General features: G+C 40.7%; 54 protein-coding genes and 1 pseudogene (2 of these 55 cut by a window edge). 36 read left to right on the top strand and 19 right to left on the bottom strand.

The genetic code is table 11. From position 1 onward, the window contains the following. The 13 genes from AOG27_RS16135 to AOG27_RS16075 form a co-directional block, all read left to right on the top strand. Nucleotides 1–91, top strand: the 3' portion of a protein-coding gene (locus AOG27_RS16135) for a hypothetical protein (RefSeq protein ID WP_235523712.1). The gene continues 410 nt to the left of window position 1, outside the view; only the last 91 of its 501 coding nucleotides appear in the window; its start codon lies beyond the left edge, outside the window; its stop codon occupies nt 89–91. Between the two features lie 63 nt (nt 92–154). Continuing rightward, nucleotides 155–643, top strand: a complete 489-nt coding sequence (locus AOG27_RS16130) for a hypothetical protein (protein WP_054554033.1) — start codon at nt 155–157, stop codon at nt 641–643. Nucleotides 644–754: 111 nt separating this feature from the next. Continuing rightward, nucleotides 755–1,078, top strand: a complete 324-nt coding sequence (locus AOG27_RS21635) for a hypothetical protein (RefSeq protein WP_054554032.1) — start codon at nt 755–757, stop codon at nt 1,076–1,078. A gap of 236 nt (nt 1,079–1,314) precedes the next feature. Beyond that, the gene (locus AOG27_RS16120) at nt 1,315–1,758 is read left to right on the top strand and encodes a hypothetical protein (protein WP_054554031.1); all 444 of its coding nucleotides are present in this window, start codon (nt 1,315–1,317) and stop codon (nt 1,756–1,758) included. Nucleotides 1,759–2,247: 489 nt separating this feature from the next. Continuing rightward, entirely contained in the window at nt 2,248–3,024 is a 777-nt protein-coding gene (locus tag AOG27_RS16115; protein WP_054554030.1) for a hypothetical protein, read from the top strand. A 41-nt stretch (nt 3,025–3,065) separates the two neighbouring features. Beyond that, a complete protein-coding gene (locus AOG27_RS16110; protein ID WP_054554029.1) occupies nt 3,066–3,359 on the top strand; it encodes a DNA/RNA non-specific endonuclease in 294 nt (97 codons plus the stop codon). A gap of 5 nt (nt 3,360–3,364) precedes the next feature. After that, nucleotides 3,365–3,712 carry an immunity protein YezG family protein gene (locus tag AOG27_RS16105; protein WP_054554028.1) on the top strand — a complete coding sequence of 116 codons (348 nt, stop codon included), beginning with the start codon at nt 3,365–3,367 and terminating at the stop codon, nt 3,710–3,712. Beyond that, nucleotides 3,702–4,388: a GAD-like domain-containing protein gene (locus AOG27_RS16100; protein ID WP_054554027.1), complete on the top strand. Its 687-nt coding sequence runs from the start codon at nt 3,702–3,704 to the stop codon at nt 4,386–4,388. The genes AOG27_RS16105 and AOG27_RS16100 overlap by 11 nt, the downstream gene beginning before the upstream one ends. A 197-nt stretch (nt 4,389–4,585) precedes the next feature. Beyond that, nucleotides 4,586–5,428: an immunity 49 family protein gene (locus tag AOG27_RS16095; RefSeq protein WP_054554026.1), complete on the top strand. Its 843-nt coding sequence runs from the start codon at nt 4,586–4,588 to the stop codon at nt 5,426–5,428. A gap of 79 nt (nt 5,429–5,507) precedes the next feature. Further along, nucleotides 5,508–5,942 carry a hypothetical protein gene (locus tag AOG27_RS16090; RefSeq protein ID WP_054554025.1) on the top strand — a complete coding sequence of 145 codons (435 nt, stop codon included), beginning with the start codon at nt 5,508–5,510 and terminating at the stop codon, nt 5,940–5,942. A gap of 137 nt (nt 5,943–6,079) precedes the next feature. Next, complete coding sequence (locus AOG27_RS16085; protein ID WP_054554024.1) at nt 6,080–6,424, top strand: immunity protein YezG family protein; 345 nt, start codon at nt 6,080–6,082, stop codon at nt 6,422–6,424. Then, entirely contained in the window at nt 6,414–7,100 is a 687-nt protein-coding gene (locus AOG27_RS16080; protein WP_235523710.1) for a GAD-like domain-containing protein, read from the top strand. The genes AOG27_RS16085 and AOG27_RS16080 overlap by 11 nt, the downstream gene beginning before the upstream one ends. A gap of 195 nt (nt 7,101–7,295) precedes the next feature. After that, nucleotides 7,296–8,144, top strand: a complete 849-nt coding sequence (locus AOG27_RS16075) for an immunity 49 family protein (protein ID WP_082389299.1) — start codon at nt 7,296–7,298, stop codon at nt 8,142–8,144. A gap of 92 nt (nt 8,145–8,236) precedes the next feature. On the opposite strand, the pseudogene AOG27_RS21285 reads toward AOG27_RS16075, so the two are convergent. Further along, nucleotides 8,237–8,380: pseudogene (locus tag AOG27_RS21285) on the bottom strand (MerR family DNA-binding transcriptional regulator); the annotation flags it as partial. Between the two features lie 76 nt (nt 8,381–8,456). On the opposite strand from AOG27_RS21285, the gene AOG27_RS16070 reads away from it, so the two are divergent. Genes AOG27_RS16070 through AOG27_RS16060 form a run of 3 tightly spaced genes read left to right on the top strand, consistent with a single transcriptional unit; the run spans nt 8,457 to nt 10,098 of the window. Then, a complete protein-coding gene (locus tag AOG27_RS16070) occupies nt 8,457–8,921 on the top strand; it encodes a flavodoxin family protein (protein ID WP_054554022.1) in 465 nt (154 codons plus the stop codon). 47 nt (nt 8,922–8,968) lie between these two features. Next, nucleotides 8,969–9,493, top strand: a complete 525-nt coding sequence (locus tag AOG27_RS16065; RefSeq protein WP_054554021.1) for a DsrE family protein — start codon at nt 8,969–8,971, stop codon at nt 9,491–9,493. After that, on the top strand, nt 9,493–10,098 hold the full coding sequence (locus AOG27_RS16060) for an SGNH/GDSL hydrolase family protein (RefSeq protein WP_054554020.1): 606 nt from the start codon (nt 9,493–9,495) through the stop codon (nt 10,096–10,098). Before AOG27_RS16065 ends, AOG27_RS16060 begins: the two co-directional genes overlap by 1 nt. 71 nt (nt 10,099–10,169) lie before the next feature. On the opposite strand, the gene AOG27_RS16055 is transcribed toward AOG27_RS16060, so the two are convergent. Next, nucleotides 10,170–12,428 (bottom strand): TonB-dependent receptor, encoded by a 2,259-nt coding sequence (locus AOG27_RS16055; protein ID WP_054554019.1) that lies wholly within the window; start codon nt 12,426–12,428, stop codon nt 10,170–10,172. 256 nt (nt 12,429–12,684) lie between these two features. Between AOG27_RS16055 and AOG27_RS16050 the strand changes: the two genes are divergently transcribed. The 4 genes from AOG27_RS16050 to AOG27_RS16035 all read left to right on the top strand — a co-directional run bounded on the left by AOG27_RS16050 (nt 12,685) and on the right by AOG27_RS16035 (nt 17,423). Continuing rightward, the gene (locus AOG27_RS16050; protein WP_054554018.1) at nt 12,685–13,689 is read left to right on the top strand and encodes a LacI family DNA-binding transcriptional regulator; all 1,005 of its coding nucleotides are present in this window, start codon (nt 12,685–12,687) and stop codon (nt 13,687–13,689) included. 104 nt (nt 13,690–13,793) lie between these two features. Further along, nucleotides 13,794–15,050: an MFS transporter gene (locus tag AOG27_RS16045; protein WP_054554017.1), complete on the top strand. Its 1,257-nt coding sequence runs from the start codon at nt 13,794–13,796 to the stop codon at nt 15,048–15,050. A gap of 2 nt (nt 15,051–15,052) precedes the next feature. Continuing rightward, nucleotides 15,053–16,561, top strand: coding sequence for a trehalase family glycosidase (locus AOG27_RS16040; protein ID WP_054554016.1), 1,509 nt, complete (start codon nt 15,053–15,055; stop codon nt 16,559–16,561). Nucleotides 16,562–16,724: 163 nt separating this feature from the next. Then, entirely contained in the window at nt 16,725–17,423 is a 699-nt protein-coding gene (locus AOG27_RS16035; RefSeq protein ID WP_054554015.1) for a helix-turn-helix transcriptional regulator, read from the top strand. 149 nt (nt 17,424–17,572) lie between these two features. On the opposite strand, the gene AOG27_RS16030 is transcribed toward AOG27_RS16035, so the two are convergent. Genes AOG27_RS16030 through AOG27_RS16015 form a run of 4 tightly spaced genes read right to left on the bottom strand, consistent with a single transcriptional unit; the run spans nt 17,573 to nt 20,704 of the window. Further along, complete coding sequence (locus AOG27_RS16030) at nt 17,573–18,346, bottom strand: CsgG/HfaB family protein (RefSeq protein ID WP_054554014.1); 774 nt, start codon at nt 18,344–18,346, stop codon at nt 17,573–17,575. Further along, nucleotides 18,346–18,771: a curli assembly protein CsgF gene (locus AOG27_RS16025; protein WP_054554013.1), complete on the bottom strand. Its 426-nt coding sequence runs from the start codon at nt 18,769–18,771 to the stop codon at nt 18,346–18,348. The genes AOG27_RS16030 and AOG27_RS16025 overlap by 1 nt, the downstream gene beginning before the upstream one ends. Continuing rightward, complete coding sequence (locus tag AOG27_RS16020) at nt 18,761–19,153, bottom strand: curli production assembly/transport protein CsgE (protein WP_054554012.1); 393 nt, start codon at nt 19,151–19,153, stop codon at nt 18,761–18,763. The genes AOG27_RS16025 and AOG27_RS16020 overlap by 11 nt, the downstream gene beginning before the upstream one ends. Before the next feature lie 36 nt (nt 19,154–19,189). Continuing rightward, on the bottom strand, nt 19,190–20,704 hold the full coding sequence (locus AOG27_RS16015; RefSeq protein WP_054554011.1) for a curlin: 1,515 nt from the start codon (nt 20,702–20,704) through the stop codon (nt 19,190–19,192). A 556-nt stretch (nt 20,705–21,260) separates the two neighbouring features. Between AOG27_RS16015 and AOG27_RS16010 the strand changes: the two genes are divergently transcribed. Together AOG27_RS16010 and AOG27_RS16005 are read left to right on the top strand one after the other, a co-directional pair. Continuing rightward, nucleotides 21,261–23,759, top strand: coding sequence for a S8 family serine peptidase (locus AOG27_RS16010; protein WP_054554010.1), 2,499 nt, complete (start codon nt 21,261–21,263; stop codon nt 23,757–23,759). Nucleotides 23,760–23,893: 134 nt separating this feature from the next. After that, nucleotides 23,894–25,111 (top strand): sugar efflux transporter, encoded by a 1,218-nt coding sequence (locus AOG27_RS16005; protein WP_235523709.1) that lies wholly within the window; start codon nt 23,894–23,896, stop codon nt 25,109–25,111. Between the two features lie 48 nt (nt 25,112–25,159). On the opposite strand, the gene AOG27_RS16000 is transcribed toward AOG27_RS16005, so the two are convergent. Both AOG27_RS16000 and AOG27_RS15995 read right to left on the bottom strand, forming a co-directional pair. Next, nucleotides 25,160–27,559, bottom strand: coding sequence for a TonB-dependent siderophore receptor (locus tag AOG27_RS16000; RefSeq protein ID WP_054554009.1), 2,400 nt, complete (start codon nt 27,557–27,559; stop codon nt 25,160–25,162). A gap of 152 nt (nt 27,560–27,711) precedes the next feature. After that, nucleotides 27,712–28,932 carry an MFS transporter gene (locus AOG27_RS15995; RefSeq protein ID WP_054554008.1) on the bottom strand — a complete coding sequence of 407 codons (1,221 nt, stop codon included), beginning with the start codon at nt 28,930–28,932 and terminating at the stop codon, nt 27,712–27,714. A 138-nt stretch (nt 28,933–29,070) separates the two neighbouring features. On the opposite strand from AOG27_RS15995, the gene gtfA reads away from it, so the two are divergent. Continuing rightward, nucleotides 29,071–30,543 (top strand): sucrose phosphorylase, encoded by a 1,473-nt coding sequence (gtfA, locus tag AOG27_RS15990; protein ID WP_054554007.1) that lies wholly within the window; start codon nt 29,071–29,073, stop codon nt 30,541–30,543. On the opposite strand, the gene AOG27_RS15985 is transcribed toward gtfA, so the two are convergent. Continuing rightward, on the bottom strand, nt 30,540–31,571 hold the full coding sequence (locus tag AOG27_RS15985; protein WP_054554006.1) for a LacI family DNA-binding transcriptional regulator: 1,032 nt from the start codon (nt 31,569–31,571) through the stop codon (nt 30,540–30,542). The two genes, gtfA and AOG27_RS15985, sit on opposite strands and share 4 nt — an antisense overlap. A gap of 129 nt (nt 31,572–31,700) precedes the next feature. Between AOG27_RS15985 and AOG27_RS15980 the strand changes: the two genes are divergently transcribed. Further along, the gene (locus tag AOG27_RS15980; RefSeq protein ID WP_054554005.1) at nt 31,701–32,372 is read left to right on the top strand and encodes a YoaK family protein; all 672 of its coding nucleotides are present in this window, start codon (nt 31,701–31,703) and stop codon (nt 32,370–32,372) included. Here the strand turns inward: AOG27_RS15980 and AOG27_RS15975 are convergent. After that, the gene (locus tag AOG27_RS15975; protein WP_054554004.1) at nt 32,362–33,270 is read right to left on the bottom strand and encodes an AraC family transcriptional regulator; all 909 of its coding nucleotides are present in this window, start codon (nt 33,268–33,270) and stop codon (nt 32,362–32,364) included. The two genes, AOG27_RS15980 and AOG27_RS15975, sit on opposite strands and share 11 nt — an antisense overlap. A gap of 177 nt (nt 33,271–33,447) precedes the next feature. On the opposite strand from AOG27_RS15975, the gene AOG27_RS15970 reads away from it, so the two are divergent. The 4 genes from AOG27_RS15970 to map all read left to right on the top strand — a co-directional run bounded on the left by AOG27_RS15970 (nt 33,448) and on the right by map (nt 38,162). Continuing rightward, nucleotides 33,448–34,968 carry an aldehyde dehydrogenase family protein gene (locus AOG27_RS15970; RefSeq protein ID WP_054554003.1) on the top strand — a complete coding sequence of 507 codons (1,521 nt, stop codon included), beginning with the start codon at nt 33,448–33,450 and terminating at the stop codon, nt 34,966–34,968. A 655-nt stretch (nt 34,969–35,623) separates the two neighbouring features. Then, complete coding sequence (locus tag AOG27_RS15965) at nt 35,624–37,108, top strand: S41 family peptidase (RefSeq protein ID WP_054554002.1); 1,485 nt, start codon at nt 35,624–35,626, stop codon at nt 37,106–37,108. Nucleotides 37,109–37,180: 72 nt separating this feature from the next. Further along, on the top strand, nt 37,181–37,387 hold the full coding sequence (locus AOG27_RS15960) for a ParD-like family protein (RefSeq protein ID WP_054554001.1): 207 nt from the start codon (nt 37,181–37,183) through the stop codon (nt 37,385–37,387). After that, entirely contained in the window at nt 37,380–38,162 is a 783-nt protein-coding gene (map, locus tag AOG27_RS15955) for a type I methionyl aminopeptidase (protein ID WP_054554000.1), read from the top strand. Before AOG27_RS15960 ends, map begins: the two co-directional genes overlap by 8 nt. An 8-nt stretch (nt 38,163–38,170) precedes the next feature. On the opposite strand, the gene AOG27_RS15950 is transcribed toward map, so the two are convergent. The 3 genes from AOG27_RS15950 to AOG27_RS15940 form a co-directional block, all read right to left on the bottom strand. Continuing rightward, complete coding sequence (locus AOG27_RS15950; protein ID WP_054553999.1) at nt 38,171–38,632, bottom strand: hypothetical protein; 462 nt, start codon at nt 38,630–38,632, stop codon at nt 38,171–38,173. Nucleotides 38,633–38,742: 110 nt separating this feature from the next. After that, nucleotides 38,743–39,912: a BamA/TamA family outer membrane protein gene (locus AOG27_RS15945; protein ID WP_235523708.1), complete on the bottom strand. Its 1,170-nt coding sequence runs from the start codon at nt 39,910–39,912 to the stop codon at nt 38,743–38,745. Nucleotides 39,913–39,954: 42 nt separating this feature from the next. Then, nucleotides 39,955–40,746 (bottom strand): hypothetical protein, encoded by a 792-nt coding sequence (locus tag AOG27_RS15940; RefSeq protein WP_054553997.1) that lies wholly within the window; start codon nt 40,744–40,746, stop codon nt 39,955–39,957. Nucleotides 40,747–41,081: 335 nt separating this feature from the next. Here AOG27_RS15940 and AOG27_RS15935 point away from each other — a divergent pair, with 335 nt between their 5' ends. Then, nucleotides 41,082–42,578: an arylsulfatase gene (locus AOG27_RS15935; protein ID WP_054553996.1), complete on the top strand. Its 1,497-nt coding sequence runs from the start codon at nt 41,082–41,084 to the stop codon at nt 42,576–42,578. 40 nt (nt 42,579–42,618) lie between these two features. Here the strand turns inward: AOG27_RS15935 and AOG27_RS15930 are convergent, their stop codons facing one another. The 4 genes from AOG27_RS15930 to AOG27_RS15915 all read right to left on the bottom strand — a co-directional run bounded on the left by AOG27_RS15930 (nt 42,619) and on the right by AOG27_RS15915 (nt 48,587). Beyond that, a complete protein-coding gene (locus tag AOG27_RS15930; RefSeq protein WP_054553995.1) occupies nt 42,619–44,859 on the bottom strand; it encodes a cytochrome c3 family protein in 2,241 nt (746 codons plus the stop codon). Nucleotides 44,860–44,986: 127 nt separating this feature from the next. Then, nucleotides 44,987–46,213: a threonine/serine ThrE exporter family protein gene (locus AOG27_RS15925; RefSeq protein WP_082389304.1), complete on the bottom strand. Its 1,227-nt coding sequence runs from the start codon at nt 46,211–46,213 to the stop codon at nt 44,987–44,989. Between the two features lie 149 nt (nt 46,214–46,362). Continuing rightward, nucleotides 46,363–47,583, bottom strand: coding sequence for a glycosyltransferase (locus tag AOG27_RS15920; RefSeq protein WP_054553994.1), 1,221 nt, complete (start codon nt 47,581–47,583; stop codon nt 46,363–46,365). Continuing rightward, nucleotides 47,580–48,587 (bottom strand): LacI family DNA-binding transcriptional regulator, encoded by a 1,008-nt coding sequence (locus AOG27_RS15915; protein WP_054553993.1) that lies wholly within the window; start codon nt 48,585–48,587, stop codon nt 47,580–47,582. The genes AOG27_RS15920 and AOG27_RS15915 overlap by 4 nt, the downstream gene beginning before the upstream one ends. A 162-nt stretch (nt 48,588–48,749) precedes the next feature. On the opposite strand from AOG27_RS15915, the gene AOG27_RS15910 reads away from it, so the two are divergent. The 4 genes from AOG27_RS15910 (at nt 48,750) to AOG27_RS21925 (ending at nt 53,124) form a co-directional block, all read left to right on the top strand. Beyond that, on the top strand, nt 48,750–51,203 hold the full coding sequence (locus AOG27_RS15910; protein ID WP_054553992.1) for a S9 family peptidase: 2,454 nt from the start codon (nt 48,750–48,752) through the stop codon (nt 51,201–51,203). 115 nt (nt 51,204–51,318) lie between these two features. Further along, a complete protein-coding gene (locus tag AOG27_RS15905) occupies nt 51,319–51,918 on the top strand; it encodes a hypothetical protein (protein ID WP_054553991.1) in 600 nt (199 codons plus the stop codon). Nucleotides 51,919–52,026: 108 nt separating this feature from the next. Continuing rightward, a complete protein-coding gene (locus tag AOG27_RS21930) occupies nt 52,027–52,719 on the top strand; it encodes a serine hydrolase domain-containing protein (RefSeq protein ID WP_327077892.1) in 693 nt (230 codons plus the stop codon). A gap of 42 nt (nt 52,720–52,761) precedes the next feature. Then, nucleotides 52,762–53,124, top strand: coding sequence for a hypothetical protein (locus tag AOG27_RS21925; protein WP_327077891.1), 363 nt, complete (start codon nt 52,762–52,764; stop codon nt 53,122–53,124). Nucleotides 53,125–53,148: 24 nt separating this feature from the next. Here the strand turns inward: AOG27_RS21925 and AOG27_RS15895 are convergent, their stop codons facing one another. Then, on the bottom strand, nt 53,149–54,054 hold the full coding sequence (locus tag AOG27_RS15895; RefSeq protein ID WP_082389298.1) for a LysR family transcriptional regulator: 906 nt from the start codon (nt 54,052–54,054) through the stop codon (nt 53,149–53,151). 110 nt (nt 54,055–54,164) lie between these two features. On the opposite strand from AOG27_RS15895, the gene AOG27_RS15890 reads away from it, so the two are divergent. Together AOG27_RS15890 and AOG27_RS15885 are read left to right on the top strand one after the other, a co-directional pair. Next, nucleotides 54,165–54,923 (top strand): SDR family NAD(P)-dependent oxidoreductase, encoded by a 759-nt coding sequence (locus AOG27_RS15890; protein WP_054553989.1) that lies wholly within the window; start codon nt 54,165–54,167, stop codon nt 54,921–54,923. Nucleotides 54,924–55,014: 91 nt separating this feature from the next. Continuing rightward, nucleotides 55,015–55,632 carry a LysE family translocator gene (locus AOG27_RS15885; protein ID WP_054554085.1) on the top strand — a complete coding sequence of 206 codons (618 nt, stop codon included), beginning with the start codon at nt 55,015–55,017 and terminating at the stop codon, nt 55,630–55,632. Between the two features lie 58 nt (nt 55,633–55,690). On the opposite strand, the gene AOG27_RS15880 is transcribed toward AOG27_RS15885, so the two are convergent. Continuing rightward, nucleotides 55,691–56,599, bottom strand: coding sequence for a LysR family transcriptional regulator (locus tag AOG27_RS15880; protein ID WP_054553988.1), 909 nt, complete (start codon nt 56,597–56,599; stop codon nt 55,691–55,693). Nucleotides 56,600–56,717: 118 nt separating this feature from the next. Between AOG27_RS15880 and AOG27_RS15875 the strand changes: the two genes are divergently transcribed. Next, on the top strand, nt 56,718–57,671 hold the 5' end (the start) of the coding sequence (locus AOG27_RS15875; protein ID WP_054553987.1) for a ligand-gated channel protein. Its footprint extends 1,023 nt past the window's final position; the window shows 954 of its 1,977 coding nt (coding positions 1–954); the start codon lies at nt 56,718–56,720; the stop codon falls past the right edge of the window.

Here is a 57,671-nt window from a genome sequence, read left to right as displayed (position 1 = left end):
AGCTTATGAAATAGTCCGCGACCGCTACTTTGTTACGTTTAGAGATGCCTCAATGCAAAATAAATCTATCGTGGTATTGATTGAAGAGTAAACCTACGATTGTTTATCGTGCAAAAAATTTTTTATATGTTTGTTAGATGAAAGCGGTGACACAATGCCTACAAAAGAAGAGATAGATAAATTCATTACAGCACAAAAAGTTTGCAGTCATTTAGCAAAAAGTATTGTAAATAAAAGCAGGATAAAGCCGATTCCATATGCAATTGATTTCCTAGATGATAGCTATGATTTAACTTGGTACTGCGATGAATGTGTTAAAAAGTATCACTTACCAGAAAACGGAGTTTTTTTATACCATTACCCAGAGGATGATGAAGAGATAACTAATTTCGTAAAAAGGCTGGGCGATTTAAAAAGCCTCGAATTTCAAGTAAGTAAATTAAAAGGTTTTAAAGTGTCTGAGAACTATGATAACTCACCTTTTGCACAGTTCAGTAGGGATGAAGCTGAAAAACCATCACTTTTTAGTAAAGAGCAATTTAATTCATTCTCGGGGTTAAATGATGAGAAAGTAAGGCATATGGTTGAAAAAGCTTTAGTAGTCCCATTTGGCACTGAAATTAACTTAGAGGGTTCAAATTAGCAATTAATCTGTAAGACGCTGTATTTAGTGCAGAACTTAATAACACTCATAAGCTCAGTTATTTCTGAGAAGATTTTTAAATAAGACACTACTATAGAAAAGGACTTTCATATGTCAGCAATAAGAATAACCCAATCTGTTGGACTAGGTGGCGTTAATACCCCAGCCTATGTTAAAACAGTTCAAACCGCTTTAAATAAATTATTAAAACTTATCTCACCAACAAAAGTGTTGGTTGTGGATGGACGTTTAGGTTCCCGCCCAGAAAGCTCTAATACAGTTGCTGCAATAAAACAGCTTCAAAGCAAAGTTGTAGGTATGGTGCGTCCAGATGGAAAAATAGACCCAAATGGCCGAACTCACAAAAAGATCAACGAGAAACTAGCGGGTTTGGCCTTGCTAAGTAAAGTTAAAAGCCTCCAATTATGCCAGTGACAACTGCGTTTTGGATGAAAACAGCTTTTGCTGAAGTTGGAGAGACAGAATTTGATGGCAAAAAAGCAAATCCACGTATCTTAGAGTATTTCAAGGCATCAAAGTAACAGTGTTAATGTAGCAAAGTATAAAAAGGATGTATGGGATAACTTTGTAGTTCCGACTAGCTTTGATTCATTGTCAGCGAGTTTGCCTATTTATACACAAAATGCATCAGTTGCAGGAAGTGAGGCCTAATGAAAAAAATATTTATTATTGTATTTGCTTTTTTGGCTTTAACTAAGCCTGTATTAGCTAAAGTTACTGAAAGCTTAGAGCTAAATGGGTTCAAAGTAGCATCAGAAAGTGTTCAGTTTCTTGCGAAAGTTAAAATCACTAAAGTAGAGGCTTTTCAAGAAGATGATAATTCGGAAAAGCATGTTTATTATGCGGATGTACTCTCTACTTACAAAGGCAAACCTATCAAGAGCTTAAACTATGATATGTATGTTGAGGCTGGGGAAGATGTTATTTTTAATTCAGAGCCTGTCTATATAGCACTTTGTGTTGATGAAAGTGGAAATTTTTACTGGCCAGGTACAGGGTCTGAATTTAAATCGTCAGTAGCTATTGAGTCTTGGTTGACCGAACATAAAAAAGAGGTAGCTACAATAAGCGACAGCATTGGTTGGTGTAAATGATGTCTAAGAGCTCACTGAAGAGCTTTGATTAATGGATAGAGAAATACTATGAGTGAAATAAACACGGATGTTAACTATAAAACAATGGCAGGAAATGCCCGTTTGGTGATAATTGCAGAGCCTAGTCATAATCCATTCAAGAAAGGGGACTTTCATACGTTCTCCTTTTCCTTCTTGTATGATTCATCTTTCTGAATAAAACTGATTGAGAAATAGTATGTTCAGAGTTATTTTTTCTGTGTGTTTGCGCTTCTCCTATTTGTTTCTGGCTCAATATTGGGTAATTTAATAGATATTAATGATTCTGACTTAACGTGAGAAGTAGCTGCAAAAGTTTGATTAATGCATCTGAAAAATTAGCGCTTTGGTGCGAGAAAACGGTTGGGATAGAATACTGGATTCTTTAAAAACATTAAGTATGTATATTGGAAATGGTTCTCTTTTAATTGCTGATGCGAAAAAGTGGGATAAAAAATACAAGGATGGTTTATGTCATTAATGAATGCGTGCATTTTAATGCTGCTGTTACAGCCATTGTTTGTATATTTAGCATTATTTAAGAAATCAACAGGAAGTGGGATTAAATCAGTCGATAATGATGATGCTAGTTATTTATTTATCGCTCCAGGTTTGTCGGTCTTTTATATTGAACAATTTCCTGAAGCCTTGCTTTTCTTTACAAGTATATGCTTACTGGGCCTTTTTCTGGCCAAAATAGTTGAAAGTAAAGCCAATAAACCTTTAACGAAAAATGATGCAATCGGTTTTACAATTTCTAGTTTTCTTTTTTTTGGTATTTTAAAAATACTTATATTCACCATTTCAACTTATTTTTTCGCTGATGTAACGGCAGAAAATACAGCGTCAGCAAATCAGATAGAAGCAGGCTCTGAACAATCAATACTTGAGTATTTCAGCATTGAATTTTTGTATAAACAACTTTGGCCTAGTTTTTACTGTTTATGTGGTATGTTAAGTTGCTATTTATTAAGTCGGCTCTCAGCTACGCATTTCGATATTGCTAGCTTACTCCTTTACCCGTTGGCATTTTTAGCAAGTTTCTTACCTCTCTTTGGCGATAGTTATATTCTTTGTATGTTTTTGAACTTTTTCATTTATTTATTTGGTTGTAGTTTATGTGTAAGAAGTCAGTCTGACCCATCAAGCTCAGGAGTCGCTATAGTTTATGGTTATATCTTTATGATGGGCATTGGAATGAGTGTCTTTATTAAGTTTATTTACGAAATAATCAAGCTGCTAAGTTAGGTTAAAGCGCCTCGGTAAATTTGTTGTGCGCTATAACATAGATGAAATCTGGACTGGACGACGATGAAGGTGGACATTTAATCGCTTCAATTTTTAATGGTCCGGGTGAGCAAATCAATTATGCTGCTATGGATGGCAATATCAATAAAGGTGCTTGGAAGAGCATGGAAAATAAATGGGCAAAGGCTTTACAAGAAGAGCCACCTAAGAGTGTTGAAGTGGAGATTCGAGCTATTTATGAGAATGATAGTAAACGCCCGTCATCCTTTGATATATTTTATGAGATTGACGGTGTTGAAGAGTTTGTGAATTTAAAGAATAAACCTGGAGGCTAAATTAAATGAACGTTGATGATATATATAACAGTGTCGCACAAAATATGTTAGTAAATATAGGCAGGCAAGAATGGTCAAAAGCTGTAATTGAAGTAGAGTATTATGGAGATGATGCACTTAAGATGAAAGGCGGCTTTCATCAAAAAAATACAGATTTTACTTCATTTAAGTTTAGAAATTTTGATAGAAAAATTGTAAATGATTTTCAGCAGCTCCATGAAATTACAACTGAAAATGATTCGAACAAGTGGAATCGTGCTGTATTTTATTTGAAGCCAACAGGTGAATTCAATATTGATTTTTCATGGGATCAAGAATTGGCAGATGAAATAGAATGGTTAAATGACGAATAAATTTTTCGATAACTTTTACAATTTTAAAGGCTTTGGCCCCGCGATAAAAGCGACAATGCCAACACAAGAGACACTTGACTTTTTTAAAGATAAGCTCCCTGAGCGCTTATTGGAATACTGGCAAGAGTATGGTTTTTGTGGCTGGGGTAATGGCATTTTTTGGATTGTTAACCCACAGGATTACCATGAAATTTTACAAACTTGGCTTGAGGGTACCGAATTCGCTGAACGCGAAAACAATGGAGTTGATAAATATTATGTAATTGGTCGCGGTGCTTTTGGAAATTTACTTATTTGGGGGAAAACATCAGGTCAGAGTATAGATGTTAATTCAAACTTTGGAATGATTTTTCCAACAGATTACTCTGAAAAATTAAAGGAGCGAGGGGAGGAACGTTCAATTGACTTATTTTTTGCAGTTCGAAGAAAAGAGTCATTTGATCAAAAAGACATTAACGAAAAGCCTTTGTTTGAGCGTGCACTAAAAAACCTAGGCCCATTAGAAGCCGATGAAATGTATGCGTTCGTTCCTGCGTTGGCTCTTGGTGGTGTGAATAAGCTTGAAAATTTGCAGAAAGTAAAAGCGATTGAGCATTTGAATTTTCTCGCTGAATTGGGCGAGAAACGCATAATGGCTGATATTGTCGCTATGTCTAATGAACTACATAAGAAGTAACGCTGTAGCGGTTAATCACTTTGATTTAGTCATAATCAATTGAGTATCACCTTGGTGAATTAAATAAGCTATTTCATCGAGTGCTAATGACATTAAATATTTATATATTGGGACCCTATAACAAATAATAACTCTTCTGTTAGTGAAGTTAGAATCTCTGAGTTTGATATTTAAATTTAAATGCTATGGGACAATTAATGAAAGTTGATAGAGAGTTTAATACAGATTTAAATCAGGTTAATGGTAGGCTTGCTTTTCCACGAAAAATGATAGGCAGAATTAATCAAGCTATAACAATACGAAGAGACAATTTAATTGCTTTTCCAAAACAGTTTTTGTCATTAGCGCGTTGGCTCACTTGGGAAGTCCAAACCAATAAAATAGAAAGAGAATCTGCAACAGGTTTGCGCTATGCTGCAAAAATGTACGCGGCTTTTTTGAAGCTCGCAGAGCATCCCGAGCAAGACTTTACGTTTAAGATATTCGATTTACCTGCAGTGACTTGGAATGGGCTAGGAATGTTAGAAGATGGTCGTGCTCACCCAAGTCAGTGGCTTGATGCCTATTTTTTAGCTGTGATCACGCGCGATTCTGAAAGTATGGATAGCTTAGCGAACTTCCCCGTTGAAATTATGAAACAAAGTGCCACAAAAGCAGGGCCTGTTTCATATAAGTTAGTCGAAGTATTTCAAGCTTTCCATCACAGGCAAGATAATTATCCATCGTTACTCAACCAGTGTATGAAAGTGGCAGTAGATCAAGGTAACGATTGGGCACTGGGCATAGCAATGGGGTATTTAGAAACGTTTGCAGCACTCACCACCGACATTGGGTTTGACTTCAATGAAACGCTTGCAAAAAATATTCAGCTACAAGAAAAATATTGGATAAATGCAAGTGGTCCAGACACTGACCCAGTTGAATCATTTTTACCTCTTCAACTGTTGGGCATGGCATGTATGTGGCGAGATATGGGTAATACTGTAACGGTTGAAAGTGATTCACTACCTCGCTTTTTAATCGAAGGAACCTATTTTTAATATTCACTTATAAGCTTTAAAAGTAACGACTTAAAAACCTAAAAACTAGGCACGTATTAAATAAATACTTAGGTGTATGATGAAACAATTGATTATTAGCATTTGTTTGATTTTTACTTTTTCTTGTACTGACGCTTTAAGTGATGATGACAAAACGTATGTTAGCCTTGATGTTATTGAGATGAATGTAGAAAGGGTCAATGACAATTTGTTTCGTTGGCTTAAGTTTCATCCTGATAGCGAGTTCCCTTGTTTAAGACTAGAGATTTTAGAAGCGGGTAGTAATGCGCTTATCAAACGAAAGAATATATGTAACGTGTATGATGAAGCGTTAAAGGTGACACATGATTTTAAAAAATTAACATTTTTAGATATCTACAATCTGAATGTTAATTCACAAACTCTGACATTTGATTTAGAACTCTCTTTGTTGGGTCAGAATGTAGTTAATATGAATTGTTCAATTAAGATTGAAAATACAGATTTTTCTCCACTTGAGTGTCACCGTTTATAGGTGGAGGAATAGCCTGCGGCTGGATTGATGCTAGCTGCTATAAGAATACGTAAGAAACCTTACAATTTCGTAGTTGAGCACAAAGTTGATGACGAGTTAGATACTGTAAATTTTAAGATTTAACTTGAAGGTTAATTATGGCAAATACAATAAATGATATATATCAATCAATAGCCGAAGATATTTTTGGAAAAATTCAAGATGAATGGACAGAAGCTTGCTTGTATGTCGAATATTATGGAGATTCAACTAAGTTTAAAGGACTGTACGCGAAGAATGAAAATGATAAGCCCAGTATTCAATTTAGAATCAAACATACATTATTTGATAGCTTTGAAGAACTGCATGAAATTATGACTGAAAATGATTCGAACAAGTGGAATCGTGCTGTATTTAATCTAAAGCCAACAGGTGAATTCAATATTGATTTTTCATGGGGTCAAGAATTGGCAGATGAAATAGAGCGACTGAATGATGAATAAATTTTTCGATAACTTTTACAATTATGCGGGATTTGGTCCCGCGATAAAAGCGACAATGCCAACACAAGAGACACTTGACTTTTTTAAAGATAAGCTCCCTGAGCGCTTATTGGAATACTGGCAACAGTATGGTTTTAGTGGCTGGGGTGATGGTATTTTTTGGATGGTTAACCCGCAGGATTACCATGAAATTTTACAAACTTGGCTTGAAGGCACCGAATTCGCTGAACGTGAAAAAAACGGGTTAGATAAATATTATGTTATTGGCCGCGGTGCCTTTGGAGATTTAATTGTTTGGGGGAAGACATCAGGTCAGAGTATAGATGTTAATTCAAACTTTGGCATGATTTTCCCTACAGATTACTCTGAAAAATTAAAGGAGCGAGGGGAGGAACGTTCAATTGACTTATTTTTTGCAGTTCAAAGTAAAGAGTCATTTGATCAAAAAGACATTAACGAAAAACCTTTGTTTGAGCAAGCATTAAAAAACCTAGGCCCATTAGAAGCCGATGAAATGTATGCGTTCGTTCCTGCGTTGGCTCTTGGTGGTGTGAATAAGCTTGAAAATTTGCAGAAAGTAAAAGCGATTGAGCATTTGAATTTTCTCGCTGAATTGGGCGAGAAACGCATAATGGCTGATATTGTCGCTATGTCTAATGAACTACATAAGAAGTAACGCTGTAGCGGTTAATCACTTCAAGTAAGTAATCAATAGAGTATCACCTTGGTGAATTAAACAAGCTATTTCATCGAGTGCTAATGATATTAAATATTTATATATTGGGGCCCTATAACAAATAATAACTCTTCTGTTAGTGAAGTTAAATTTTCAGAATTTGATATCGATTAAAGGGAGTTAATAGGTTAACAAATGAAAATAGAAAGAATTTACAAATCTAAGTTTGAAAGTATACCTCTTGACGAATGGCTAGAATCTCCAAAGAGAAGAATGAAAAAAATTCCTACAAATATAATAAAGCGAAGAGATAATTTGTTAAGCTTTTCAAATTTATATATTAGTTTTTCACGTTGGCTCACTTGGGAAGTCCAAACCAATGAAATAGAAAAAGAGTCTGCATCAGGTTTACGCTATGCATCTAAAATGTACGCAGCTTTTTTAAAGCTCGCAGAGCATCCCGAGCAAGACATAATGTTTAAGATATTCGATTTACCTGCAGTGACTTGGAACGGTAAAGGTATGCTCGAAGCGGGTTATGCAAACCCCGAGGAGTGGCTTGATGCCTATTTTTTAGCTGTGATCACGCGCGATTCTGAAAGTATGGATAGCTTAGCGAACTTCCCCGTTGAAATTATGAAACAAAGTGCCACAAAAGCAGGGCCTGTTTCATATAAGTTAGTCGAAGTATTTCAAGCTTTCCATCACAGGCAAGATAATTATCCATCGTTACTCAACCAGTGTATGAAAATGGCAGTAGATCAAGGTAACGATTGGGCATTAGGCATAGCAATGGGGTATTTAGAAACGTTTGCAGCACTCACCACCGACATTGGGTTTGACTTCAATGAAACGCTTGCAAAAAATGTTCAGCTACAAGAAAAATATTGGATAAATGCAAGTGATCCAGACACTGTCCCAGTTGAATCATTTTTACCTCTTCAACTGTTGGGCATGGCATGTATGTGGCGAGATATGGGTAATACTGTAACGGTTGAAAGTGATTCACTACCTCGCTTTTTAATCGAAGGAACCTATTTTTAATATTCACTTATAAGCTTTAAAAGTAACTCCTTAAAAACCTAAAAACAAACAAGCACGCATTTCAAATGATGAGTGTTTGACTACATTTAACCGTAGTTGGTTTGCGCAGCTTTTTTACGCCAGCTGCGAATAAGCCCTTTTGACTCATAAAAATGCAAGGTCGAAACTTTTACGCCACTGCGTTTTGCCACAAAGCCAACCGCTAGGTTTGCATCAATAAGTTTTTTATCTGACATAATTTGCTCCAAGGTGTTGACCTAAAGTTAGCTTGAGGTTTTACGCTGCACACATCATAAAAAAGGAGTGATAGTCATGCAACAAAAACCAACAACAAACACGGTAATTATTTATTCAAGTGCACGAAAAACGGGTAACACGAGCTTACAAGTTAATGATTATAAAACCCAATATGGCGGCGATGTAGTATGTCTAGATGACTATGTTATTTCGCCATATTGCTACGATAAGCAATATAAAAATGATGATTTTTATGCGGTATTTGAAGCGCTGTTGAATTATCAACACTGGGTACTGGCATCGCCAGTGTATTGGTATAACACCACACCGCAGTTTAAAGCATTTTTAGACCGGATCACTGACTACATGGATGATGACGCACTCAGGCCAAAACTGAGAACACTGCGTGAAAAGCAGTTTTCATTGCTCTCAAATGCAGGGTCTGCTCACGCACCTAACGCGTTTATCGAGATGTTTAAAAACACCTTTAATTACTTAGGCATGACCTTCAAAGCACATCAACATATTGATGCTAGTTAAACGCGTTTAAACAAGGTAGGCTAGAGTAAAAAGCAACAGGAACTTTTATGAAATCAACACTGTTAGGTTTTTCTTTAGCCTTGTTATCTTCGTTTAGTCATGCAGAGCAAGCTGAGCCCGCGATCAAAGGTTTTGGTTATTATTATGACGTGCCAAACCATGCAGAAATCTCTGAACAAACGGTTTTTAAAGTGGCATTTGATGTAGCTGATGCGGCAGAAAAAGGGGCGCAGAATAACAATATGAACTCATTAGCACGGTTCATTAATATGCACATAGCCCATGGTGTGAAGCCTGAGAACATTCAACTTGCTTTGGTTGTGCATGGTGGCGCAAGTGTTGATGTACTGGAAAACAGTTTTTATAAACAGCGCTTTGCCAGTGACAATAAAAATCAGCAATTGATCTCTCAATTGTTAGCGCATAATACCGTTGTTTATGTGTGTGGGCAGTCTGCAACGCACATGAAGGTAAAACAGCAACAGCTTATTCCTGGTGTGCAAATGGCGTTATCGGCGATGACCGCTCATGCACAGTTGCAGCAACAAGGTTACACACTGAATCCATTCTAATGAATATCTTATGTTTCGGTGATTCAAACACTTATGGCATTTCGCCGGTCGATGGTAAACGCTTTGCAGCCGATGAGCGCTGGCCTAGTTTACTGGGTATTAAATTAGGTGCCGGCTATCAAGTTATTGAAGCCGGCCAGCCCAATCGTACACTGGTGAACGACCCACCTTTTAGTGGTAATAAACTGGGCATTAAATACCTAGAGCCTTACCTAGCGGCTTATCATTTAGATGTGATTGTTATTCAGCTCGGCACGAATGATTTAAAGCGCCGTTTTGCACTGTCGGCTGCTGATATTGCCAACGCACTAGAAGCACTTATTTTAGATATAAAAAACTATTATCGGCACCGTGAATTACCCAAAATAATAATTTTAAGCCCGCCAGCGGTGTATGAGGTTGGCGCGTATAAATCTATTTATGCAGGAGCGAATGCTAAATGTGGTGAGCTAAAGCTAGCTTTTTCTGAAGTGTGTGCGAAGCAGCAGGCTTTGTTTCTAGATTTAACTTCTTTAGCCACTCCTTGCCTGCAAGAGGGAGTGCATTTAACCTTTGAATCGCATAAGTCTATAGCAGATCACGTGTTGCGCTTAATAGTCAAATAAAAAAGCCACAGGTTGTAAAACACTGTGGCTTGGGTATTGATTGACTTACAACCAAGGGATTTTAGGAGAGTTTAAAACTCATAACTTACGCTTAAACGCGTGGTGCGAGGCATAATATAACGGCCATTTGGTGCATCAGCATTACGAGGATCACCTTCGGTAATGCCTTGTTCATCAGTTAAGTTATCAATAGCTAACTGTATTTTAATACCTTCCATAGGCTCAATAATTAAACCTAGGTCAACTTTTTCATAGCCTTCTAATGTAACAGTATTTTCGTTGTCGCCCCAACGATCATCAACTGCTGAAATTGTGCCGTATAGAGTTGCATACATGCCGCTGACTTCAAAGTCATAGCTCGGTGTAACACGTACTTGCCATTTTGGCTGACGTTGGCTTTCGTTGCCTTCGTTGGTCGGGCTTTCTGTGATCTCAGTTTCTTGCAGTGTTGAGTTTAAGTTAACTGAGAAACCAGATTCGTGGTTATAGTTGTAATCAAGCTCAATACCGTATGCTTCATTTGTTAAAATTTCAGCAGGGGCGCCTGGACGACGAACAAAAGTGTCACCTTTTACTTCATTCGTGAATAAAGTGGCATAAAAATCAGTACTATCGGTCAAAAGCTTGTAACCGAATTCAGCCTGTGTCACTTCTTTGATTAACTTTTCGCCGCCTTGGTAAGCGCCGTAGTTATCACGAAAATCATCGAAATAAGGCATTTTATAACCACGGTTAACACGTGCAAATACACCCATATCATCATTAATTGAGTAGTTAATACCTGTTGTCCATGATGTTTTGCTTTCATCGTACTGGATAGATTTAGTAATAACACCATCTAGGCCTTCATCTACAGTGTATTCTACTTCGTGATTTTCAAAACGAATACCTGCATCAAGTGTGAATGCATCATTGATTTTATACTGAGCTGTTGAGTAAAACGCATTGGTGCGTGCATCACCTGTCGAGTTAATATCGTAGTTCCATGCACAACCTTCAGTACTTGCATTACACTCAATGTCATTTAACATCTCACCGCCTGCTTCAAGTACATGATAAGCAGCGTTTCCTAAGCTCCACCAGTCGTTTGCAGATGTGCTTGCTGTGTAATAACCGAATGCGGCAGACAGGTCACCAAAGTCTTTAGAAAAGGCAAGATCATTAGTGAATGAACTAATTTCTTTTAATACAACCCAACGGCCAAGTTGTTGTACTGGTGTATCTGCATCATAAACAGTGCCTGTTGCTGCACCTGCTGCGGTTTCACCATTAGTTGCTACTTCACCCAATGTTGTTGCAGAGCCTGCTGGTACAAGGCCGTAGGTATTTGCATCACCTTTAGTAAAGTTAAAGCGATCTACAAACTGCCAGCCATTATCAAATTCAAGCTTGATGCTACCGCCAGATACATGACCTTTCCAACCGCGCCCTTCACCTAAGTCAATTTGATGTTCATCATTGTTAGGGCCAGTATATATAGTTGCTTGACGATTTAGAGTGCCAAGTTGTGTGTAGCCAGCATCAATACCTTCAACATTTAAAGGCGTAGGTAAGTACCACGCACCGTGATCATCGGTATGACGGCTGTATAAGTTGATGGTGCCATTGTCTAGCACCTTTGTAAGGTTAATCGTAAATTGATTGCCTTTTTCTGAGGTAAAACCTGCGTCACGAATACCAGGTGAACTCTTAACGTAACCACCTACCATGTAGTAAAAATCTTCAGAAATTTCACCACTTACCATCGCATCAATACGTTGTAGGTCATAATCAGATGTTGTGTACTTAAAAATAGCTTCGGTATCTTCGCTACCGCGCTTTAAGCGGAAGTTTGTTGTTAAACCGGGCTGACCGTTTGAAACAACTGGGTTAGGGCCACCGCGAAGTGCTTCCATTGTCTCAATTGTTTCATCAAGGCGGAAAATAGAAGAGTTTTCTAAAAATGAGAGCGTCGGAGCAGGGTAGATAGGAGAGCCATCAATGCTAATTGTTAAAAATGGTGCATCACCACCACCCGGAAAGCCACGTACAAATACGTTCGCGCCTGATTCACCACCAGAGCTTTCTACCCAAACACCAGGTACAGCTTTAAACAAGTCCGCGGTGCTTTTAGGTGAAAGTTTAACAATTTGGTCAGCATCAATATTCGTCACGGCATAACCAGCGTCAATTTTGCGAACACCTACACCACCTGGTGTACCAGATACAATAATGCGTTCTACTTTTTCTTCTGCTGCCTGTTGTGTCTGCTCTTCAGCAAAAGCAGTTTGGCCTGACATTGCTAAAAGAATTGCGGATGCAATTGCAGTTCGTGTGTGTTTTGTTGCCATAGTTTTTTCCCACTAATCTGTTGTTAAGTACACTGCATAACAAGATTTTAAAAAATTGTTAATGCTTTGCCTATTTAAACCATAGAAGTTTATGCAAACGTTTGCAAACAATTTTGTAACTGTTTTTCACAATTTTCTTGGTTTCTTCCAGTTAACTTGGTTTTGTTATTGATTTTTAATAAAAAATTTTAAGCAGTTGTTTGTTTAAAAAAATGCTATATTGTTATCCCAGTTTAAGGATTACTGTGTTACTGCCATGAACGATAAAAAATTAAAATTAGTTGATCTTGCTAAATTAGCAGGTGTATCTACCTCGACAGTGTCAAGAGCACTTAATGATAACCCTTTGATTAAACTAGAAACTAGGCAGAAGCTTCAGCGTTTAGCGAAGAAACACAACTTTAGTCTGAATACTGCTGCAAGCCGTCTTCGAACGCAAAAAACCAATGTGATTGCTGTGATGATCAATCTTGATGGTGACACAGAACAATCAATTAATGACCCTTTTTTACTGAAACTTGTTGGCGAAATAAACCTTGCACTGAATAAGCATGGCCTCGAACTGTTACTTTCTAACTCATTTATGGCAAGTGATGATTGGGTCAATTATTTCATCAACAGCCGTCGGGCTGATGGTTTGATTGTTGTCGGACAAGGCAAAAGCCAGGCGAATATTGAGGCAGCTGCAAATGCGGGTGTTCCATTGGTTGTTTGGGGAGATCCAAAAACAGAAAGTAATTACCCTATAGTTGGTAGTGATAATTACTTGGGAGGCCGTTTAGCCACTGAACGCTTACTTGAGCACGGTGCAAAAAATGTGTTGTTTTTGGGCGATCCTGCTCACGCTGAAATTGGTGAACGCTACAGAGGCTACTTAGATGCAGTTTCAAAGGCAAAAGCCACGCCAAATGTACTGTCTATCGATATCACGAGTAAAGCTGCCTATCAGGGTATAAATCAGTTACTGGTAGATAAGGGGCTTTGTTTCGATGGGATTATGGCATGCAGTGATATGGTCGCTCTTGGCGCTATGAAGGCCCTTAAAGAACGCTACATCAGTATACCAAATGATGTTGGTCTTATCGGATTTGATGACATTTCTATGGCTGATATTAGTCATCCATCACTTTCAACTATTAAGCAAAATACCCAGCGCGCCTCTATTATTTTGGTTGAAAAACTACTTGCACAACTCGCAGGCCAAAAAGTTAACTCCCAAGTTGTTGAAATTGAAATGATAAATCGACAATCTAGCAAATAGAGCTCGGTTTTTTGTGAATAAATTGTGTATTTTGTTATTGCAAACGTTTGCAAAAGAAATTCCACTCAACTAGACTGAGTAAAAATTACTTTCGGTATAGTTAAATGGCTTCATTAAGAATTACCATAGCGTTAGCAAGCAGCTATTTTGTATTTGCAATTATGCTCAATAGTGTAGGCACTGTTATTTTACAAGCAATTAATAGCCTGGATGTTAGCAAGACGGATGCCTCTGTTTTAGAGGGATTTAAGGATTTGAGCATTGCCATTATGTCTTTTTTAGTCGCTTCATTCATTCCAAGGATAGGCTACAAAATCGCGATGCTCTGTGCGTTATTGTTAGTGTCGGCTCTTTGTTTATTGGTGCCAAGCATTGCTGAATTTTGGGTGCTAAAAGCATTATTTGCTGCAATTGGTTGTAGTTTCGCTGTAGTGAAAATCTCTGTTTACTCAATTATTGGTCAACTTTCTGATAACGCGAACAAACATTCGTCTTTGCTAAACACTATTGAAGGAGTGTTTATGCTTGGGGTGTTATCGGGTTACTGGATCTTCGCATTATTCATCGATGCTAATAACCCCCAAAGTAACGAATGGTTGAATGTATATTACATGCTAGCAGCGATCGTCTTAGTGACTACCTTTACTGTTTTAACAGCGCCAATTAAATCTCCTGAGTTACATAACCAGAAACAGTCACAAGTAGACGCTTTCTTAGATATGCTGAAATTAACTTACCAACCCTTAGTGCTTATTTTTGTAGTTAGTGCTTTTTTATACGTTTTAATTGAACAAGGAGTGGGTACCTGGCTGCCTACCTTTAACAATCAAGTTTTAAAACTCCCCGTTGATGTCAGTATTCAGCTCGCTAGTTTATTTGCTGCAGCGTTAGCGCTTGGCCGTTTGGTTGCTGGGCAAGTACTTAGGTTTATTAGTTGGTTCAAGATGTTATTGACTTGCCTGATTACAATGGGGCTGTTGATTTTACTTGTTTTACCTCTTACTCATGATGTTGATGGCAGCCAAGTAAAAAATATTTTTGATGTGCCTTTTGCGGCATATATGTTGCCTCTAGTCGGTTTTTTTATGGCACCTATTTACCCTTTACTCAACTCAGTCATGCTGAGTTCTTTAGAAAAGCATAAACATGCTGCGATGACTGGCTTAATCGTTGTTTTCTCGGCTTTAGGGGGCACCACGGGTTCAATAATTACGGGCTTTGTGTTCGATAAGTTTAGTGGCCAGCACGCCTTTTATTTAACTTTGCTGCCAATAGTCCTGTTGTTAGTAAGTGTTTCGGCGTTTAAAAAAGCGACGCTTGTTTTAGAAAATGGTCTGACACGTCAGGCAATTAAGGAATGATTATGAACTTTGTTAATAGCCAGCTATTTAAAGATGTGCAAATGGCAGAAATTTTTGCTGATTCTAAAACATTTGCAGATGCAGTCCCCAATTTATCTTGGCAGAGTGCGAGTGAGTTATACCAATTAGTAGGTCCTTTGCAAGGTGAAAAGCTTCGTGAGTTTGTTATGTCGCACTTTTCATTCGCCAACCAAGCTATACCAATGGCGAAACTCAATACGACATCGGTAAACCAGTATATACTCGATCTATGGCCGCACCTGCATCGCAGTGCCGATAGTGATATATCAAGCTCTTTGATGCCTCTACAGTTTGACTACATTGTTCCTGGTGGACGTTTTCAAGAAATTTACTACTGGGATAGTTACTTTACAGCATTAGGCCTTGAGGACATAGGCGACCTGGCAACCATTGAAGCCATGGTTAATAATTTTATTGACTTGCAAAAGCGCAATGGCTGCATTCCAAATGGAAATAGAGTTTATTACAGCTCTCGGTCTCAGCCGCCCGTTTTAGCTTTGATGGTTACGCTATTATGGGAGACTAAATATGAGCAACGCAAAGACTTTTCTTGGCTAGAAAATGCGATAGCGGCATTAGAAGCTGAATATCAGTTTTGGATGAAAGGGTGTGAAGAGTTAGTTGACGATAAACAAGCTACTAAGCGTGTCGTTAAAATGTCTGATGGGGCTATTTTAAATCGATATTGGGATAGCGCCCGCTCGCCACGACCAGAGTCGTTGAAAGAAGATTTGCATGATGCGCAAAATCTTTCAGCTGATCAGCAGCTGAGTTACTTTCAAAATATTCGTGCTGCCTGTGAATCAGGGTGGGATTTCAGCAGTCGCTGGCTCAGTGAGCCAAGTGATTTGAAGAGTATTGAAACAACAAATATAGTACCCATTGATTTAAATTGTTTAGTTTATAACCTCGAAAAGACCTTAGAAAGGTTTTACAGCTTAATTAACAAAGAGCATAAAAGTCGAGCAATTGCTGAACTGGCATTATTTAGACTAGAAGCAATTAATCAATATTGTTGGGACAATGATAAAGGCGTTTATAGAGACTTTAATATTCGTTTAAATAAGCAAAGTCCCATTGATTCTATGGCAATGGCTGTACCTTTATTTGTCGGTGCTGCATCTGAGCAGCAAGCTCAGCAAGTAAAAACTAAACTAATGAGTGACTTTTTAAAACCTGGAGGGTTAGTTACAACATTATCTAATACTCCTCAGCAGTGGGATAGCCCTAATGGCTGGGCACCTCTGCAATGGTTTGCTGTTAAGGGTTTGCTTGACTATGGCTTTATCAGCGAAGCTGAAGCTGTCATGAAAAATTGGTTGAGTATGATCGAAATGCGTTTTGCTGAGGATAAGTGTCTTCTTGAAAAATACAATGTATGTGAATTGGTAAGTCGTGCTGGTGGCGGTGAATACACAGTACAACAAGGGTTTGGTTGGACGAACGGTGTAACATCACGTTTTTACAAACTGCTCAATGACTCACTGTAAAAGGGGAGATGTGAGTATGGTTATTTACAATTTGTTAACTCGCGCGCCTAATCATCTAAATGGATTGGTGATGTTGTAAATTACTAAAATAAAGGGTTATAAATGGTTGAATCATGTATCCAAATTGGGTATTGTGAATAAAATGTTTCAAGGAAGAAATGAGATGATTCAACCAACTTCTGTTTTTCTAAAAGCACAACCAAAACTGCAAAACCGTAGTCAAAGCTATCAATATTTGATCAAGATGCTTGATGCATTCTTTGTCCGCGTCAAAGTAGATACAAGCTTACCCCAAGATGCGATGCGCGACGAATTTGATCTTTATCTGATAGATAGCACTAACACCGATTGGAAAGACCTATTACCAGCAGAATTAGTACAACTTGCTAAGCAAAACTCAGTGGTTATTTTTAATGCAGATGCTGACGCCATCTGTGAAAAGAACCTACTTTTAAATGGCATTAAAGGCGTGTTTTTTGCCGAGCAATCACCTGAAGATATTTTTTCAGGGCTTGTGAGAGTGATCAATGGTGAGTTATTTTTTAGTCGTAAAAGTATTTCTACAACCTTTAATCACATGCTTTATGCTATGTCTCGTAGTCAATTTAGTGCCAGTAATGATTCGGTAAATAACGATATTGATCTCAGCTTACTAACTAAACGCGAGAAATCAGTGATTCATCTACTTGCACAAGGCGCGAGTAATCGAGATATCGCAGAGCGTTTAAACATCAGCGATCATACGGTTAAAACCCATCTTTACAGCGCATTTAAGAAAACATCATCACGTAATCGCGTAGAACTAGCTAACTGGGCACAAAGCTACATGGCAGTGAGTTTGTCTTTACAAAATACACAGTGATTATAATCCAAAGGTGTAAGTATTGCGTTTAAAGGAGAGTGATTTTACCCAGTGCTTAGCTCTAGCATGGTTAGTAGTAGTTTTTGGTGACGAAAGTCGGCAGTTCATTTTAAGTGTGTGACGCTGTGATGTTCAGCGCCACAATTCAATTAGACCGCTTTTGCAGCCCAAATACCTTTGTTAATACCTTTTAGTACAAGATCACTTAATGCTTTTTCTATTGCTTGAGTTACGCAGATGCTCATAGGCTCGTTGTCGGTAAAACCGGCTTCTGCTTCAGCTAAACGCTTGTAACTGACATAGCGAAAGAACCCTGCGCGCATTTCTTGACTGAGCACTTTTTTGCTTGTCGCAACGGATAGCAAAACTTGGCCTGTGCGAACATCGACAGCGCGTAAATAAATTGAGATTGCATCCTCACGGTATAACTCTGATGCGCCAATCCCGAAGTATTCCATCCCAATACCGCCCGTTTTAATATTAGTATCGTAGCTGATGATACCGCCTTCTAAGATTATTTTTGCAGTCGTAAGCGGTGGCAGTTCAGGCAGTTTGTCGTTTTCGGCTTGCGCGGCACGAATAATTTTACGCTCAGTCAAAATATTTTGTAGACCTTCACGTTCTACCGGAATAAACCAATCTGATTCATGTAATGCTTGCACTAAAATAGAGTTTGCGCCTTGGGTCACTGCGGTAGAAAACGAACTGACATTAGCTTGAGGTTTGTATTGCCCAGTTTGGTCGCGAAATGAATACACAGAAACAGGAATGCTGCCCACTGGTTGTGGAAGTGCTTGCAATGCCTTAAAGGTTTCTGTTGGCTCTAGTGTACTTGCGAGTTGCTTTGTCGGTGGAATTAAATTGCCCATTGATGAACAACCCGACAAAATTACGATTAGTGTGGTTAAGATTAAACTTCTCATTATCCAAACCTCGGTACTTCAATAACTGTAATTGTTCCATCAGAAGTATTTGTTATTCTTACAGTAATAGAATCGCTAGTACTGGTAATGATCTGAATTTCATAATCACCTGTCATGAAGATAGAGTCACCGTTAAAAATACTGTCGTCGATTTCATCACCAAACGCCATATCGGTGATCTCACGAACCATGCGATTTAAATAGGTACGCTCTAATGAGTCTTGAAATTTTTCACCATAAGTTTGTTCGATTGTTGGCGCTTTATGTTTATTCTGGGATTGCGCTTTATTAAGCAGCATGCTGCCATTGAGTGGACTGCCACCAAAACTTGGATTTATAGGGGTATAAACGAGTTCAGTTGCCCAACTGTAGAGGGGGCAGAGTATTATTATTAGTGTTGTTAAGTATTTCATTTTACCATCCATTTTTTGCCATATCAGGTGATGATTGCTGCATTTTGTTACGCGCCATTGCATCCATTACGCTATACATGGCTTGTTTAACACGCTCATCTAATGGCTCTAAACGACGCCCTAGGTAGGTAACGTACACAATTTGGTTGTTCATTCTTAAAACAAGGCGAGTACCCGCTCGAGGTAATACCGTTTCTTTTATTTCGATATTAAAGCCAGCTGTTGAAGGTAAGTCACGCCAAAGATTGGCAAACTCAAAATAAAATTGATGGCCAAATCGGCTAATGCTTCTATCGAGTACTAGACCATCAATTTCGAGATCTTCGCCATAACTAGCAGCACTTTGAGCTGCAAGCAAGATACAACATATGCGGAGAAAGTTATTTAATTTCATAGCGAAATGAGGGAGCAAGGCTCCCCCTAAATATGATTATTCTTGGGTTACAGTCGCGATATTGCCATCACCTAGCTGAGTGATAACGACCGTGCTGTTAGAGCCAATCATTGAGCCTTCTACAAGGTTAGCATTACCTTCTTGGACAACGACCAGTGAATTACCTTCACCACCTAACAAGAATGCGCCTTCACCAATGCCTGCAACAAAGTTTTCAGAACCAGTTTGGCTAATATCAACTGAATTGCTACTTCCTTCCATGATAAGGTCAATCGCATTCAGTTCACCAACTTGTGTGAAAGCAACCTGGTTATTGTTGCTATCAAGCACACTTGCAAACGTTAGTGCGGCTTCATTTAGATTACCTTCTTGGTTAATAGCAATATCATTATCATTTGAAGATAGCGATGTATCTGGATAAGAAGACTGAACCAGTACCGTGTTTTCATCACCTGCTTGTGCAATATCAACGTTATTATCGTTGCCATTGAAGTTAGCAATATGTGCACTGTTTGCATCACCAATTTGGTTTGCAACAAATTCATTATCATTGCCAATTGCACCAAGGTATACATCATTGCCGTTACCATTTTGGAATGCCGTTAGCTCGTTATCATTGCCAATTGCATCTAAGCCTGCAGTATTCCCATCTTGCTTTTGATTAACAAGTAACGTATTGCCGTCACCAATTAATACCGCTGATTCAAAGCTATTGCTGTTGCCTTCTTGGTCTGATTTAACTTCGTTATCATTTCCTGTAACTTCAGCAATTAACGCAGTGTTTGAGTCGCCATCTTGCTCAAGTTCAACTTCGTTGTAATCACCACGAACAGAAGTTAATGTTGCACTGTTAAAGGCACCGGTCTGGTCAATTGTAATGTCGTTGCCATTGCCGACAATTTCATCTGACGTAAAGGCGTTGAATAAGCCTTCTTGAGCTACTTCAATCGTGTTGTCATCACCAATGACAGTATTAAATGTAGCTTCATTTAATAAACCAACTTGCTCAGAGCTTACTGTGTTGCTATTACCTTCTACATCGAAGTTGTAGAACCAGTGGCCCCCATCACCTTGGGTTACAGTAATTGTATTTTCATCACCTGTAACTGTGTTAATAGCTTCATTATTAATACCAAAGAAGCCAGCACCTTGTTGTTCAACACGAATAGCGTTGTCGTTACCTACTGTTTCAGACAGTGCGCCATTCATTGTGCCATTCTGAGTATGAGCAACATCATTGAAATCACCTGTATTATAAATAAGTGATAAGTTAGATGTTTGTGCTTGGTTTACTTGAACCATATTGCCGTCACCAATACTGACGGTTTCTGCACGTTGTCCAGTGCCTTGCTGGGTAATAACTGCTTCATTACCCACACCTGTTACAGATACTTGATCTAGAATAATTGAGTTGCTAACACCTAAAGTTGTTACCTGAGTAGCAAGCTCAGAGCTAGACTGCGCTTTGTCATCAGTATTTGCGTTAGCAGCAAAGCTTGAACCGAGTGCAAAGGTGATTGCACAGGTAAGAAGAGACTTTCTTAACTTCATGATTATTTCCTTTAAATTATTATTAATCAAAGCCCTAAAATATTATTTTTGCTTTTAGGGCCATGTACCGGCATGCCTTGCCGGATTAAATTGCGTGATATTCAAGTGTTCGCTAACAATCAGAAGTGAATGAAGCAAAATTGTTAAATGCACTGAAAAGATAAAGCAATTAACAGAAAATCACTTTAGACAGATATGGAATAATATAAAATCAGCAGTTTTTGTGGTTTTAATTAATTCTTTATTTTCATGATCTTATAATTATCTAATCAGGTTTTGATATGAGGAATTATTACAAAGCAGTAAAAAAGTTTGATAAATAACCTCGGGTAATTGACGCTCCATTTGTCACGAAAAAGGCTGATTTTTATCTGAATTTAGAATCTAAATTGGTAAAAAAGCATGGATTTGCTGCCTGTTTAATTTTTTTCCTTGCCTGTTATCTGCAATTCGCCATTTATGGGGTATGCCGCGTGATAATCATTTTCAGAAGTAATGAGCTTTGGTGGTCGAATCATGTTGATTCGGTCAGTATTACTAATTATGGATAGTAAATATGAAAACTAAATTATCTGTATTAAGCCTCGCCTTATTACCTTGTATAGGTGCTGCGCAAATCAGCACACCAGCAAAAACAACTCTCGTCGGTGCAAGTGAAGATTCTGTACTCGTTATGTATAAAAAGGGCACTTCTGCAGCAATGCGTGCTCATGCTCGTAGCTTAGTCAGAGCCACAATCAGCGATATGAATAAAGATGGTGTTGATGATAATTACTCAGCGATTTTATCTGGCCGTTTAGCTAAGTTTAAAATTGCAGGAATGAGTACAAAAGAAGCTATCAAGCGTCTACAAACTCATGCCGCCATAGAATATGTAGAACCAGATTATCGAGTCTCAATTGCAAGTGCGCCTAATGATCCAGATTTTTCATCATTGTGGGGGTTACACAATGAAGGTCAGACAGGTGGTGTAGATGATGCTGACATCGATGCGCTTGAAGCATGGTCTATCTCAACAGGTAGTCGCGATGTTGTTGTTGGTGTGATTGACACGGGTGTTGATTACAGCCATGAAGACTTAGCTGATAATGCATGGATCAACCCAGGCGAAATTCCAGGAGATGGCATCGATAACGACGGTAATGGTTATGTTGATGACGTTCACGGTATTAATGCTATCACTGACTCTGGTGATCCAATGGATGACCAAGGCCATGGTACTCACGTATCGGGTACAATTGGCGCGTCAGGTAATAACAGCACGGGTATTGTAGGTGTTAACCACGAAGTATCGATTGTAGGTTGTAAATTTTTAAGTGCAGATGGTACCGGTTCCACTTCTGACGCTATTAAATGTATCGATTACATGGTTGATCTTAAGAATCAAGGCGTAAATTTACGTGTTCTAAATAACAGTTGGGGCGGTGGTGGCTTTAGCCAAGCTCTAGCGGATGCTATCACAGCGAGTGAACAAGCTGATATCTTATTCGTTGCTGCTGCGGGTAACGATGCGGTTGATAATGACCAAAACCCTCACTATCCGTCAAACTACGAGCACGACAGCGTATTATCTGTTGCCAGCACTGATAGCAGAGATAACATGTCTAGCTTTTCACAATGGGGTTTAACCAGTGTTGATTTAGGTGCACCGGGTAGTGCTATTTTATCAACGGTACCGGGCAATGGTTATGCTAGTTATTCGGGTACTTCAATGGCAACACCACATGTTGCGGGTGCCGCAGCATTAGTACTATCGATTAATCCTGATTTAACAGCGCTTGAACTTAAAGAGTTGCTAATGAATAGCGGTGACCAGAATGAAGCACTACAAGGTAAAACAGTGTCTGGCAATCGTTTAAATGTGAATCAGGCACTAGAACAAGCTGATCCGACTCCAAGCTTCAAAATCTCGGTTTCGCCAAGTTCACAGCAGATTACTGCTGGTGAAACGGCAACTTATACCTTTGAAATTGGCTCAATCGCCCAGTGGGAAGGTGTTGTTAGCCTAGCACTTCAAGCTGACTTAGCGGGCGCAACGCTATCGCAAACTGAGGCGGTTCCTGGTGATGTAGTTACTTTAACTGTACCAACAGAAGAGGCAACAGCGTGGGGTAGCTATAGTTTTGTTGTTGATGCAACATCGGGCGAGCTAGCTAAACAAAGCAGTGCGTCATTGTTTGTTAACCCTGTTGGCTTAAATGACTTTACTTACTCAAATGAAACACCAGTGTCTATTCCAGATAACAATGACACGGGTGTTGATTCAATCATTACAGTTGCAGATGAGCTGACGGTTTTCTCAACGGATGCAAGTATTGATATTGCTCATACTTACATTGGTGATTTAATCGTTACATTAACGTCGCCGCAAGGTACAACAGCTACACTACACAGCCAATCAGGTGGTGGTGCCGACGACCTAGTACAAAGCTATTCGCTAGCAAACTTTAATGGTGAAGTTGCGACAGGTGATTGGGTACTTAATGTGAAAGACGTACTGTCAGCTGATACGGGTACTTTAAACAGCTGGTCACTGACGTTTAGCGCTATTGGTGAAGTAAGCCCGCAGCCACCACAAGCTGGCTTTGCATTTGAAACATCAGGCTTAAATGTCACTTTCACTAACACCAGCACTGATAGTAACGATGATATTGTTGCTTGGGCGTGGGACTTTGGTGACGGTGCTTCTTCAACAGATGCTGACCCTATGCATAGTTACGCACAAGCGGGTAGCTATGAAGTAACGCTAACTGCGACCGATAGCGAAGGTCAAACAGATACGTTTACACAAACGGTTGTGGTATCTGATGTCGAAATTGAGCTATCTGTTAAACGTGCAAGTAAAACACGATTAGGTACGATGCGTGTTGATTTAGGTTGGCAAACAGTGGCCGATCAAGTAAGCATTTATCGTAACGGTGAACTACTTGAAACAGTCGCTGATCGTGGTTTCTACCGCGATGTACAGCGTAAGGCTGAGTTGCCAAGCTATGAGTATCAAGTATGTGTAACTGAAACGACTTGTTCTAACCCAGTAACAGTGTCCTTCGACTAACATTGTTCCACACGACAAAGCCCAGTTTCCCCGCTGGGCTTTTTTATTTGTATTACAAAATGAGTTTTCTACTACAACAATGTATAATATGCGCCCTTTAAATGTTGACTTGTCGTATTGATGTGGGGTTGTGAGTGAAAGCATTGCTGAAACAGCATGGTGTAATTTTTATTCTTCTAAGTATGCTAACCGGGTTAATGGGGGCATTCGTTAACCCATTGATGAGCTTATTTATTGTAGAAGGGCTGCGAGCACCCCCTATGTACTTAGGTGTTTATGTGGTGGCGGTCACCATTATGGGGTTAGTTATCAGTCAGTGGCTAGGTAGCATGGCTGATAAAGGCACCAGTGCGCGAAAGTTATTTATGGTGGCTGTATCGGGTATGGTGTGTGCGTTAGTGGCCTTTGCGAATGCTACTGCATTTTGGCAAGTCTTGCTCGCAGGCGTGTTGTTTCTTGCGATGGGTAATGCGGCAATTCCGCAAATGATGACCGTGGCAAGACAATGGGCTGGGCGTCAACAGAACATCGACATCACCAGTTTTAATTCCCGTTTACGTGCTGCTATTTCCTTTGCTTGGGTGGGCGGTCCGCCACTTGGTTATTTGTTAGCCGCTGGAGGCGAGTTTAGCCGCTCGTTTTACTTTGCTGCGGTGTGTGCCTTGGTTGCTCTTATTTTTGCATTTAAGTTTATTCCTGACTACAGCGCTAAGAAATCACAAAATGGCTCAGAGCCTGCAGCCGCAGCGAGTTTATCATTTTGGTTGTTGGGCTTAGCTATTATGCTTGGTTCAACGGGCAATATTATGTATTCATCGGCACTGCCGCTTTATAGCATTACTGAACTAGGATTCGCTGAACATACGCCTGGGCTGTTTATGGGTGTAGTGGCGCTGTTAGAAATTCCTATCATGCTGTATGGGGCTAAGCTTGCTAAAAAATACAGTAAAGTCGCGATGCTTGCGGTGGCATTTTGTTGTGCCATTGTATTTTATTTAGGAGTGTTTTTTGCCACTCAAGTTTGGCATTTGATCGCGTTACAAGTATTGAATGGGCTGTTTTACGGTATTTTTGCGGGCATTGGCTTAACCGTATTACAAGATCAGCTCCCCGAACGAATAGGGTTTACCTCAGCGTTTTACACGAACGCCATTAAACTGGGTGTTATGTGCGGGGCAGGGGCAACTGGGGTTGTTGCACAGTTTTATAGTTTTAGGTTTGCAACACTTGGCTCAATGCTAGCAGCCAGTTTGGCCCTTGGGTGCTTAATACTATTTAGTTATGTAAAACGAAATGAGCAGCAACCTAGTCAAGTACAGCACCCTCTTGTTACTGTTGGTAAGAACACATAAACGCAAAAAGCCCAGTAAACACTGGGCTAAAACGAGGGAGGAGAGTAATTAATAGAAAGAGTATTTTAAAGTAAGCGACGTTGTACGGCCGTTGATAGTACGGGCACGAATAATGTCGTTATCTGGTACTGAGCCTTCTTCTGCTTCTGTGATACCTACGGTGTCGAACAGGTTGTTCACGTTAAGCGATAGACTTAAGTTTTCAGATAGATTGTAACTTACAAAGCCATTCACTTGTGTGTAGCCATCAAACTCAAGGTCGTTACTGTCTTGTGCGTAAGCATCTGTTGTACCAATAAAGCTTAGGCCAGCAGCACCTTTGTCAAAGTTGTAAGTTGCCATTAATGAGTAAATAAGGTCAGCTTGACGACGTGGTGTATTACCGACTAACTCTGGCGATAACGCATCTTTAGCAATTTCTGCGTCTGTCCAAGTAAAGTTACCACGGAAATCCCAATCACCTATGTAGTAGGTTGATTCAACCTCAATACCTTTTGCTTCGTACTCGCGGTCAAAGAACTTTTGTGATGTTGCTTCGAAGTTTTGCTCTTCTGTTTCTGCGTAGAATGCAGTTGCAAATACTGATAGCGAATCAAAACGTTTTTTCACGCCGATTTCGTATTGGTTTACTTCATCAATTGCATCGGCTTCTGCAACTGAGCCATCTGCGTCTACTTTACCAAATAATAAGCGGTCTGCATTCGCGCGGCCGCCTTTACTTAAGCGGGCAAATGCCGCAAAGCTTGGATCAATTTGGTAGTTCGCACCAATTGAGTATGAGCTGTAGTGCCAGTCGTAGTTAACAATGCTTGGGTTCGCGTTATCAATACCAGCAACACTTTGCTCAGGAATTGAGATGGTACCGTCGCCATTCATATCAATTGTTGATGTTACTGCACCTGCGTAGTTACCGCGTGCTTCACCTGAATCATAGCGAGCACTTGCATCAATGCTTAAATCGCCAAACTTAGTGGCTAAGTTAATGTAAGGTGCGCGTGTTTCGTATTCTGTGTCGTAGTTACGTTGACAGCAGTTACCCCAGTAAGGTGTACCATAAGCGTACAAGCCATTATCTGAGTAGCTGTCGCCATTTGCAGCGTAAACGTCAAGTAATGCCGCGTTGTCGCCTTTTAGCTCCATAACATATGAGTTCCAAAGCCACGACATATCAATCGATTGGCTTGATGCAAAGTAACCAAATGTAACGCTAGTGTCATCAGAGAACGACTTAGTTAACTTAAGATCATTAACAATTGAGCCCATGTCGTTGAGCGTTACATCGAATGTATGAATACGCATTGCTAAATCGTCATCGCCATAGGCTTCGCCTGCTGAACCACCATTTGCATAAACCAGCGATGCACCATCACCAGCAATACTAGAAGCAATAGAGCTTGCACTTGCAACTTCAGCTGGAATAAGAGAAATAAAGTTACCGCTTACTGATGACGTTCTAAAGCGGTTTTCGATGCGCCAGTCGTTTTCTAAATCAAATGCTGCTTCAAAACCTACTGAGGTAACAACTGGGTTCATACCATCGGTCATATCGCCCGTGCTGATTTGGTTATCACCATTTAAACGCAGAGTTTGTGTGAAAAGAGCAGAATGCGGCGTATCTGATTGCGCATCGAAACCTGGGATTGAATCGCCATCTGAGTACATAGGCATAGGTAGGTAACCTACGCTTTTATCATCGAGGTGTTTAAAGTACACACGCACATAACCAGCATCAAATTCTTTCGTTAGGTTTGCCTTAATTTGGCCACCTTTATTAGATGTATAACCAGTTTCACGCGGGCCTTCGCCTTGGCGAACAAAGCCACCAATGTGATAGCGCACACTGTCGTTTAGGTAAGTACCATACTCAAAGTCCGTACGAATAGAGTCATAATCAAGGCCAACAGTGGTTGATACACTGCCTGATTCGTTCTCACCTGTTTTTGAAATAAAGTTGATGATACCACCTGGGGCATCACTTGCTGCAGTTGATGCTGAGCCACCACGGATTGATTCAACACTTTGCACTGTTGAATCTAAGCGCATGAAGATATCTGCGTTACCAAAGGCAATATCGCCAAACTGCATAACAGGTAAGCCATCTTCTTGTAGTTGCAAGAATTTAGCACCGCCCGATGCAACCGGTAAACCACGTACCGCGATATTTGCGTTACCTTCACCGCCTGTTGATTCTGAACGTACACCCGGAATTGTTCTGAAGGCTTCTGCAGTAGAACGTGGTGTTGATACTTCAATTTCAGCTAATGTCACACTGCTAACCGATGAGCTTGATGCCATGATGGTTGTACGGCGTGGTACACCGGTTACAACGATAGTTTCAAGACCGCTTTTTTTAGCCTCAGGTTGTGCTTGCTCTTCGGCGTGTAAGTTTTGGCTTACTGCTAATGCAAGCGCGCTTAATGTATAAAGGGCATGTTTGTGTGTTGTCATAATGTGCCTCGTCTCAATCCCAGATGGTTTGTTGTCTAAATTGTTTTCTTAATCGATTAAGTTAAGATAACAATAATTTTACACAGTGCAAGTCTTTTTAGTGAAAAACTTGCACGATTTATGTTCGATAATTGATTTTTAACGATTTTTATTTAGTGGCTTAATGCACTGTGCTGCGCTAACGCTTGCTCAGCAGGGTTACGTAAGTAGTTATATAGCATGGCTAAAAACAGTAAACATGCGAAGCCTGTTGCGAGATAAAAGCCGTAACGAATGTGGCCAAAGTAGTCACTGATCACACCCATTAATAATGGGCCTGCTGCCGCAGAAAGGGCGGTAAAAAACAAAATAACTCCAGCTACCGCACCGTGTTGCTGCACCGCAAAGCAAGAAATACCTTTTGAGTTTAAAGTTGGGTAGATCATCGACATGAACAGCCCAGATAAAGGGAGTAAGAACACTGCCCAATCAACGCCACCGAAGATTAAGCCTAAATAACACAGTGCAATTCCTAAGCTTAAATACAGCATCGCCGCTTGCCAGCTTAAGTGATTTAATAGCCATACCGCTAAAAACCGCCCCGCAGCGCGTAAAATGAAAAATAAGGTCAGTGCATAGGTTGCCAGTAATTGCCACGGGCCGTCGTAATCGCCAAGTAGAGTAGGCATCCAAACGTATATTGCTACTTCGGTTGCAACATAAAGGGCAATTGCTAATGAAAAGCCCAGTGCATAAGGGTTTTTCATCATGCTCATGGTGGTTGCAAGAGAGGCCGGTTTTGCGTGTTCTTCTAGCTTTTTAGGTTTAGGGTAATCTGCACGCCAAGCAATTATGGTTAAAATCAAACATAAAACCCCAGCGATAACATAAAGGTAGGTCCAGCTAACCTGTTGGGTGATTAAAAAGCTGACAAGGGCAGGGCCTACAATGGCGCCAACACCAAAGAAACCTTCGACCAAATTCATGGTTTTTGTGTGCTCTAAATTGTTTGTAGAAATATCACCTAACAGTGCCAAAGCACCGGTTTTAAATAGGCCAATAGCAAGACCAATACAGCTAAGCAGCACTACAAATACGCTAAAACTACTGCTAACAGCAAATAGAAAACAACAAATGGTGAAGATGCCGAGTCCTAGCATGATGGTTTGTTTGCGGCCAAAGCTGTCGGCCAAAAAGCCTAAAAACAGGCCACTAAAAGCAATAAGTGCCATCGGTGCATAATGGAAAGCACTGGCTTGGGTCATGCTTAAATTAAATTCTTCGATAAGCTCAGGTATGATCATACCAACCGCATCAGAGGTCATCGCAAACATAAAAAACATCATGTATGTCAGCCATCTAATGGTTTGCAAAGGATCGTGTGTTCTATTCATTGTTGTATCCCCACCGAAAGGTCTGCGCCTTTACTATGTATATTAGTGTATAAAAACTATAAAAACTGCTTGAATAATTTGCTGTCGTGGTTAAAGATATATCTTAATCGATTAAGTTTCAACTTGGTATTAACAATTATGATCAACAATAAAGTGCAATTAATCACCTACGCAGACCGTATTACTGGTCAAGGTATTGATGAATTAAGTAATTTATTAAATGGCCCACTTAACAATGTGTTTGCAGGTGTACATTTGTTGCCATTTTATAATCCGATTGATGGCAGTGATGCTGGCTTTGATCCTATTGATCATAGTGAAGTAGACTCGCGCCTTGGTAGCTGGGACGATATAAAAGTCCTTGGTGCAAACTATGACTTAATGGCTGACTTAATTGTTAACCATGTTTCAGCACAATCTTTCCAATTTAAAGATGTACTCGCTAAAGGCAAGCAATCTGAATTTTGGGATTTATTTCTAACCAAAGATGATGTATTCCCAAATGGCATGTCTGAGGCTGAACAACAAGCGATTTATCGTCCGCGCCCAGGTAGCTGCTTTACACCTATTGCGTGTGGTGACGGCCAAACCTATGATTTTTGGACCACTTTTACCGATAACCAAATTGATATCAATGTGAAATCAACGGCGGGTATCGAGTATTTAGATACGGTGCTTGGCAAATTTGCTGATAATAATGTCAATATTATTCGTTTAGATGCGGCAGGCTATGCGATTAAAGAAGCTGGCACAAACTGCTTTATGTTGGATGAAACTTTTGAGTATTTAAATAAGCTTTCGGCACAAGCTAATGAAGCGGGTATGGAAACCATTGCCGAGATCCACAGCCATTTCCAAACTCAGGTTGAAGTCGCAAAGCGTGTAAATATGGTTTACGACTTTGCTTTACCACCCCTTATTTTACACAGCTTGTTTAGCAATGATGCGCAAGCATTACTGAATTGGCTAACTATTTCGCCGCGTAACTGTTTAACGGTGCTTGATACTCATGATGGCATTGGCATCATTGACGCAGGCCCGATGGGTGATAAACCGGGCTTATTAGACGCTGCGCAAATTGATAACTTGGTTGAAACCATTCATGAAAAGAGCGAAGGGCAAAGCCGCCTAGCGACTGGTGCAGCAGCAAGTAATGTCGATTTATATCAAGTAAACTGCACATATTACAATGCCTTGGGTGCAGATGACTTTGATTACTTATTAGCGCGTGCGATTCAGTTCTTCGCACCAGGTATTCCACAAGTTTATTATGGTGGCCTGTTCGCTTGTGAGAACGATATGGAATTATTGGCTCGTACCAATGTAGGTCGTGATATCAATCGCCCTTATTTAAATGCGCAAGACATTGATGCTGCGCTTGCTAAACCTGTGGTGAAAGGTTTAATCAAGCTGATTCAATTACGTAATGAGCATCCAGCTTTTAACGGTGAGTTTATTGCTAAAGGTGAAGGCAGTGTGTGCCGTTTAAGCTGGCATGATGATACCAGCTCAATCGAGTTAAAAGTTGACTTTGCTAGCCGTGAAGTGATCATTGTTGATCACCGTGAAGGCGAACAAAGTATTGATGATTTGGCTGACTTTTTAGCTTAACTACTTTGACCCAATTGCAGTTGATAGTCGATTTCGGCTGTTTGCTGCTCTTTCGATAGAAACAAGGTCGCAGCAATACGGCCTTTTTCTTCGCTATTTTGATGAACAGTTGTGAGTTTTGGCACAAATCGTTGGCCTTCATCGATGCCATCAAAGCCAACAATTCTGACATCTTCAGGAACCGATAAGCCCATTTTTAATGCTTCGCGCATGGCGGCAAGGGCGATCAAATCACTCATACATAACAATACGTTTGGCCTTGGTGTACTGTTAAGTGCTTCTTTGGCGGCAATGCTTGCAAAGCGCTCGCTGCTTTCTGGTATATTCCATGTTCTATCATCACCCAGGGTGATGCCAGCATCGCTGATTGCTTGGTGATAACCGCGCAGTCGTTGATGAGCAATCGACTGACCTGCTTCAAACTCATGGTGTTCGTATACTCGGCATAATACGTCGTTATCGAGTAAACGCAGGCCTAAAATAGCAACCCGATCATCATTTTTGTGAAGTGCATGTTTGGCAATATCAAAGCTGGCTTGTTGGTTGTTTACGTTTACTGAGGCATCGCGACCGATATTAAAATCAACCGTTACCACATGTTTGGCAACCTGTTTTAATTGCTCAACAAGTTGCTTATTACGTGGGCGGCCGTAGCAAATAAAACCATCTACAAAGTCGACAACGCTATTTAGGTTATCGCTGTTGCCTGAAAATAATAAAAGGTTAATACCATTTTTTTCGAGCACCGCTGACACACCGCGCATAAAGCTGCTAGCAACCGGGTCAGATATCATATATTCAACGCTGTCTGGTAATACTAACGCAACAATATTAAAGGTGCCTCGGCGCAACGATTGTGCCGCCTTGTTAGGGCCAAAATAGCCAAGCTTTTTACAGGCCGCCAAAATCTCTTCGCGGCGTGCTTTCGATAATTGATCAGGGCGGTTAAACGCATTTGATACAGTGGCATTTGAAACACCTAACTCTTGGGCAATACTTTTCAGCGTCCAACTTTTTGGCTTTGTCATTGTAGCTTCTTAATCGATTTACTTAATTGTAAATTACCATATAAAGAGTCGAAAAAAAGTGTTTTTAGTTATAAAAATAGGCGTACCATAAAAGAATGAGTACGAGGGTGAGAAAAAGGCGAGTAGCGAGTGATTTCTAAGTTACCAAAATGGGTTGAGATTGGCGCATTTATTTTGGCGCTGGTGGCTGGATGTGTGAATGCGGTTGGTTTACTTAGCTTTGAGCATCAAGCGGTGTCGCATTTATCGGGAACTGCCACCTTGCTTAGCACAGAACTCATGCATGGCAATAGCCTTGATGCTTTACATTTATTAGGTGTATTACTGTCATTTTTAGTTGGGTCTGGTATTGCTGGTTTTTTGCTACATAGTTCAGCACTTAAACTAGGTCGTCATTACGACACGGCATTGCTGATCGAAGCAGGGCTTTTACTGGGCGCACTTTGGTTATTATTTAATGGCTCGGGCTATGGACATTTTTTAGCGTCTGCGGCATGTGGGTTACAAAACGCCTTGGCAACAACTTACAGTGGTGCAATTGTGCGTACTACCCATGTTACGGGTATTTTTACTGATTTAGGTATTATGTTTGGTCGGGTTTTACGTGGCGAGGCGCTTGATAAACGTAAGGCTAAGCTGTTCGGCCTAATCATTATTGGCTTTATATTTGGTGGCTTAGCAGGGGCGTGGTTATTTGCAAAAATGACCTTTGCGGCGCTTTATGTACCAAGTGCCATTTGTATTTTACTCGCCTTAACCTATCGCGTTTATTCTCATCGCAATCCAGAACTTAATGATTAGCGATACTTTTTGGGGTTGCGCCAAAGGCCTGTTTAAATACACGGCTAAAATGACTTGGGTTATTAAAGCCTAATTGGTAACAAACTTGGCTAATCGCCTCGCCTTTCTCGAGCAATTTATACGCTTTTTGTAAGCGTAATTGTTGTTGCCAAAGAGCGGGCGTAACACCAAAGGCTAGTTTAAATTGCTGATAAAATTTACTGCGGCTCATACAGGCTATTTTACATAACACATCAATATCAATATTCTCAGCAAGGTGCTGTTCTATATAACTAATTACATGACTTAACGGGGTTGCGAGCTTGCCTTGCTTACAACTTGCAATCATTAAATCTCGGCTTTGCTGCTGTAACAGGCGGGTTATGAGTTCATTAAGTGATAAATCAATTAAGTAATCGCGGTGTTGTTCATTTTCGCTAAATAGGGTGATCATCCGCTCAAGCAGTTGCTGAGTTTGCGGGTTATGCTGGGCGTGCACTAACTTGGTTTGATATTGAAAAAAGTCATCCTGGGTAATTTGCTGGTTAAAATTAAGAGCATCAACTACTTGGCTTATTTTATCGGTACTGATTTCAATCGCTAAACAGGTTGTTGGCTGATTGAGAGATGCATTGGGAAAGTCTATTAGCACCCCTTGCTCTGGGGCAAGTACAAATGATTGGTTTGGTAAAAACTCTTCATGATAATCACTGTCGGCAACATGCATGATTTTTTTACCGCTGATCATGCCACAAAATAATAATTCAGTGGAATGTAACGCCACTTTTTGGGCATCTAAATAGGTGTCGTAAATACTTAATTCGGCATGTTCGCCCGCAAAACTGACTTTATTTTCAATAAGCACATCAATACGTTGTCGTTTTTTATCTAAACTTCTGCTACTAACTGATGTGTTCATTGTTGCCTCGCTGTCGTCCTAAATTCTGGACAAATAGTCAAAAAGTCTGGACTAGGAATCAAGTGTGTTTTCAGTAACTGAGCTAACTTCAATTGTTAGCGGTTCATTAAACAATAACCTACCGCATAATTTAGTCAATGCTAAATAAAACACAACAATTTGAAGAGAGAACACATTATGATTTATGCAAATCCAGGCAGTGAAGGTGCAAAAGTTAACTTTAAAGCGCAGTATGAGAATTATATTGGTGGCCAGTGGGTTGCCCCTGTAAAAGGAGAATACTTTGAAAACATTAGTCCAGTAAACGGCAAAGTGTTTTGTAAAGTACCTCGTTCATCAAAAGAAGATATCGAGCTGGCACTTGATAAAGCCCACGATGCAAAAGCGGCATGGGGAACAACGTCGGTTACCGAGCGTAGCAATATCTTATTAAAAATTGCTGATCGCATTGAACAAAACCTAGAAATGCTGGCAGTGGCCGAAACCTGGGATAACGGTAAAGCAATCCGTGAAACACTTGCGGCAGACGTGCCACTCGCGGCTGATCACTTTCGCTATTTCGCAGGTTGTGTGCGTGCGCAAGAAGGTTCAATCGGTGAGATAGACGAAACCACGGTTGCCTATCATTTTCATGAGCCACTGGGTGTAGTAGGGCAAATTATTCCTTGGAACTTTCCATTGTTAATGGCGGCGTGGAAACTTGCACCAGCCCTTGCTGCGGGTAACTGTATTGTTTTAAAACCAGCTGAACAAACGCCTACATCTATATTAGTGTTGCTTGAAGTGATTGGTGATTTATTGCCTGCAGGTGTTCTAAATGTGGTTAACGGCTATGGTAAAGAAGCAGGCGAAGCGCTGGCAACCAGTACTCGAATTGCGAAGATTGCCTTTACAGGCTCAACGCCAGTGGGTTCACATATTTTAAAATGCGCTGCTGATAATATTATTCCTTCGACGGTTGAGCTAGGTGGTAAATCACCAAATATCTTCTTTAACGATGTCATGGAAAAAGACGATGAGTTTTTGAGTAAAGCGATTGAAGGGGCTGTACTTGCGTACTTTAACCAAGGTGAAGTGTGTACGTGTCCATCGCGTTTATTTATTCAAGAAGATATTTATGAGCAATTTATTGAGCGTGTTCTTGCCCGAACTCTACAAATTAAACGGGGTAATCCACTTGATACCGAAACTATGGTGGGTGCTCAAGCATCACAAGCTCAGTTTGATAAGATCCTAAGCTACATCGAAATTGGTAAACAAGAAGGGGCCGAAGTTCTCGCTGGCGGCGAAGTCGAGCAACTGTCTGATGAGTTTAATGGCGGTTACTACATTCAACCAACGCTATTAAAAGGCACTAACGACATGCGCGTGTTCCAAGAAGAGATTTTTGGCCCGGTTATTTCAATGTCGACTTTTAAAGATGAAGACGAAGCGTTAGCCCTTGCTAATAGTTCTGAGTTTGGCTTAGGTGCTGGTGTATGGAGTCGAAACATGAACCGTGCTTATCACTTTGGTCGTAAGATTGAAGCGGGCCGTGTTTGGACCAACTGCTATCACATGTACCCAGCACACGCTGCGTTTGGTGGTTATAAAAAGTCAGGCATAGGCCGCGAAACACATAAACTTGCCCTTGATCATTACCAACAAACTAAAAACCTATTAGTAAGTTACAGTGAGAATCCACTGGGCTTCTTCTAAAAGCAATTTCTTATTGTTGTCGAAACTACCCAAACGCCACATCTAGTGGCGTTTTTATTTTATAACGGGCATAAAAAAGCCAGGCGAACACACAAGCCAGGCTTTTCGACAACAATTTGGTGGAGTCACCGCGTGTGCAGTGACTCGGAATAAAAAAGCTTAGAGAACACACAAACTAAGCTTTTGACAACAATTTGGTGAGTCACCGCGTGTGCGATGACTCGGAATAAAAAAGCTTAGAGAACACACAAACTAAGCTTTTGACAACAATTTGGTGAGTCACCGCGTGTGCGATGACTCGGAATAAAAAAGCTTAGAGAACACACAAACTAAGCTTTTGACAACAATTTGGTTGAGTCACCACGTATGCAGTGACTCGGTATATAAAAAAGCCCAGAGAACACACAAGCTAGACTTTTTGTGACAACAATTCGGTTAGCGCAAACACGCTCAATGGTGTGAAGCTGTTTAGCTTAAAAGCGCTGATGAGTTAACTTTAGAGTAATCCTTCTAATTCGACAAACGATTAAAATAAACCTGATAGATGAATTTTTTTAATCTATTAGCATGTGAAGTACTTTTTATTGCCACAACAATGCCTTAGTGATTAAATAGGGTGTTTTTTAAACATAATAATTATTTAAAATGGATTTTTATGAAACGCTTGACGCTTTACTTATCACTCATCTTTACAGCTCTAAACTTTAGCCCTTTTGGTGTTAATCTATGTCGCGCCGATGAGGGGCGTACAGTCACTCACTCTGAAATTAATTGGTCTGAACTTGCTATAAAAGATGTTGAAGCGGCTTATCAATTATCGGTTATCAATCACCCAGGGATGCATGATGCACGTAACCCTGGTTTTGCTAAACAGCTTGAAAAAGCAAAGCAAGAAGGCTTAAAGCTGGCTGTAAAAGCGCATAGTTCACAAGGTTTTGCTGCGGCTATTGCACGTTTTAGAACTGTACTACAAGATGGTCATGCGGGAGCGATTGATACCTTACCAAGTGAATTAAAACCACAAAGAAGTTGGCCGGGCTTTTCAACTGTATGGCGCGGTGATGCGTTAAAAGTGTATTACAGCGAATTAGATACAGTTGCCAAGGGCGATAAGCTCGTAAGCTGTGATAATACGGCAATTAATACTTTGCTCGTTGAACGTGTTTTTCGCTATTACGGCGAAGTTGAGCAACCTGGTAGTTGGTGGAATCATGGCTGGCGACTAACTATTGATGACGGAAACCCGTTTTTATCGCCACTTGAAAGCTGCACATTTGAAAAAGCCAACGGCTCTGTTTACAGCTTAAAGTTAAATTGGCGTATTAGGCCTGATGATGTCAGTGGTAAACTTAAACATGCTTACAACGGCGACAAGTTACCAATTGCGCTTAATTGGCCTTTAAAGGATATTGCGTGGATCAGTATGCCAACGTATGCACCCAATGAGCAGCAGCAAGCAGATTACCAAACGATGCTGAGCGCCATTGAACAGCAACATGATAAGTTAATGCAAGCTAAAGCTGTGGTGCTTGATCTTCGCCATAATCAAGGTGGCTCATCGATGTGGAGTGAGCAAATAGCCTCAGCACTTTGGGGTAGTGAACAGTTTAAATATGGCCGCTATGAGTTACACAAAAATACCCAAGTGTGGTGGCGTGCTTCTAAAGGCAATACTGACTATTTTGGCGATGTAGTCGCAAGCTATGATAAAGCTAGCCCTTGGTATCAATGGTTAAAGACGACTCACGAAAGTATGCAGGCGGCTTATGAAAAAGGTGAACATTTTTATGTTGAGATACCTGCAGCAGAGCAGCCAGCATTACCAAAAGACGCCAGCAAGTTTACTACACCGGTTTATGTGATTGTGCCAGGGCAATGTGCCAGCGCCTGTTTAGACGCACTTGATAGTTTTAAATTATTTGCAAACACACAGTTAGTTGGCGCACCAAGTAGTACCGATTCTACCTATATGGAAGTGAGGCTCGAAACCCTACCTTCAGGTTTTGCTAAAGTCATTCTGCCGATAAAGGTCTATGTGAACAGACCCCGAGAAAAAGGCTTTTATTATCAACCTGATATTCAATTCAATGAACTTGAATGGACAACGCAAGCGCTTGTTAAAATGATTGCTGAGTTGTAATTAAACAAGTTCTTCTTGCTTTTTTATATTATATGAATACGATCTATATACGTTTCATATATAGGTCACATGATGGGTATTGTCAAAATAAGCGATGAGCTACACGAAGAAATCCGTAAAGCAAGCACAGCGATGGTGCGCTCAATCAACTCACAATCTGAGTATTGGATTAAAATAGGGATGCTTGCAGAGCTTAACCCCACCATGACTTACAGCGATATTATCAAAGAGCAACTTCGTCAAGCTGATGTGAAGGCTAAGGATGTGAGTTATGAGTAAAGTTGTAATTAAAAATGCAGACGAAATTGCTTTGATGCGAGAGTCTGGTCGATTACTTGCTGATGTATTTGCTTATCTCGACCCTTTTGTAAAAGAGGGAGTGACGACAATGGAAATAAACGATCTCGTCGAACGCTACATTGTTGAGCAGTTACAAGCAAGGCCATCAAGTAAAGGGCAGTACGGCTACCCTTATGTACTAAATGCTTCTGTGAACGAGGTGGTATGTCATGGTTTTCCAAGCGAGAAGGGTATTTTAAAAGCAGGCGATATTGTGAATATTGATATCACTCTTGAGAAAAATGGCTATTTAGCTGACTCGAGCAAAATGTACTTAATTGGAGATGTATCGCCTTTAGCAAAGCGTTTGGTAGACACCACTCAGCAAGCTCTTTGGCACGCGATTAAAATGGTAAAACCAGGCGTGAGGCTGGGGGATATTGGTAATGCGATTGCAAACTTTGCTCATCAACATGGTTATAGTGTGGTTAAAGAATACTGTGGTCATGGTATCGGCCAGCAAATGCACGAAGAGCCACAGGTATTACATTATGGCAAGAAAAATACCGGGCTGGTATTAAAAGAGGGGATGACCTTTACAATTGAGCCAATGATCAATCAAGGGGCTGCTAAAGTAAAAACCAAGCCTGATGGCTGGACTGTGGTTACAAGAGATAAAAAGCTTTCTGCACAATGGGAGCACACTGTAGCGGTAACGGCTGAGGGGGTTGAAGTGTTGACCTTACGCGAAGAAGAGCAACACTTTTTAAAATAAATTGTGTGTTAACAGGCTAATTCAGCAACGGGCTCTTCTGCTAACCAGTTAAGGGCCGCTGTTTTTGACTTAAATACATTCATTATCAAGCCTGCTCGTTTATACAAATTGCAGTAGGTATCACTCAGCAAGCTACCGCCTTCAAGCCCATCTTTTATGACTAAGGCTGTTTTGGCTGGTGCAATGCCCTTACGCTTGAGCTCAACAAAATACACCATTAACTTTTCAAGTGCATCAGGGGTTGCCATACACGAATTTTTAAATTCAACTAATTCAAACCACTGGCCGTAATCAGCGTTGAGCTTATTGATGTAATCCTTTTGCATAAAAGAGTGCGCGTCAATAATCTCTTCATTGAAAGGACCTGTTGCGGTTGTTAAAAGTGTATTTTCACGTTGATAAAACTCAACAAGGCCGTGAGGTTTAAAGTTTTTGAATGGATAATGGTTTGTTGATACTTTTTTATGCATCCGTTCAATCCCTGAATGTTTATTGAGCTTTTGATAATAGCAGTGAAATCAACGAATTCAATCTTTTGGTTTGGATTTTCTTAAAAACTAGTGAAAAAGCACTGGTTTTGCTACCAGGTAGAACCTGCTTGAATGTATATAGCATTTTGTTCAGGACCATGGGCTACATCTAAACCAATGCTGATACCGTAATGTTCATCAATCAAATAGCGAAACCCTGCACCCACAGTATCAATGGTTTCAGCCTTTGATAAGTCAGAAAAGCTATCGGCTGCCCAGCCCATACCAGTAAACACATTGAGTTTTATTTTATGTGTGACTTTATAGCTTGCTTCAGCTTCAGTAACAAATACATCTAGGCCTTGATAACGCGTTGCTGACACCCCACGCAAGCTAATACTTGGCGGAATGTAAACCGGTAAGCGTTTCTCACCTCGATTATTAACCGAGTCATACTGCATACGTAAAGCAAAATTAAACTTATCGGTGTAACGCCAATAGTTTAAGGCGGTTAGCTTTAGACTGGTGTAATCAACCTTACTGCCAATAGCCTCATCAAAATATAAATATTCGGCCTTGTAATTAAAGCCACGTTCAGGGTTAAGCGGGTTATCTCGGCTATCGTATTCCAGTAGCGGACCGATACCTGACGTATTTACATCAAGTGAAAGGTGCTCCTTGATAATGTCGTTTTCAAGTAAAAAATCTTCGATAGGGTTATCGGCTAAGCTAATATCAACTTGGCGATAAATCTGTTTAAAACCGTAAAAGAAGTTACTATCGTCATAGCGTAACTTAAGATTTTGGAACACAGCAGGACCTTCAATATTTAACGATAATGGCGTGAGAAGCTTTATTTCGTCGAAGGTATAAAAATCAAGATTGATACTCGCCCAGCCAACAATCCCTTGATAGCGAATACGGTCTTCATCCCAAAACGTAATGTGACCAACAGCGCCGCCTTTGGTGCCATTTTTAGTGCCCACTAGGCCCACTAAACTAATGCTTTGTGGTAGGGTAGAGCCCTCTTTTTTCTTCTTTTTAGCCTTTTTCTCGTTGTCATGAAAAAAAAGGCCAACAACACCAAGGCCAGGCCCTACAGCTGGTTCTGTAATAAACGTCGGGATGGGCAAAAATGAAATAGGTTCATCAACTTTTTGTTGTTGATTGCTTAATTGTTGCTCGGCAGGTTTTATTGCATATTCATCGTAACTTGATGCAAAGCTTTCAGTGCTTAGTAAACTTACCGCCAACATATTTATTAGTACTACTTTTTTCACTTAATCCCTTACCCTGTAGTTTATTTTTCTTCAAATCTTAATTTATAGTTGATAATTAAACTCGAGACGGTGGTCGCCATCCACAAAGTCAACGTTTTCATTCCAATTTGCAAAATAGCGGAGATTCATTCGCGGGTTTATTTGGTAACTTGCGGCGAATTCATGAGTTAAAATACGGCTTTGGTTTAACCCATAGTAATGGTCTTTGTAGTTATCACTACCGCCGATAGTGGTTAGCCAAAATGGATTGTAGTTAAGCCATATTTTATCGTTAATTGTCACTTTAGCGTACATACCCACTAAACCATAAGCACCCATAATGGAATAACCACTGTCACGACTGCCGTCATCTTCTAGGGTATTTTCACCAAGCGATGCACCCACACCAGCTAACGGATAGAACGTGAAACGTCCCATAGGTTTTAAAGCTTTAATAAAGCTGTACGAAACATCCATACTTTCGTCAGCAACAAGATTGGCATTAAGGTTATAGTTAGCATCAATTTGCGTTGCACTCATAGAGCTCAAATCAACAGAGAAGTTTCGAAAGCGAAACGAGTCGATAGAATCTGTTGTTTTGCTGTCGCTTTCCCAGCCTAGTGCATCGCCATATATGCCTTTTACTTCAATAACATTCATTCCGGCAGTTGTTGCGATACCTGTGTCGTATGCTTGGCCTACTTTTAAGTTTAGCCCTTTGTTAGTGGTACCAAAGCCTATTTGAGTATAAACAGCCAGAGGATCTGACATGTCTTGTACTTCTTTTTGATTATCCGCATAACTGGAAAATGAAACCCCAATACTAATTAGTGTGATGAGGTGATATGAAGTCATGTGTTGTCCTTACACAGAGATAAAAAGGCTTTTTCATTAGTTAGTTATAGTCTATTTTTTGTTCTTGTTCAATCCTAATTGAGGGCGAAAATATGGGGATCCAGTAGTTAAAATTTATGGGGTATTAGTTTTTTAGTATAGCTAAAAAGTTCACTAAGTATTTGTTGTTAGGTATTAATTATTAATTTCAAAAGCGGTTTATAGAAAATAGGTGGTTTTATTGATAGAGGCCAATGTATATAAAGGTAAGTGCTAGAATCGACCGTTTTTTCATCTATACTGATGAAAGCTCATTGTGAGTGAAAGGTATTGCTTTAACTAATAAAGGATGATTTATGAAAAAACTAATAGCGGCAGCTATTTGCGGTTTGGTTTCAACGGTAAGCCTTGCAGCTGATAAGCCAAACGTATTGGCCATAATGGTTGATGACGTTGCGCCAATCTCACTCAGTGCATACTCGCACGGTATGACCTACCCAACCCCTAATATTGATCGCATTGCTAACGAAGGTGCATTGTTTACTGATCATTATGCACAACCTAGCTGTACTGCGGGCCGTGCAGCATTTTTAATGGGGCAGTTGCCTGTGCGGACAGGCTTAACCACGGTAGGTCAACCTGGTAACCCTCTTGGTATAAAAGAAGCCGATCCTACCTTAGCCGAATTTTTAAAAGCTCGCGGTTATATGACGGCTCAATATGGTAAAAATCATTTAGGTGATTTAGATGAGCACTTACCAACAAAGCATGGCTTTGATGAATTTTACGGAAATTTGTACCACTTAAATGTGTCTGAAGAACCCGAGCAGGCTGATTACCCTAAAGATCCTAAGTTTGTTAAAAAGTTTGGCCCGCGTGGTGTGATTGAATCTTACGCCAATGGCAAAATCACTGATACTGGCCCACTTACTCGCAAACGAATGGAAACGTTTGATGAAGAAGTGTTAGAGCGCTCACTTAACTTTATGGAACGCGCAGTTAAAGCGAAAAAACCATTCTTTATTTGGCATGCCACAAGTCGTATGCATGTTTACACACACCTAAAACCTGAAAGCCGAAATTTAGCGACAGGCATTAGTTCTGAAGAAGATATTTTTGGTAGTGGCTTGATGGAGCATGATGGTCATGTTGGCAAGCTACTAGATAAACTTGATGAGCTAAAAATTGCCGATAACACCATTGTTATTTACACCAGCGATAATGGTCCTGAGCAATCAAGCTGGCCTGATGCAGGAACCACTGAGTTCCGTGGTGAAAAAATGACAACCTGGGAAGGGGGCGTGCGCGTGCCTTTCTTGGTACGCTGGCCTGATGAAATACCAAAAGGCTTAAAGCTCAATGGCATTTCATCACATGAAGATGTTTTCCCTACAGTTGCGGCTGCATTAGGTGAAAAGAACTTACGTGAAAAGCTTAAAAAGTCAGACAAAGTGTATATTGATGGTGAAAACAACCTAGCTTATTGGACTGGTAAAGCTGATAAATCTGCACGTAACTATTTCTTTTATTACTATGAGTCACAACTTACGGCGGTACGTTTTGGTCCATGGAAAATGCACTTCGCAACCAAACCAAATGGCTTATATTACGAAGATATGGTAACTCACAGTATGCCTAAATTATTTAATTTACGTAAAGATCCATTAGAACACTATGATGGGGTAACTGGTTTTCATCAAATCATGCGTAAGAGTTGGTTGATGCAGCCGATTATTGCTAAGTTAAATGAACATGTTCAAACCTTTGTTGAATTCCCACCACGTCAAGAAGCGGCGTCACTTAACGTGAATGAAGCAATCGAAAAAGCAAAATCACTAAACTATGGGCATTAATTATTAACCATAAGTTGAAAAGGGCCGATTAGGCCCTTTTTTAATGATTAATGCTATTCATCATTTCGAGCTGTTTCACAAACTGCTCAACTTGCTGGTTACCCGGTACCAAGCGGGCTAGGTTTCTGGCATAAAACAGCGCTTGGCTGTAGTTCTCTTCTGCCACATACCACTGTGCCAAACTGTAGCTGATATCTGGGTTATTCGGTGTTAAATTAAATGCGCGCTCAAGGGCTGAGATGGCCGCTGGCATGTTGCCTAAATCTTGTAATAGCAGGGCGTAGGTAAACTGATAGTTTGCATTTTCTTGTGCAAACTGCGCTGCTTTTTGTAAATGGTTAAGAGCGGTGTTTTTTTGTTTTGCGCGAATAAGGCTCATTGCCAGGGCATAATGTATGTCGGCGCTTTCTAGGTTAACGTCTAAGCCTTGTTTTAAGATGACTTGCGCTGCTTTTTCATCGCCTTGATTACGGTATAAATCTGCTAAATTGACATAAGCGGGAGCAAAAATAGGCTCAACACTGATTGCTTGCAGGTAATGTGCTTTGGCTTGCTCAGGCTTTTGTAATGTGAGCGCCAAATTGCCTAAATTGGTGTGTGAATAGCCACGCTCTGCTTGGTACTCTTGAATGCCTTTGTATTCATCAAGGGCTGCATTTAAACGTTTGCTGTCTTGCTCATTGAGCCCCGTAGGGAAGGGTTGAATTAACATACCTGCAAGTGCTCGTGCAGCTTCGGCTCTGATAGGCAAATTTTCATCATCTAAAAGCGGGTTCAACAGGCGCCAGCGCTGGTTGATATCAAACGGCATCGCCGCCTCAATGGCTGCTTGGCGTTTTAATGGTTCGCTGTCTTTTACTGAGCGAGCAATCGCGACGACAGCATTGTTATCTTGGCTTGCGGCTAAGCGGCTTAATGCTGATGCACGGATGATCTCAGGAAAGCCTTTATCTTGCACGATTTTGGTCAGCATGGTTGATGCATTAGGCAAACGGTTATCCGCGGCATGAAACGCCTCAGAAAAATGCGCAGTGCCAAGGTGCTTTGAATGTGGATGCCAGCCTTTTATTTTAGCAACCGCCCATTGTGGCGTCTTGTCTTCATGGCAGCTATTACAGGCATTTGGGGCATTGGTTTTTAATGTTAAGTCTGGACGAGGTACCCGAAAGCTGTGGTCGCGCCTTGCATCCACTTGCATATAGGTGGTGGCAGGCATATGACAATCAACACATTGGCTACCAGTACTTGCCACTTTATGACCGTGATGTTTTGGCGTGTCGAACACCTCTTGGCTATGACATTGCGTACAGGTTTGATTACCCGGTAGCTTTAATTTACCCGAATGAGGGTTATGGCAGTTACTACATGTTACCCCGGCATTGAACATTTTACTTTGTAAAAATGAACCCCAAACATAGTCTTCGTCCCACACTTGACCATCAACGTGATAAAGCTCTGGAGTGAGTAATGAGCCTTGAAAGTGTTGTAAAAAGCTATGTGGGTCTTTGCGGTCATCAAGCTGTGAGCGGCGAGCATGGCATGTTGCACACACTTGCACTTGCTCGCTTTTTACCAGAGGCTGCACGCTTTGCATACTGCCATCGACTTCTTGGGTAAACAGCGGGGTTTGCTTTTTAATATTATGCGCAAAGCCTTTATCAGCAATACTGCTATCGCCATCAGCCCATTTTAAATGCGCTTGTGTGTCGCCATGACACGCTTTACAGCTCACGTTAATGCTTGAATAAGTTGAATCAAAGCTATTCGTTTTAAGGTCAAATTGCTTTTTGAAATCAGTTGAGTGGCAATCGGCACACATATGATTCCAGTTTTGGCCTTTTTGCGACCAATGAAAAAGGTCGTGTTGTTTCTGCTCAGGATGCAGTACAAACCAGCGCTGACCGCCTTCTGTTTTACTGCGTGAGTCCCACGCAAATGGAAACAGTTGTATGTGGCCTTTGCCCATATTAAACATGTATTGCTGCAATGGCTCATAGCCAAATGTGTATAAAACAGAGTAGTCAGTCAACTTGCCATCAAGGTTTGGCATGCTTATAAAAAGTTGTTGATCTTTTTGAAAAAAGCGCGCTTGCTGGCCTTGATAGTCGAGGGTTTGTTCGTTGAAATTGCCAAGCACTGAAGCGGGAGTGGCTTTTTCCATAGCATGAAAATGATGGGATGTTTGCCAGTCTGCAACTTGGCTTTGATGACAGTTAACACACTGGGACTCTGCAAACACACTAAATGCGAAAAAGCTACATAACAGCCAAGCCAATCTCATCACAGAATAAATCCTTTTTATTTTTTACCACATGCACTTATGAGTTATATCAGTTTGTTACTGATAAGCAAAGTCGGCTTGTTAAAACGAGGATATAAAAAAGCCCGAGAAGCTCGGGCTTAGTAAGTTATAGACTTTTCTTCGGTGGCAGCGCAACGTTAGCGAAGATAAGCCCCGCCACTAATGACATAAATATCAAGAAGGTTTGTTGGCCTATATGCTCCGCATAAACGAAATCTTGACCTTCAATTAATGAATTCAAACCGATATAGGTTTTACTTCCAGGTACTAAAACAATTAAACCTTGCATGGCTACAATAGAGGCGGGTGCATTTGCAACACGGTTAAACAAGTTACTGAATACCCCGACAGATAAAGCACCAACAAATGTACCTAATGTGTAGTCTAGATACATGGCTGAACCAATACTTGTGCCATACGCGATAAAGCCAGAAGCGATTGACCAAACTGCATGCTTTAATTTTGTTCTAAAAATAACGATTAGGCTGCTACATAACATGAAGATAGCAAGCCAGGCTGTCCACTTTGGTAATGGTTCCGGTTGCACAAAATCACTTTGTCCAAAAATAGCAAAACCAATACCGATACCAATAAAAGCACCAAAATACAGTTTAAACAACAGCATGAATGAGTCCATCACCCGAGCTGTACCAGATACTAAATGCCTTGCCGCTAACTCTGCTAAACCGAGGGCTAATGCTAAGCCGGGTATAAATACAATGATGGCTGAAAGTACCACCAGTCGTATGTTTATTTGGGCATCAAGGTATACGCTTACAGCGCAGGCAATCATCGCAGAAACAATGGCAACTAATGGTTCAAGCATATGCGCAACACGCTTAGAGCGTGTTGACCAAAGTACAAATAAATACACCACTAAGGTGATCAGTGCTGACCAAAATACATCATTCCAGCTAGTCCCCATCAACATGGCAAATGCCCCACCTGAGGTCGCAAATGCAACGCCAGTCATAAATTTATTATATGGGTTTGGCATGGTGTAAATAATATCGAGCTGTTTATCGACTTCTTGTAGCGTCAGCTCGCCATTAAGCATTTTGTTTACTAAGTCATCGGTATCTGCCAGCGAGCCTAAGTCATGATCGCCCGGATCAACACGCGCCACATGGGTATACTCTTCTTCGTGACCATCTGTCCAGATCACAAAAGTCACGGATGTTGGCGACATAACAAAAGATGATTTTAAACCGAGGTAAGTCGCAACTTCCATTAAGTGCGCTTCTAGTCGGTATGCAGGTGTACCGTATTTATGAAGCATTTTGCCAAGCTTCACGATAAATTTTCGTTTTTCAGTAAACGTTGCGGTTTTCAAAGGCGTTTTGAACCAAAGGTTAAATTGTTCAGTTAAGGATAGACCAAAATTCAATAAGATATAGTCTAATAGCTAGACTATATCGCTTAAATTGACCAGCGCGATTTTAGCGACAAAAGCCGCTATGTCTAGTGTTATTTACGGCAAAATTACTTATTTTTTGCTTCAATCCACTGCGCCATGTATTGGGTCGAACGCATGGTGTGATGTTTAAGCATTTGGCCGGTAAAATTTTGCTGTCTATGCTGCGCTAATGACTCACTAATGGTGGTGATTTTAGCGATTAACTGCGACTGAAGTTTTGATTTATCATAATATTTTTGCAATAACTGCTGGCCATTTTGCTGTGCCTGAGTAAATAACGCTTCATCTTGATAAAGTGCTACTGCAGCACCTGCAAATTGCTTTGCATCTTCACAGATTGCGCCTGACCAAGGCTCATCTTGATGCATGCCTTCACTACCAATAGGGGTTGTTACGCTCGGCGTTTGCATGATCATCGCTTCGAGTAACTTACCCTTAATACCCGCCCCAAAACGCAGTGGCGATAAACATACTCGGGCATCTTCTATAACTTGGTAAGCATCATCTGCCCAGCCTTTGATTAAGAAGCCGGTTTTTGGATTGTTAAGCGCTGTCGCCTTAGGCGGTGGGTAAGAGCCATAAATATGGAGTTCAGCATCGGGTAATTGTTTGCGGATCAGCGGCCAAATCTGTTGCAAGTACAACACTGCATCCCAGTTTGGCGCATGACGAAAATTACCAATGGTCATAAAGTGCTTACGCTCAGCAAATGCTTTGGTGCTGGTAGGAATATGCTGTAAATCAACCAAAAATGGTAAATGGTGAAGTAGGGCGCTATCAACTTTGAAAACGTCATTGAGTAGCTGCATCTCGTAATGCGAGATTATTAAGCTGATCTCTGAGCGTAAAATTGCCGCGATTTCTCGCTTTGCAATATCGCTGTGTAAATCACTATGGCTGAATTCTCGGCCTGCTTTATGAGCTTCGTGACGGGCATTTCTTAGGCACTGTAAATCTTCGGTATCAAGAATTTTAAGTGCGTTAGGGCAGTATTTATCGACTCGCCAACCGAACTGTTCTTCCATCATAAAGCGGTCAAACATCACAATATCAGGGTTATACGCTTGCACGTACTCATCAAAGCTTGAGCAGTTTAATGCAATGACCTGTGTGGTAATGCCATCTTCGCTGAGATCCACCATGTGTTCGGTTTTTTGCGCTGGGCTTGCAAATTCAACTTGCCAGTTTTCTGCACGAAAGGCGCGCAAGAGTGACATCATGTGGGTGCCGGCTGCCGACGAATTAGGCTCAGGCCATACATAGCCGATCACTAACACTTTTTTCATTGACTTGAATCTCGTATTTTTAAGTTAACATCCACCAAGGTGCGAACGGGTGGCGTTGATTTATCTAATAGTTCTTTTAACACCTGACAGGTGCGTTTACCGATTTCATCGGCATTAATGGCGATGGTTGAAAGAGAAGGCAACATTAAGCGCGAATCTTCTAAGTCATCAAAGCCAATAACTTTAATGTCTTTACCCGGTTCAAGGCCGTGTTGGCGCATAGCTTCAATCGCGCCGTAAGCAATCACATCATTAAAACAGACAATGGCTTTGGTATTTGGTGCTTGTTTTATAAGGGTATTAAAGGCTTCTCGGCCACCTTGGCGGTTTGTCGGCGCTTGAATAACGGGTTTTTCGTCAGTGATATTAAATTGCTCAAGCGCAGCTAAAAAACCACTCAAACGTTCATGGTAGTCAGATATTTCAGCCGTGCCGCCTAAAAACGCAACTTCTTCTATGCCTTGCGATAAAATATGGCTAGTCGAAATATGTGTGCCTTTTTTGTTATCAGGCAAAATACACGGCGCAGCTGAAAACGGAATTTCACGCATGATATTAATAACCGGAAAACCACTATTTATTAAATCATCTTGCCACTGCTGCTCTGTCCCCGGTGCTGGACACATAATAAATGCCGATACGTTGTATTCTTTTAGGGTTTTCACCACTTGAGTTTGCCTTTCGACACACTCTGCAATATTCACCAGCATTGGCAGCATGCCAAGCTCAAAGATGTGTTTTTCGAGACCAACAGCAAGCTGAGCTGAATACGGGTTGGTTAAGTCATTTATAACCAACGCGACTAGGTTGGAGCGCTTGCTGCGTAGTGCTGCAGCATCGCGGTTATACACATAGCCAAGCTTATCAATGGCAGCCAGTACTTTTTCTTTACTTTTTTTACTGACCTTATCACTGTTGGTAAGGACCAAAGACACGGTTGACTTTGAAACCTGTGCTTGTTCAGCAACATCCCAAATTGTGACTTTGCCTGTCGATTTTTTCATTTTTATTAGCAAAAAGTGGCGAATAGAGTGCTCTTATTTTAGCGTAATTTAGCTGTTTAAGTCACTGATTGGCTGCCAAAAGGGTCGAAACTCTTTATGAAATGCTGCAAACATGTTCTACTTGTTTACAGAATCGAAAATAAAAACGAAAAAGGAACGAACATGAAAGCATTTAAACTGCTTTTTGCGCTAGTCATTGGCGCAGCTGTTTGCACACCCAGTTTTGCTAATCAAGGTTATCAAACTCCATCGCCGGCACTGGCTGCTGTGGTTGACGCTAAGCTCGCACCAAGTAGTTATTTATCGAATGATGGCCAGTGGCTGGCGCTATTCGATAGAAAACGCATCGATACCTTACAAGACTTAGCCAAAGAAGAGTTAAAACTTGCGGGCATTAAGCTTAATCCTGCTAATTTTTCGCGCTCACGAGTGCGTAATAAATTTACATCTTTAGTGCTTAAGCATGTTGAAACAGGCTCTGAAATTGTTGTATCTGGTTTGCCTAATGGCATTTTACGCTCACCAAGTTGGTCAAGCGACAGTCAATACTTGGCGTTTGTGGTTGAACAAGCATCGAGTGCTAACTTATGGGTCTATAATGTAAGTACTAAGCAAGCCCGCCAGTTAAGTGATACACCTCTTAATTCTGTGCTAACGCGCACGCCTTATACGTGGTTGCCAGATAGCAGCGCTATTGTCGCTAATGCAGCGGTCAATATTGGTAAAGCACGTATCAGCAACGACAGCTCGCAGGTTGTGCCTGTTATTCAGCAAAGTAGTGGTGAAAAAGCGCCTGCGCGTACTTATCAAAACCTGCTAACTAGCCCATACGATGAAGCACAATTTAAGTTCTTTGCCCAAAGCCAGCTGACTTATATTCCTCTCAGTGGTCAAGGCCAACCGATTGGTCAACCGGGCTTAATTAAATCGTTTTCGGTCTCGCCTGATTCAACCAATATTTTGGTTGGCATGATTGATGAGCCTTTTTCGTATCAAGTACCTTACAGCCGATTTGCTGCGACTTGGCAAATTTGGGGCATGCGTGGCTATACGCTTGCAGAGCTTGCGAAGCAGCCTTTAGCAGATAACATTCCACAAGGTTATGACAGTGTGCGTACTGGTCGCCGCGAATTTCAATGGCGTGCAGATCAAGGCGCTGAAGTCATTTGGGCAGAAGCACAAGACGGCGGTGATATGAAAACCGACGTGCCTTATCACGATCACCTTTATAGCCTAAGAGCACCTTTTAAACGTGATGCTAAGTTATTTGCGAAAGTTGAACGCCGTTTTGACTCAATTACTTGGGGCAACGGTAATGTTGCTCTGTTATCTGAATGGCGCTTTAGCGACCGACAAGTTCGCACATTTGTTATTCAACCTCGTAATGCAGATAAAAACCGCGTGCTATTTTCTGAGCGCAGCTATAACGATGCGTATAAAGATCCAGGTTACCCAATTTATGAAAAGAATGATTTAGGTGCTGACGTATTAAAAGTCGTTGGCGGGCGTTATCTTTTCTTACGCGGTAACGGTGCCTCTGAACAAGGTAATATTCCGTTTTTAGACCGATATGATGTAAAAACCAATTCCACAACACGTGTTTGGCAATCAGAAGCGCCATACTATGAGCGTGTGCGTGCAATGCTTGATGATGAAGGCGAGCGTTTAATTACGATTCGTGAATCTAAAACTGAGCAACCTAACTTTTTTATTCGCGACCTAGACGATAAAACCCTGACTCAACTTACGACTTTTGAGCACCCTTACCCAGAATTTAAAGGGGTGACTAAAGAGCTAATTCGATACAAGCGTGATGATGGCGTTGAGCTTAGTGGTACGCTTTATTTACCGCCTGGTTATGATTCAACTCAAGGCCCGTTACCGGTTCTAATGTGGGCTTATCCGCTTGAATATAAAGATAAAGCCGTTGCGTCACAAATGCGCGAGTCGCCTTATGAGTTTACTTATATCGGTTATTGGGGGCCAATGCCTTATCTTGCAAAAGGTATTGCCGTATTTGACGACCCGAAAATGCCAATTGTGGGTGTTGATGGTAAAGAGCCAAACGACTTATTCCGTAAGCAGCTGGTGGCAAGTGCTAAGGCTGCGGTAGATGTACTTGTTGAAAAAGGTGTGGCAGATAAAGATAACATTGCCATTGCTGGTCACTCTTATGGTGCCTTTATGGTGGCGAATTTATTAGCGCACAGCGATTTATTTAAAACCGGTATTGCCCGCAGTGGTGCTTACAACCGCACCCTAACGCCATTTGGTTTCCAAGGTGAAGAGCGTGACTTTTGGCAAGCGCAAGATGTGTACGCGGCGATGTCACCGTTTTTCCATGCTGAGAAAATCAATGAGCCTATGCTGATGATCCACGGTCAAGAAGATCCAAACTCGGGTACCTTCCCAATGCAAAGTGAGCGTATGTACGCTGCATTAAAAGGCCTAGGTAAAGAAGCCCGCTTAGTGATGTTACCTTATGAGGCGCATGGCTATCGTGCTCGTAAGAGCTTGCTGCATGTACTTTGGGAGCAAGAGCAGTGGTTAGAAAAATATTTATTAAGTGACGAAAAACCCGCAGAGCCAGTTGCCGCTGACGGTGTCACTCAGTAATTTGTTAAATGGTCATGTTAGGAATCCCCGCCCATTAAGCGGGGATTTTTGTATTGCCTACTTGCATATTCTTATTCGTAGATAAGCGGTTAGCAAATAAGAGGAAATGTTGTTCATGTTTATAATTCCAGATACCGACAAGAAAATTCGAGCAAAGATATCTAGCTATAAATCTGCTTTTAACCGAGAGATTAGAGATTATGGGTGTATCTCAGATGGTTATGGTAAGCGATATTTAATATTTCCTTTGTTGCTCGTACTCAATGATATGAAAAAAGCTGAGCAACACATACAGTGGCATGATTCACACTTTCCTGATGATATGGGTGAGCCAGTGCAAATGTTGTGTCGTTCGATACTAACTTTTCGTATTGGTGATATTAATAAGGCGTCTTACGAATTAGCTGAAACTATGTTTTCGAATGTATATTTATTGCCATGGCTACTTGATGAAAAAGTAGAGCCTATTGATATGCGCCATCTAACAAACTTCTCACTGTTAGAGTATTGTGAGGAAGTACCACACAGAGTTCTCGAAAGCATATCAGAGCAAGAGCTGGAGTGGATTTACAGCTGCTATCATTCAGAGGCTTTTGTAAAAGCAAGAACACGTTATATTGAAATCTACACGCGCTTAAAGCATGTTTCAGAAATGGATGAACGCGTTAAGCTATCTGATGAAGCTGAGAAGTTACTATCAGCTCTAAAAGTTTAGCAGGCAATAGCTTAAGGGAAGGTCCTAAGTGCTTGGTTTCTGCTTTGAATGCTATTTTAGTCAATTAAATTAGGCCTTTGATGCGGTCGTTATAAAACAAGGATGCTTATGAATAAGTTTATAATTCTAATATTATTTTTAATATCGTCTTGCTCATTACATGCAAAACAAACCAAAAGTTTAGAATTTTCTAAAGTGCTAGATAAGGAGATCCCGTTAATTCTTGAAAAAAGCAAAGCGCGTGGTATTGCTATATCGATTGTTCAAGGGAATGAGGTGCTTGGTTCATATTCTTATGGCCATGCTGACGCTGAAAATAGAACCCCAATCACACACAAAACTTTATTCAATGTTGGCTCCATTTCTAAAGTGATTACAGCTTGGGGCGCAATGATACTAGTTGAACAAGGTAAAGTTGAACTTGATAAACCAATTAATGATTACTTAAAAAGCTGGAAAATACCGAATTCTCAGTTTGATGCTAACAAAGTAACTTTACGTAATATTCTCTCTCATACTGCAGGGCTTTCATTAAGTGGCTACAATGGATGGAATGCTGAAGATCCATTACCTACTCTTGTAGAGTCATTAGAAGGCAATAACACGGGTGATGGAGCCGTTAAAATTATTCATGAACCTGACACTAAATGGTCATACTCAGGTGGTGGTTACACGATAGTTCAGCTGTTAATTGAAGACCTGACTAATCAATCTTTCAGTAATTATATGACTGAAAACGTTCTTTTACCCCTCGGAATGACAAATTCTTCGTTTGATATCAACCGTATTTCTCCAGCTTAGCTGGCTAGTCCTTACGATGAGAATGGCAACAAAACAGCTATGGTGTACTTTACAGAAACAGCTGCCGCTGGCTTTATAACAACTGCAGATGATTTAGCTAAGTTTAATCAGGCAGTGCTAAAAAATGAGCAAGGTAATTACATTGGTTCAAATATTTTATCAAATCAGCTTATTGCAAATATGATTCAAGCTCAGCCTCACACAGGAGGGCGATGGAGTATGAGTTATGTCGTAGACTCTGAGAATAACAGTCTAGGTTTTGCAGGGTTTAATAGAGGCTGGACATCCTTAACTCGCTCTGTGACAGATAAAAATATTGGTTATGTAATATTAAACAATAGTAGCGTTGGTGGAGTGAATAATGAAATTGATCAACTCCTGCTGTCTGTAATTAAAGGTAGTTAAACTGAAGCGCACATAGCAAGCATCTTAGCTATGCGCAATCGGTTTTAATTGCTCGCTTAACCAATCAATAAACACTCTGGTACGCCTTGGTAAATGGCGTCGATTTGGGTAGACGATATTCATAGGCATGGGCGGCAAATTATAGTCAGGCAAAACTTGGATAAGTTCACCACGACTAAGCTCGTCAAGAACTCCATGACGAGGCACTTGAATAAGGCCAAGCCCAGCTACACACGCTGCTTTATAGGCATCAGTATTGTTGACTGTGAGCTGTGATTTCATGGTCAGGGTTTGCCAATCGCCTTGCGTATCTTGGTATTCAAAGCCGGGGTCAAGTTGGCCGAGCGTTTGGCTATAGCGAACAATGTAATGCTCGGCTAAATCGCTAAGTTCAGTGATGTTGCCATAGTTTTTAATATAACCTGGGCTGACACAGTTAATCATCGGGCAGTGGCCAATTTTTTTCGCAATCAGCGATGAGTCTTCTAAATTACCGACTCGCACTACACAATCAAAGCCTTCTTCAATTAGGTTAACTCGTCTGTCAGAACTACTCAGTTCAATCTCTAATTGCGGGTGTGCAGATAAAAAGCTGTCTAGATTCGGTAGCACTAAGCGCCGACTAATTGGCTGTGGCATATCTACTCTAAGACGCCCTGATAACGCTTCGTCTTTTTTATGAAATAGGGTTTGTAGTTCGTCTATATCAGCAAGCATATCTTTGCAGCGCTGATAAAACACAGTGCCTTCATTGGTCAGCGTAACTCGCCTTGTTGTGCGGTTTAGAAGCCGAGCACCTAGCGTATCTTCGAGTTGTTTGACCAACTGCGAGACGGATGATTTAGGCATGCTCAGTGCAAGTGCTGCAGCCGAAAAGCTTTTTAGCTCTGCAACCTGAACAAAGGTTTTCATGGCATTTAGTTCATTCATGATTGTTTGTTATTTGCGAACAGTTAATTTAATTTTACATGGTTTATCTGGTTTTGCAGTGTAAATATACTGGTTGCTCACAATTACTTCAAAGCAAAAGGGTAAGCACGATGAGCAACAAAATTGCAGTGATCACAGGTGGTAATCGCGGTTTAGGTAAAAATACAGTTTTAAGTTTGGCACGTAAGAACATTGATTGTGTATTTACTTACAGAAGCCATAAAGATGAAGCGCAGCAAGTTGTAGAAGAAGTTGCAGCGCTAGGGGCAAAAGCCGTCGCCATTCAACTTGATGTGAGCGATATTTTAGGTTTTGCTGAATTTAAAAAAACACTTGAAAGTACTTTGGCAACACAATGGCAAACGTCTCGATTTGATTATTTAATCAATAACGCAGGTCATGGCAGTGATAGTGCATTTGCTGATACCAGTGAAGCTATGTTTGATAATTTGATGAATGTACATGTTAAAGGTGTGTTTTTCTTAACACAAACACTGCATGAGATGATCAATGATGGCGGGCGTATTATTAACTTATCTTCTGGGCTGACACGTTTTGCATTACCAGGAAAAGCGGCCTACGCCACCATGAAAGGGGCCGTTGAAGTATTAACCAAATACATGGCAAAGGAACTTGCTGGTCGCAATATTGCCGTGAATGTCGTCGCGCCTGGCGCAATTGCCACTGATTTTGGTGGCGGTGCTGTCCGTGATAATGAGCATGTTGCGCAATTAGTGAGTTCATTTACAGCCATGGGACGCGTTGGCCAAGCTGATGATATTGGTCCTATGATTGCGCAGCTACTCGGTGATGAAAACCGTTGGGTAACCGGGCAACGAATAGAAGCATCGGGCGGTATGTTTTTATAAGCCTGTTAGCAATCGCGTGTATGTTTGCTTATTTAAGTGGATGTGATTTAATCGCTTTCTCTTTTTAAGCAATAAACATGTGATTGCATTTATGCTCGATTTAGCAGTACTCGCGGTTTTTATTCCGACCTTTTTCTTTGTTTCTATTACACCTGGTATGTGTATGACGCTCGCCATGACGTTAGGCATGAGTGTAGGCGTTAGACGTACGCTGTGGATGATGGTCGGTGAGGTGTTAGGGGTTGCCACGGTAGCCATTGCTGCGGTGATTGGGGTTGCCAGTATTATGCTTAATTACCCTGACTTATTTGCCTTTTTAAAATACCTAGGTGGCGCGTACTTAATATACTTAGGTGTTAATATGTGGCGCTCTAAAACCAGCTTTAAACCTAACGATGCTACACAGCAACAAATTGGCCGTGGGCAATTGTTTTCGCAGGGCTATATTACTGCCATTGCAAACCCAAAAGGGTGGGCATTTATGATTTCTTTACTCCCTCCGTTTATTAATGTTGATTTAGCGGTTGCTCCTCAGCTTGCGGTATTATTGAGCATTATTATGCTGAGCGAATTTATCTGTATGTTGATTTATGCAACAGGCGGTAAAAGCTTAAGGCTGTTTTTGGATAAAGGCGATAATGTGAAGTGGTTAAACCGTATTGCTGGCGCGCTTATGATGGGTGTAGGCGTTTGGCTGGCACTAGGTTAACGCTAAGTTGGATAATAGCCATCTGCATATTGCAAATGGCTATTATCCTTTATGAGTCTTAATCAACTAATTCAACTTGCTTAGACACATGGTTAAAGCATAGTTTTAAAGTATCAATGGCAGTTCTTGTTTTTGCCGCTAAACTGTCTCTGGCTGGTGTTACAGCATAAACAGTATAGTTTGGCATTGCCCATTCAGGTGCTATTTCAACCAGTTCTTTCGATTTTAGTAAATGCCTAACTTCTGGCTCGGGTAACACGCCATAGCCAACACCATCAATCACAAGTTTGATTAAACTTTGCATGTTGTTCACTGTAATTTTAGCCTTTGGCAGTGGCTTGCTTTCTAATGTAGAAGGGTTAAATGCGTTGCTGTCAGCATTACTGTGTCCAATTCTGGCAAACTGGCTGAGATCTTGCCAGCGAGCCTGTTTTATTTGACTAATTGGATGATCTTTATGGGCGCATAACTTTAGTGGCCACGTTGCTAATTGCCTTGCTACTAGGTTGGAATCTGTTAATGGGCCAATAGCGATTGCTAAGTCAGCGCCGCATTTAATCATATCAATTGGCTCGTCAGTCAAAATTAACTGAATACGTAAATCATCAAATTCGTTAATTAAGCGCTCTAACGGCTCGCTTAATAATCCTCCACCAAAACCCACTGGCGCCACTAATTTAAGCTCGCCACTGGGCTTATTTTGCAAATGTTGTAATTGCGTACTGGCTTGATCAGCAAGTGCCAGCATTTTTAAACAGCTTTGATAATACAGGTGGCCGGCTTCGGTTAAGGTAAGTTCGCGTGGGCTGCGGTTAAATAGGCTTAATCCGATTTCTTGTTCTAATTGCTTAATGTGTTGACTCACAGCCGATGTGGTCATCGATAACTCTGCAGCTGCACCGCTCATATTGCCTGTCTCTACAGTACGAGAAAAAACGCGTAGTGTTTTTATCAGCTTGGAATTCATAGTTCAGGCCTTCTTAATTCAGTTTTAAGAAATCGTAAATTGTGAAAATCGGGACTTCTCATTAGTATGCAAACGCTAATTATTATCATTAATAAACAAAATGTCACGGAGTATTATTATGACGAGGGTTGTTACGAACATTTTACCATTAACGGCAGCTATACTGGCTAGTTTGTCTTATTCTGCAAATGCAGATGATAAAAAGCAAGATATGGAAGTGATTGTAGTTTCTGCTTCAGGTTATGAGCAGATGCTTAAAGAGGCACCAGCCAGCATCAGTGTTATTGATCGTGAGCAACTCGAAAAGCGTTTTTATCGTGATCTAACCGATGCAATGACAGATGTTCCTGGTGTGGTTGTCACAGGTGGTGGCGACAGAAAAGATATCAGTCTTCGTGGTATGGCAAGTCAATATACTTTGATTTTAATTGATGGCCAGCGTCAAACCTCTCGTGAAACCCGCCCAAATAGTGATGGCCCTGGTGTTGAAGGAGCATGGACTCCGCCTATCTCAGCGATTGAACGCATCGAGGTTATCCGTGGCCCTATGTCGTCATTATATGGCTCAGATGCAATCGGTGGGGTTATCAATATTATTACCCGTAAAATACCAGAAAAATGGTACGGTGAACTACGCTTAGATAGCACCATTCAAGAATCAAGTGAATCGGGCAATATCAATCAAGGTAGCTTTTTCACAGCGGGTGGCTTAATTCCTGAGTTATTAGGTATGCAGTTATCTGGTCAATTCTCAAAGCGTGACGAAGACGATTTTGAAGCAGGTTTTCGTGGCAAAGAGCAAAGTAATATCAAAGCTAAGTTCATCTTAACGCCTTCTGATAACCACGAAATCATGCTTGAAGTAGGCTCTGCAAACCAAAAACTCGACGAAACATTAGGCAAAACGGTTGCTCCTTTAGCTGAAGGCGAAAGCTGTGGTCGAAATGGCTGTCCTGAGTCATCAACCACAGAGTATGACCAAGAGAGTTATTCACTAAGCCATAATGGTTTTTATGATTTTGGCTCATCACGCAGTTACCTAAAGTACGATAAATTCGATAATACCTCTCGC

This window comes from Pseudoalteromonas lipolytica (assembly GCF_001306915.1).
In the GTDB taxonomy this organism is placed as follows: domain Bacteria; phylum Pseudomonadota; class Gammaproteobacteria; order Enterobacterales; family Alteromonadaceae; genus Pseudoalteromonas; species Pseudoalteromonas simplex.
Note: the sequence above shows the minus strand (reverse complement) of the source record. Positions and strands in the feature narration are given on the sequence as shown.

Excerpts from the sequence above, each read along its gene's own strand:
- AOG27_RS16130 (WP_054554033.1), top strand. The coding sequence starts at position 155 with ATGCCTACAAAAGAAGAGATAGATAAATTCATTACAGCACAAAAAGTT.
- AOG27_RS21635 (WP_054554032.1), top strand. The coding sequence starts at position 755 with ATGTCAGCAATAAGAATAACCCAATCTGTTGGACTAGGTGGCGTTAAT.
- AOG27_RS16120 (WP_054554031.1), top strand. The coding sequence starts at position 1,315 with ATGAAAAAAATATTTATTATTGTATTTGCTTTTTTGGCTTTAACTAAG.
- AOG27_RS16115 (WP_054554030.1), top strand. The coding sequence starts at position 2,248 with ATGTCATTAATGAATGCGTGCATTTTAATGCTGCTGTTACAGCCATTG.
- AOG27_RS16110 (WP_054554029.1), top strand. The coding sequence starts at position 3,066 with ATGAAATCTGGACTGGACGACGATGAAGGTGGACATTTAATCGCTTCA.
- AOG27_RS16105 (WP_054554028.1), top strand. The coding sequence starts at position 3,365 with ATGAACGTTGATGATATATATAACAGTGTCGCACAAAATATGTTAGTA.
- AOG27_RS16100 (WP_054554027.1), top strand. The coding sequence starts at position 3,702 with ATGACGAATAAATTTTTCGATAACTTTTACAATTTTAAAGGCTTTGGC.
- AOG27_RS16095 (WP_054554026.1), top strand. The coding sequence starts at position 4,586 with ATGAAAGTTGATAGAGAGTTTAATACAGATTTAAATCAGGTTAATGGT.
- AOG27_RS16090 (WP_054554025.1), top strand. The coding sequence starts at position 5,508 with ATGAAACAATTGATTATTAGCATTTGTTTGATTTTTACTTTTTCTTGT.
- AOG27_RS16085 (WP_054554024.1), top strand. The coding sequence starts at position 6,080 with ATGGCAAATACAATAAATGATATATATCAATCAATAGCCGAAGATATT.
- AOG27_RS16080 (WP_235523710.1), top strand. The coding sequence starts at position 6,414 with ATGATGAATAAATTTTTCGATAACTTTTACAATTATGCGGGATTTGGT.
- AOG27_RS16075 (WP_082389299.1), top strand. The coding sequence starts at position 7,296 with ATGAAAATAGAAAGAATTTACAAATCTAAGTTTGAAAGTATACCTCTT.
- AOG27_RS16070 (WP_054554022.1), top strand. The coding sequence starts at position 8,457 with ATGCAACAAAAACCAACAACAAACACGGTAATTATTTATTCAAGTGCA.
- AOG27_RS16065 (WP_054554021.1), top strand. The coding sequence starts at position 8,969 with ATGAAATCAACACTGTTAGGTTTTTCTTTAGCCTTGTTATCTTCGTTT.
- AOG27_RS16060 (WP_054554020.1), top strand. The coding sequence starts at position 9,493 with ATGAATATCTTATGTTTCGGTGATTCAAACACTTATGGCATTTCGCCG.
- AOG27_RS16055 (WP_054554019.1), bottom strand. The coding sequence starts at position 12,428 with ATGGCAACAAAACACACACGAACTGCAATTGCATCCGCAATTCTTTTA.
- AOG27_RS16050 (WP_054554018.1), top strand. The coding sequence starts at position 12,685 with ATGAACGATAAAAAATTAAAATTAGTTGATCTTGCTAAATTAGCAGGT.
- AOG27_RS16045 (WP_054554017.1), top strand. The coding sequence starts at position 13,794 with ATGGCTTCATTAAGAATTACCATAGCGTTAGCAAGCAGCTATTTTGTA.
- AOG27_RS16040 (WP_054554016.1), top strand. The coding sequence starts at position 15,053 with ATGAACTTTGTTAATAGCCAGCTATTTAAAGATGTGCAAATGGCAGAA.
- AOG27_RS16035 (WP_054554015.1), top strand. The coding sequence starts at position 16,725 with ATGATTCAACCAACTTCTGTTTTTCTAAAAGCACAACCAAAACTGCAA.
- AOG27_RS16030 (WP_054554014.1), bottom strand. The coding sequence starts at position 18,346 with ATGAGAAGTTTAATCTTAACCACACTAATCGTAATTTTGTCGGGTTGT.
- AOG27_RS16025 (WP_054554013.1), bottom strand. The coding sequence starts at position 18,771 with ATGGATGGTAAAATGAAATACTTAACAACACTAATAATAATACTCTGC.
- AOG27_RS16020 (WP_054554012.1), bottom strand. The coding sequence starts at position 19,153 with ATGAAATTAAATAACTTTCTCCGCATATGTTGTATCTTGCTTGCAGCT.
- AOG27_RS16015 (WP_054554011.1), bottom strand. The coding sequence starts at position 20,704 with ATGAAGTTAAGAAAGTCTCTTCTTACCTGTGCAATCACCTTTGCACTC.
- AOG27_RS16010 (WP_054554010.1), top strand. The coding sequence starts at position 21,261 with ATGAAAACTAAATTATCTGTATTAAGCCTCGCCTTATTACCTTGTATA.
- AOG27_RS16000 (WP_054554009.1), bottom strand. The coding sequence starts at position 27,559 with ATGACAACACACAAACATGCCCTTTATACATTAAGCGCGCTTGCATTA.
- AOG27_RS15995 (WP_054554008.1), bottom strand. The coding sequence starts at position 28,932 with ATGAATAGAACACACGATCCTTTGCAAACCATTAGATGGCTGACATAC.
- gtfA (WP_054554007.1), top strand. The coding sequence starts at position 29,071 with ATGATCAACAATAAAGTGCAATTAATCACCTACGCAGACCGTATTACT.
- AOG27_RS15985 (WP_054554006.1), bottom strand. The coding sequence starts at position 31,571 with ATGACAAAGCCAAAAAGTTGGACGCTGAAAAGTATTGCCCAAGAGTTA.
- AOG27_RS15975 (WP_054554004.1), bottom strand. The coding sequence starts at position 33,270 with ATGAACACATCAGTTAGTAGCAGAAGTTTAGATAAAAAACGACAACGT.
- AOG27_RS15970 (WP_054554003.1), top strand. The coding sequence starts at position 33,448 with ATGATTTATGCAAATCCAGGCAGTGAAGGTGCAAAAGTTAACTTTAAA.
- AOG27_RS15965 (WP_054554002.1), top strand. The coding sequence starts at position 35,624 with ATGAAACGCTTGACGCTTTACTTATCACTCATCTTTACAGCTCTAAAC.
- AOG27_RS15960 (WP_054554001.1), top strand. The coding sequence starts at position 37,181 with ATGGGTATTGTCAAAATAAGCGATGAGCTACACGAAGAAATCCGTAAA.
- map (WP_054554000.1), top strand. The coding sequence starts at position 37,380 with ATGAGTAAAGTTGTAATTAAAAATGCAGACGAAATTGCTTTGATGCGA.
- AOG27_RS15950 (WP_054553999.1), bottom strand. The coding sequence starts at position 38,632 with ATGCATAAAAAAGTATCAACAAACCATTATCCATTCAAAAACTTTAAA.
- AOG27_RS15940 (WP_054553997.1), bottom strand. The coding sequence starts at position 40,746 with ATGACTTCATATCACCTCATCACACTAATTAGTATTGGGGTTTCATTT.
- AOG27_RS15935 (WP_054553996.1), top strand. The coding sequence starts at position 41,082 with ATGAAAAAACTAATAGCGGCAGCTATTTGCGGTTTGGTTTCAACGGTA.
- AOG27_RS15930 (WP_054553995.1), bottom strand. The coding sequence starts at position 44,859 with ATGAGATTGGCTTGGCTGTTATGTAGCTTTTTCGCATTTAGTGTGTTT.
- AOG27_RS15920 (WP_054553994.1), bottom strand. The coding sequence starts at position 47,583 with ATGAAAAAAGTGTTAGTGATCGGCTATGTATGGCCTGAGCCTAATTCG.
- AOG27_RS15915 (WP_054553993.1), bottom strand. The coding sequence starts at position 48,587 with ATGAAAAAATCGACAGGCAAAGTCACAATTTGGGATGTTGCTGAACAA.
- AOG27_RS15910 (WP_054553992.1), top strand. The coding sequence starts at position 48,750 with ATGAAAGCATTTAAACTGCTTTTTGCGCTAGTCATTGGCGCAGCTGTT.
- AOG27_RS15905 (WP_054553991.1), top strand. The coding sequence starts at position 51,319 with ATGTTTATAATTCCAGATACCGACAAGAAAATTCGAGCAAAGATATCT.
- AOG27_RS21930 (WP_327077892.1), top strand. The coding sequence starts at position 52,027 with ATGAATAAGTTTATAATTCTAATATTATTTTTAATATCGTCTTGCTCA.
- AOG27_RS15895 (WP_082389298.1), bottom strand. The coding sequence starts at position 54,054 with ATGAATGAACTAAATGCCATGAAAACCTTTGTTCAGGTTGCAGAGCTA.
- AOG27_RS15890 (WP_054553989.1), top strand. The coding sequence starts at position 54,165 with ATGAGCAACAAAATTGCAGTGATCACAGGTGGTAATCGCGGTTTAGGT.
- AOG27_RS15885 (WP_054554085.1), top strand. The coding sequence starts at position 55,015 with ATGCTCGATTTAGCAGTACTCGCGGTTTTTATTCCGACCTTTTTCTTT.
- AOG27_RS15880 (WP_054553988.1), bottom strand. The coding sequence starts at position 56,599 with ATGAATTCCAAGCTGATAAAAACACTACGCGTTTTTTCTCGTACTGTA.